The sequence below is a fragment of the Streptomyces sp. col6 genome (genome assembly GCF_008042035.1).
Taxonomy (GTDB): domain Bacteria; phylum Actinomycetota; class Actinomycetes; order Streptomycetales; family Streptomycetaceae; genus Streptomyces.
Genome location: NZ_RDBL01000013.1, coordinates 45,505 through 103,175, shown reverse-complemented (window position 1 = coordinate 103,175; position 57,671 = coordinate 45,505). Strand labels below are relative to the sequence as shown.

Annotated in this window: 44 protein-coding genes and 1 tRNA gene (1 of these 45 running past the window's edge); 24 read left to right on the top strand and 21 right to left on the bottom strand. The window is 71.9% G+C overall.

Features of this window, described 5'->3' with window-relative positions; translation table 11 throughout:
• A protein-coding gene (locus EAO73_RS17130; RefSeq protein ID WP_147972430.1) for a LacI family DNA-binding transcriptional regulator crosses the window boundary here: on the top strand, positions 1-638 show its 3' portion. Its footprint begins 427 nt before the window's first position; 638 of the gene's 1,065 nt are visible here — the last part of the coding sequence; its start codon lies off the left edge, out of view; it ends in the stop codon at positions 636-638.
• Positions 639-720: 82 nt separating this feature from the next.
• Positions 721-1,509: a sugar phosphate isomerase/epimerase family protein gene (locus EAO73_RS17125; protein WP_147972429.1), complete on the top strand. Its 789-nt coding sequence runs from the start codon at positions 721-723 to the stop codon at positions 1,507-1,509.
• A 6-nt stretch (positions 1,510-1,515) separates the two neighbouring features.
• Here EAO73_RS17125 and EAO73_RS17120 read toward each other — a convergent pair whose 3' ends face one another.
• On the bottom strand, positions 1,516-2,415 hold the full coding sequence (locus EAO73_RS17120) for an EamA family transporter (protein WP_147972428.1): 900 nt from the start codon (positions 2,413-2,415) through the stop codon (positions 1,516-1,518).
• Between the two features lie 102 nt (positions 2,416-2,517).
• On the opposite strand from EAO73_RS17120, the gene EAO73_RS17115 reads away from it, so the two are divergent.
• Positions 2,518-3,426: a LysR family transcriptional regulator gene (locus EAO73_RS17115; RefSeq protein WP_147972427.1), complete on the top strand. Its 909-nt coding sequence runs from the start codon at positions 2,518-2,520 to the stop codon at positions 3,424-3,426.
• A gap of 129 nt (positions 3,427-3,555) precedes the next feature.
• Positions 3,556-5,406, top strand: coding sequence for a glycoside hydrolase family 3 protein (locus EAO73_RS17110; RefSeq protein WP_147972426.1), 1,851 nt, complete (start codon positions 3,556-3,558; stop codon positions 5,404-5,406).
• A gap of 53 nt (positions 5,407-5,459) precedes the next feature.
• Here EAO73_RS17110 and EAO73_RS17105 read toward each other — a convergent pair whose 3' ends face one another.
• Complete coding sequence (locus EAO73_RS17105; RefSeq protein ID WP_147972425.1) at positions 5,460-6,935, bottom strand: S28 family serine protease; 1,476 nt, start codon at positions 6,933-6,935, stop codon at positions 5,460-5,462.
• A gap of 143 nt (positions 6,936-7,078) precedes the next feature.
• Complete coding sequence (locus EAO73_RS17100) at positions 7,079-7,492, bottom strand: hypothetical protein (RefSeq protein ID WP_147972424.1); 414 nt, start codon at positions 7,490-7,492, stop codon at positions 7,079-7,081.
• Positions 7,493-7,677: 185 nt separating this feature from the next.
• On the opposite strand from EAO73_RS17100, the gene EAO73_RS17095 reads away from it, so the two are divergent.
• Complete coding sequence (locus EAO73_RS17095; RefSeq protein ID WP_147972423.1) at positions 7,678-8,166, top strand: hypothetical protein; 489 nt, start codon at positions 7,678-7,680, stop codon at positions 8,164-8,166.
• A 1-nt stretch (position 8,167) separates the two neighbouring features.
• On the opposite strand, the gene EAO73_RS17090 is transcribed toward EAO73_RS17095, so the two are convergent.
• The 6 genes from EAO73_RS17090 to EAO73_RS17065 form a co-directional block, all read right to left on the bottom strand.
• Positions 8,168-11,914 (bottom strand): ABC transporter ATP-binding protein, encoded by a 3,747-nt coding sequence (locus tag EAO73_RS17090; RefSeq protein WP_147972422.1) that lies wholly within the window; start codon positions 11,912-11,914, stop codon positions 8,168-8,170.
• 102 nt (positions 11,915-12,016) lie between these two features.
• Positions 12,017-12,976: a serine hydrolase gene (locus EAO73_RS17085; protein WP_147972421.1), complete on the bottom strand. Its 960-nt coding sequence runs from the start codon at positions 12,974-12,976 to the stop codon at positions 12,017-12,019.
• Positions 12,977-13,147: 171 nt separating this feature from the next.
• Entirely contained in the window at positions 13,148-14,830 is a 1,683-nt protein-coding gene (locus EAO73_RS17080) for a thiamine pyrophosphate-binding protein (RefSeq protein ID WP_147972420.1), read from the bottom strand.
• Positions 14,827-15,795 carry an agmatinase gene (speB, locus tag EAO73_RS17075; RefSeq protein ID WP_147972419.1) on the bottom strand — a complete coding sequence of 323 codons (969 nt, stop codon included), beginning with the start codon at positions 15,793-15,795 and terminating at the stop codon, positions 14,827-14,829. The genes EAO73_RS17080 and speB overlap by 4 nt, the downstream gene beginning before the upstream one ends.
• A 154-nt stretch (positions 15,796-15,949) precedes the next feature.
• Complete coding sequence (locus EAO73_RS17070; protein WP_147972418.1) at positions 15,950-16,249, bottom strand: hypothetical protein; 300 nt, start codon at positions 16,247-16,249, stop codon at positions 15,950-15,952.
• Positions 16,250-16,534: 285 nt separating this feature from the next.
• Entirely contained in the window at positions 16,535-17,335 is an 801-nt protein-coding gene (locus EAO73_RS17065) for a GntR family transcriptional regulator (protein ID WP_147972417.1), read from the bottom strand.
• A 201-nt stretch (positions 17,336-17,536) separates the two neighbouring features.
• On the opposite strand from EAO73_RS17065, the gene EAO73_RS17060 reads away from it, so the two are divergent.
• The 3 genes from EAO73_RS17060 to EAO73_RS17050 all read left to right on the top strand — a co-directional run bounded on the left by EAO73_RS17060 (position 17,537) and on the right by EAO73_RS17050 (position 20,638).
• Entirely contained in the window at positions 17,537-18,694 is a 1,158-nt protein-coding gene (locus EAO73_RS17060) for an acyl-CoA dehydrogenase family protein (RefSeq protein ID WP_147972416.1), read from the top strand.
• 16 nt (positions 18,695-18,710) lie between these two features.
• The gene (locus EAO73_RS17055) at positions 18,711-19,583 is read left to right on the top strand and encodes an acyl-CoA thioesterase (RefSeq protein WP_147972415.1); all 873 of its coding nucleotides are present in this window, start codon (positions 18,711-18,713) and stop codon (positions 19,581-19,583) included.
• Positions 19,584-19,648: 65 nt separating this feature from the next.
• Entirely contained in the window at positions 19,649-20,638 is a 990-nt protein-coding gene (locus tag EAO73_RS17050; RefSeq protein WP_191134114.1) for a cation diffusion facilitator family transporter, read from the top strand.
• Between the two features lie 6 nt (positions 20,639-20,644).
• Here EAO73_RS17050 and EAO73_RS17045 read toward each other — a convergent pair whose 3' ends face one another.
• Positions 20,645-21,424, bottom strand: a complete 780-nt coding sequence (locus EAO73_RS17045; protein WP_147972413.1) for a phosphatase — start codon at positions 21,422-21,424, stop codon at positions 20,645-20,647.
• 245 nt (positions 21,425-21,669) lie between these two features.
• Between EAO73_RS17045 and EAO73_RS17040 the strand changes: the two genes are divergently transcribed.
• Together EAO73_RS17040 and EAO73_RS17035 are read left to right on the top strand one after the other, a co-directional pair.
• The gene (locus EAO73_RS17040) at positions 21,670-23,343 is read left to right on the top strand and encodes a glycosyltransferase family 2 protein (RefSeq protein ID WP_191134113.1); all 1,674 of its coding nucleotides are present in this window, start codon (positions 21,670-21,672) and stop codon (positions 23,341-23,343) included.
• A 15-nt stretch (positions 23,344-23,358) separates the two neighbouring features.
• Positions 23,359-26,307 carry an acyltransferase family protein gene (locus EAO73_RS17035; protein WP_147972412.1) on the top strand — a complete coding sequence of 983 codons (2,949 nt, stop codon included), beginning with the start codon at positions 23,359-23,361 and terminating at the stop codon, positions 26,305-26,307.
• A 22-nt stretch (positions 26,308-26,329) separates the two neighbouring features.
• On the opposite strand, the gene EAO73_RS17030 is transcribed toward EAO73_RS17035, so the two are convergent.
• A complete protein-coding gene (locus tag EAO73_RS17030; RefSeq protein WP_147972411.1) occupies positions 26,330-26,965 on the bottom strand; it encodes a TetR/AcrR family transcriptional regulator in 636 nt (211 codons plus the stop codon).
• Positions 26,966-27,084: 119 nt separating this feature from the next.
• Here EAO73_RS17030 and EAO73_RS17025 point away from each other — a divergent pair, with 119 nt between their 5' ends.
• The 5 genes from EAO73_RS17025 (at position 27,085) to EAO73_RS17005 (ending at position 34,082) form a co-directional block, all read left to right on the top strand.
• Positions 27,085-28,692, top strand: a complete 1,608-nt coding sequence (locus EAO73_RS17025; RefSeq protein ID WP_147972410.1) for a carboxyl transferase domain-containing protein — start codon at positions 27,085-27,087, stop codon at positions 28,690-28,692.
• Between the two features lie 13 nt (positions 28,693-28,705).
• Positions 28,706-30,790 carry a biotin carboxylase N-terminal domain-containing protein gene (locus EAO73_RS17020; protein WP_191134183.1) on the top strand — a complete coding sequence of 695 codons (2,085 nt, stop codon included), beginning with the start codon at positions 28,706-28,708 and terminating at the stop codon, positions 30,788-30,790.
• Positions 30,791-30,813: 23 nt separating this feature from the next.
• On the top strand, positions 30,814-31,740 hold the full coding sequence (locus EAO73_RS17015; RefSeq protein WP_147973488.1) for a hydroxymethylglutaryl-CoA lyase: 927 nt from the start codon (positions 30,814-30,816) through the stop codon (positions 31,738-31,740).
• A 23-nt stretch (positions 31,741-31,763) separates the two neighbouring features.
• The gene (locus EAO73_RS17010) at positions 31,764-32,930 is read left to right on the top strand and encodes an acyl-CoA dehydrogenase family protein (RefSeq protein ID WP_147972408.1); all 1,167 of its coding nucleotides are present in this window, start codon (positions 31,764-31,766) and stop codon (positions 32,928-32,930) included.
• Between the two features lie 168 nt (positions 32,931-33,098).
• Positions 33,099-34,082 (top strand): ABC transporter substrate-binding protein, encoded by a 984-nt coding sequence (locus tag EAO73_RS17005; RefSeq protein WP_147973487.1) that lies wholly within the window; start codon positions 33,099-33,101, stop codon positions 34,080-34,082.
• Between the two features lie 55 nt (positions 34,083-34,137).
• On the opposite strand, the gene EAO73_RS17000 is transcribed toward EAO73_RS17005, so the two are convergent.
• Positions 34,138-35,799 carry a beta-N-acetylhexosaminidase gene (locus EAO73_RS17000; RefSeq protein ID WP_147972407.1) on the bottom strand — a complete coding sequence of 554 codons (1,662 nt, stop codon included), beginning with the start codon at positions 35,797-35,799 and terminating at the stop codon, positions 34,138-34,140.
• Positions 35,800-36,122: 323 nt separating this feature from the next.
• On the opposite strand from EAO73_RS17000, the gene EAO73_RS16995 reads away from it, so the two are divergent.
• Together EAO73_RS16995 and glmS are read left to right on the top strand one after the other, a co-directional pair.
• Positions 36,123-36,398, top strand: coding sequence for a hypothetical protein (locus EAO73_RS16995; RefSeq protein WP_147972406.1), 276 nt, complete (start codon positions 36,123-36,125; stop codon positions 36,396-36,398).
• 57 nt (positions 36,399-36,455) lie between these two features.
• Positions 36,456-38,285, top strand: coding sequence for a glutamine--fructose-6-phosphate transaminase (isomerizing) (gene glmS, locus EAO73_RS16990; protein WP_147972405.1), 1,830 nt, complete (start codon positions 36,456-36,458; stop codon positions 38,283-38,285).
• Between the two features lie 287 nt (positions 38,286-38,572).
• Here glmS and EAO73_RS16985 read toward each other — a convergent pair whose 3' ends face one another.
• A complete protein-coding gene (locus EAO73_RS16985; protein WP_147972404.1) occupies positions 38,573-39,094 on the bottom strand; it encodes a universal stress protein in 522 nt (173 codons plus the stop codon).
• Between the two features lie 894 nt (positions 39,095-39,988).
• On the opposite strand from EAO73_RS16985, the gene EAO73_RS16980 reads away from it, so the two are divergent.
• From EAO73_RS16980 to EAO73_RS16970, 3 genes are all read left to right on the top strand, one after another.
• Positions 39,989-41,209: a helix-turn-helix domain-containing protein gene (locus EAO73_RS16980; RefSeq protein WP_147972403.1), complete on the top strand. Its 1,221-nt coding sequence runs from the start codon at positions 39,989-39,991 to the stop codon at positions 41,207-41,209.
• Between the two features lie 10 nt (positions 41,210-41,219).
• Positions 41,220-41,822 carry an oligoribonuclease gene (orn, locus tag EAO73_RS16975; RefSeq protein WP_018518050.1) on the top strand — a complete coding sequence of 201 codons (603 nt, stop codon included), beginning with the start codon at positions 41,220-41,222 and terminating at the stop codon, positions 41,820-41,822.
• Between the two features lie 115 nt (positions 41,823-41,937).
• Positions 41,938-42,010 (top strand) — tRNA-His (locus EAO73_RS16970).
• A 57-nt stretch (positions 42,011-42,067) separates the two neighbouring features.
• Here EAO73_RS16970 and EAO73_RS16965 read toward each other — a convergent pair.
• Positions 42,068-42,892, bottom strand: a complete 825-nt coding sequence (locus tag EAO73_RS16965) for an MBL fold metallo-hydrolase (protein ID WP_147972402.1) — start codon at positions 42,890-42,892, stop codon at positions 42,068-42,070.
• Positions 42,893-42,999: 107 nt separating this feature from the next.
• Between EAO73_RS16965 and EAO73_RS16960 the strand changes: the two genes are divergently transcribed.
• Positions 43,000-43,431, top strand: a complete 432-nt coding sequence (locus EAO73_RS16960; protein WP_147972401.1) for a MarR family winged helix-turn-helix transcriptional regulator — start codon at positions 43,000-43,002, stop codon at positions 43,429-43,431.
• Between the two features lie 147 nt (positions 43,432-43,578).
• Here EAO73_RS16960 and EAO73_RS16955 read toward each other — a convergent pair whose 3' ends face one another.
• The 5 genes from EAO73_RS16955 to EAO73_RS16935 form a co-directional block, all read right to left on the bottom strand.
• Positions 43,579-44,610 carry a LacI family DNA-binding transcriptional regulator gene (locus tag EAO73_RS16955; protein WP_147972400.1) on the bottom strand — a complete coding sequence of 344 codons (1,032 nt, stop codon included), beginning with the start codon at positions 44,608-44,610 and terminating at the stop codon, positions 43,579-43,581.
• A 255-nt stretch (positions 44,611-44,865) separates the two neighbouring features.
• Positions 44,866-46,332 carry a GH1 family beta-glucosidase gene (locus tag EAO73_RS16950; protein ID WP_147972399.1) on the bottom strand — a complete coding sequence of 489 codons (1,467 nt, stop codon included), beginning with the start codon at positions 46,330-46,332 and terminating at the stop codon, positions 44,866-44,868.
• A gap of 124 nt (positions 46,333-46,456) precedes the next feature.
• Positions 46,457-47,377: a carbohydrate ABC transporter permease gene (locus tag EAO73_RS16945; RefSeq protein ID WP_147972398.1), complete on the bottom strand. Its 921-nt coding sequence runs from the start codon at positions 47,375-47,377 to the stop codon at positions 46,457-46,459.
• Positions 47,378-47,393: 16 nt separating this feature from the next.
• Positions 47,394-48,392 carry a carbohydrate ABC transporter permease gene (locus tag EAO73_RS16940; RefSeq protein ID WP_147972397.1) on the bottom strand — a complete coding sequence of 333 codons (999 nt, stop codon included), beginning with the start codon at positions 48,390-48,392 and terminating at the stop codon, positions 47,394-47,396.
• A gap of 165 nt (positions 48,393-48,557) precedes the next feature.
• A complete protein-coding gene (locus tag EAO73_RS16935; protein WP_147972396.1) occupies positions 48,558-49,883 on the bottom strand; it encodes an extracellular solute-binding protein in 1,326 nt (441 codons plus the stop codon).
• Positions 49,884-50,527: 644 nt separating this feature from the next.
• Between EAO73_RS16935 and aspT the strand changes: the two genes are divergently transcribed.
• Positions 50,528-52,207, top strand: coding sequence for an aspartate-alanine antiporter (gene aspT / locus EAO73_RS16930; protein WP_147973486.1), 1,680 nt, complete (start codon positions 50,528-50,530; stop codon positions 52,205-52,207).
• Between the two features lie 58 nt (positions 52,208-52,265).
• Entirely contained in the window at positions 52,266-53,918 is a 1,653-nt protein-coding gene (locus tag EAO73_RS16925) for a bifunctional aspartate transaminase/aspartate 4-decarboxylase (RefSeq protein ID WP_147972395.1), read from the top strand.
• Here the strand turns inward: EAO73_RS16925 and EAO73_RS16920 are convergent.
• Positions 53,915-54,610 (bottom strand): FadR/GntR family transcriptional regulator, encoded by a 696-nt coding sequence (locus EAO73_RS16920; RefSeq protein ID WP_147972394.1) that lies wholly within the window; start codon positions 54,608-54,610, stop codon positions 53,915-53,917. The two genes, EAO73_RS16925 and EAO73_RS16920, sit on opposite strands and share 4 nt — an antisense overlap.
• A 174-nt stretch (positions 54,611-54,784) precedes the next feature.
• Between EAO73_RS16920 and EAO73_RS16915 the strand changes: the two genes are divergently transcribed.
• Entirely contained in the window at positions 54,785-56,572 is a 1,788-nt protein-coding gene (locus tag EAO73_RS16915; RefSeq protein ID WP_147972393.1) for a 2-isopropylmalate synthase, read from the top strand.
• 151 nt (positions 56,573-56,723) lie between these two features.
• Here the strand turns inward: EAO73_RS16915 and EAO73_RS16910 are convergent.
• On the bottom strand, positions 56,724-57,671 hold a 948-nt coding region (locus EAO73_RS16910), incomplete at its 5' end, for a chitinase (RefSeq protein WP_224756352.1).

Sequence of the window (57,671 nt, the reverse complement as noted above, 5' to 3'; positions counted from 1 at the left end):
CGGCGATGGCCGCGAAGCTGGCCAAGCTCGCGGAGGCGGGCACCCGGGTCGTGCTGTGCGGGCGTCCGCCGCTGCCGGACGGGGCGGCCGTGGTGGCCGCGCTCGCCTTCGACAACCAGGGCGGCGCCCAGCGGCTCACCAAGCATCTGCTCTCGCTCGGGCACCGCAGGATCGGCTATGTCGCGGGCCCGCTGGAGCGCACCACGACCCGGCACCGGCTGGCCGGCCATCGCGAGGCGATGCGCGGGGCGGGGGCGGCCGGCGACGAGGACCGGCTGACCGTGCACGGCTCGTACGACCGGGGCTCCGGCTACGACGCGACCGTCGAACTCCTGCGCCGCGAACCGGCGATCACGGCCGTCGTCGCCGCCAACGACACCGTGGCGCTCGGTGCGGCGGCGGCCGTCCGCGACCGGGGGCTGCGCATCCCGGAGGACATCTCGGTGGCCGGCTTCGACGACCTGCCGTTCTCGGTGGATGTGGTCCCGGCCCTGACGACCGTACGGCTGCCGCTCTTCGAGGCGGGGGCGCGGGCGGGCCGGCTGGCCCTGGGCAAGGAGGAGCCGCCGCCGGGCGGCATCGCGCTGATCCCGGCCGAGCTGATGGTGCGCGGATCGACGGCGCCGCCCCGGGGGTGAGCGCCCCCGGGCCGGGGTACGCGTCAGGGCGCCCCGCCTCCCGCCGGACGGGGCGGCACGGAACGACGGAAGGAACACGCACGTGAAGCTCGCTTTCTCCACCCTCGGGGTTCCGGGGCTGCCCATCGCCGACGTCGTCCGGCTGGCCGCCGGGAACGGCTACCAGGGGGTGGAGCTGCGCGCCCACCCCGAGGAGCCGGTGCACCTGGGCCTCGGGCAGGCCGAACGCGCCGCCGTGGTCGCGGAGTTCGAGCGGGCCGGGGTCGAGATCCTGGGCGTGGCCGGGTACGCGAAGGTCGCCGCCGAGGGGTACGACCAGCCGGTCCTGGACGAGCTGGCCGCGCTGACCGAGCTGGCCCGGGACCTGGGCGCACCGTACGTCCGGGTGTTCCCGGGCGGCGGGGACCTGGAGCCGTCGGAGGCCGACGCGATCGCCGCGCGCCGGCTGGGCGCCGCCGCCCCGTACGCCGCCGACCTGGGCGTATGCCTCCTGCTGGAGACCCATGACTCGCACCGGGCGGGGGCCGACGTGGCCCGGGTGGCCGGGACGGTGGGGCACAAGAGCGTCGGCGCGCTGTGGGACGTCATGCACACCTGGCTGGCGGGCGAGGAGCCGGTGGCCGGTCACGCGGTGCTGGCCCCGCACCTGGGCTACGTACAGGTGAAGGACATCGCCTCGGCCGAGGACACCACGCCGTTGGCGCTGGGGGCGGGGGTGCTGCCGCTGCGGGCGTGCCTGGACACGCTGGACCCGGACGGCTGGGTGTGCTGGGAGTACGAGAAGCGCTGGTACCCGGGGGCGGCGGAGCTGCCGGGGCTGCTGGGCGCGGGGCGCGAGCACCTGCTGCGGCTGGGCGCGCCCAAGCAGTAAGCGGTATCAGGCGGGGGCGGGTTCGGCGGCCGGGTCCGGAGCGGCCCTGCGGCGCGTCCCGGCGAGCGAGGTGAGCGCCACCCCGCCGACGAGCAGCGCCGCCGCGCACCACCGCAGCCCGCTCACCGACTCGTCGAGCAGCAGCGCGGCCGAGGACATCCCGAAGACGGGCACCAGCAGGGTGAACGGGGCCACGGAGGACGCCGGGTAGCGGCTGAGCAGGAAGCCCCACGCCCCGAAGCCGAAGACCGTGGCGATCCAGGCGACGTAGACGATGGTCCCGGCCCCGCTCCAGTCGAGCCCGGTCAGCGCCGCCCGGTCGCGGTCCCAGCCCTCGAAGAGCAGCGAGAGCCCGAGCAGCGGCAGGACGGGCACGGTCGAGACCCACACCATGAAGTTGAGCGGGTCGGGCGGGGCGGCCTTGCGGGTCAGCACGTTGGACACGCCCCAGCAGGCCGCCGCCGCGATCACCAGGACGAAGGCGAGCACGGGCCCGCTCGCGCCCTCGTCGAGCGCCGCGACCCCGATGCCGGCGAGCGCCACCGCCATGCCCAGGAGCTTGGTGCGGCCCGGCCGTTCGCCGAGCGCGAGGGCCGCGAAGAGCGCGGTGAACACGGCCTGGACCTGGAGGACGAGCGAGGAGAGCCCGGCGCCCATCCCCCGGTCCATCCCGATGAAGAGCAGCCCGAACTTGGCGACCCCGAGGGCCAGTCCGACCCCGACGATCCACTTCCAGGCCACCTTCGGGCGGCCGACGAAGAAGACGGCGGGCAGGGCGGCGACCAGGAAGCGGAGGGCCGAGAAGAGCAGCGGCGGGAAGTGGTCGAGGCCCAGCTCGATGACGACGAAGTTGACACCCCAGACGGCTGCCACCAGGGCGGCCAGGGCGATGTGGAGGGGACGCATGCACCGAGGATCACCCAGCCCGACCATGTAGCACCAGCGCGCGTTTCTTCATGGTGGAATTGAGCATCGCTAATGATTCACAGCCCGTCCCGGAGGCTTCGGATGCTCGATCTCGCCCGGCTGCGCGCCCTGCACGCGGTGTCCGTCCACGGCTCGGTCGCGGGTGCGGCGGCGGCCCTCGGCTACACCCCTTCGGCCGTCTCGCAGCAGATCACCAAGCTGGAGCGGGAGACCCGCGCGACCCTCCTGGAGCGGCGCGGGCGCGGGGTGGCGCTGACCGAGGAGGCCGTCCATCTGGTGGCCGCCGCCCAGCAGTTGCTGGCGATCGTGGAGCGCGCCGAGACGTCCCTGGAGGAGCGCCGGGGGCTGCCGACGGGACGGCTCTCGGTGGGGGCGTTCCCCTCGGCGGCGCGCGGGCTGCTGCCCGGAACGCTGGCGGATCTGGACCGCGAGCACCCGGAGCTGGACGTGCGGATGACCGAGGTGGACCCGCATCTCTCGGTGGACCTGGTCGCCAAGGGCGTGATCGACCTGGCCGTCGCGCACGACTGGGACATCGCCCCGCTGCCCGCGCCGGAGGGTGTGGAGCAGGCGGTGATCGGGGACGACCTGTGCGATCTGCTGGTCCCCGCGGGGCACCGGCTGGCGGGGCGGGACGGAGTGCGGCGTGAGGAACTGGCACGGGAGCGGTGGATCTGCCAGCCGCCGGGGACGGTCTGCCACGACTGGCTCGTACGGACGCTGCGCGCGGCGGGGTACGCGCCGGACATCCGGCACCAGGCGGAGGAGAACCACACCCAGCTCGCCCTGCTGGCCGCCGGTCTCGGGGTCGCGATGATCCCCCGGCTGGGGCGCGGGCCGCTGCCCGAGGGTGTGGTGGCGGTGCGGATGGACCCGGTGCCGGTGCGGCGGCTGTACGCGCTGTGGCGTACGGGGGCGGCTCGCCGGCCCGCGATCACGGCGGCGGTCGCGGCGCTCCAGGCACACGGGGCGAGCGTGGGGCTGCGGTAGGCGAGGGGCACCCGGGACGCGCTCAAAACGGTCCGCACCCTTGACCGGAAGTTATTTTCTGGATATCCGTGCTCCTTGGAAGTTTCTTTCACCACCCCCTCGTCACCGAGTACGGCCGAAGGAGCTCACGTGCACCACCGCACCTCCAGACGCACCCTCCTCACCGCCACCGCGGCCACCGCCGTCGCGGCGGCCGCGGGCATGGCGACCGCCCCCGGGGCCCTCGCCTCCCAGGGCTCCGCGCACAGCAGTCACACCTCCGCCGCCACGACCCGGCGGCTGAAGCGGCTCATCTCCCGGATGAGCCTGGAGGAGAAGGTCGGCCAGCTCTTCGTCATGCGGGTCTACGGGCACTCCGCCACCGACCCCGACCAGGCCGACATCGACGCCAACCTCGCCGAGATCGGGGTGCGCACGGCGGCCGAGATGATCGCCAAGTACCACGTCGGCGGCATCATCTACTTCGCCTGGGCGCACAACACCCGCGACCCGCACCAGATCGCCGAGCTCTCCAACGGCATCCAGCGCGCGGGCCTCGCGGGGCCGACGCCCCTGCCGCTGCTGATCTCCACCGACCAGGAGCACGGCATCGTCTGCCGCGTCGGCGAGCCCGCCACGCTGATGCCGGGCGCGATGGCGCTGGGCGCGGGCGGTTCGCGCTCCGACGCCCGTACGGCCGGGCAGATCGCGGGCGCCGAACTGGCCGCGATCGGCATCAACCAGAACTACGCGCCGGACGCGGACGTCAACGTGAACCCGGCCAACCCGGTGATCGGCGTACGGTCCTTCGGCTCGGACCCGCAGGCCGTGGCCGGGATGGTCGCGGCGCAGGTGAAGGGGTATCAGAGCGCCGGGATCGCCTCCACGGCCAAGCACTTCCCGGGCCACGGCGACACCAGCACCGACAGTCACACCGGTCTTCCGGTCATCGGCCACACCCGCGCGCAGTGGGCGGAGCTGGACGCGCCACCGTTCCGGGCGGCCATCGCGGCGGGCATCGACTCGATCATGACCGCGCACATCGTGGTGCCGGCGCTCGACCCGTCCGAGGACCCGGCGACCCTGTCGAAGCCGATCCTCACCGGCATCCTGCGCGAGGAGCTGGGCTACGACGGGGTGGTGGTCACCGACTCCCTGGGCATGGAGGGCGTACGCACGAAGTACGGCGACGACCGGGTGCCGGTGCTCGCGCTCCAGGCGGGCGTCGACCAGCTGCTCAACCCGCCGAGCCTGGACGTCTCGTGGAACGCGCTGCTGGCCGCCGTCAAGAGCGGTGAGGTCAGCGAGGCCCGGCTCGACGAATCGATCCTGCGCATCCTGCGCCTGAAGACGAAGCTGGGGCTCTTCGACCGGCCGTTCGTCACCGGGCGCGGGGTGGACCGCACGGTGGGCACCCGGGCGCACCTGGCCGCCGCCGACCGGATCGCCGAGCACACGACCACGCTGCTGGCCAACGAGGGCCGGCTGCTGCCGCTCTCGCGCCGCTCGCACCGGAACGTGCTGGTGGTCGGCGCCGACCCGGCCTCGCCCTCGGGCACCACGGGCCCGCCGACGACGACGCTGGCGGAGGCGTTCAACGAGCTGGGGTACGCCGCGACCGCGTTGTCCACCGGGACCGCGCCCACCCAGGCGGCCATCGACGCGGCGGTGGCCGCGGCGCAGGGCAAGGACGCGGTGGTCGTGGGGACGTACAACGTCTCGGCGACCAGTGCGCAGCGGACGCTGGTGAGCGCGCTGGCGGCGACGGGCGTCCCGGTGATCACGATCGCCGTCCGCAACCCGTACGACATCGCCCAGCTCGCGGGCACGGGGCACAAGGCGCATCTGGCCGCGTACTCCTGGACGGATGTCGAACTGCGCGCGGCGGTCCGGGTGATCGCGGGCCGAGCCCGGCCGGAGGGCAGGCTTCCGGTGCCGGTGCAGCGGGCGGACGACCCGTCGACGGTGCTGTACCCGGTGGGGTACGGGCTGAAGTACTGAGCCGGTTCCCGTCCCGGCAGCCGTGTCACCACGGCCGCCGGGGCGGGTTCATGTCACGGGCGCCGGACGCCGAGGCGGTGGTCGGTCGTCAGGTCCTTGTTGTCGAGCCGGGCGTCGAACTTCGCGAGCGGCTTCGCCTTCGACTCGTCCTGCTGGACGGCGGCCGGGGCGACGCCCGCCCAGCGCAGGATCGCGGCCGTGGCCGTGGCGTTGTCCGAGGGGACGAGCCCCGCGACGTTCGAGCCGTGGTTCCCGCCGGGCACGGTGAAGACGTAGCTGTCACGGGCGCCGGCCCCGAGCCGGAAGCGCTCCGAGCCCCAGGGGTCGTTCTCGCCGTAGACGTACAGCATGTGCGTCGCGTGGTGCTTCACCCAGGTGTCCACGTCCCGCATCGCCCAGGGCTGGAACGTCATCGGGATGGAGCGCGGCACGAAGTTGCGCGGCGGCTGGTAGCCGTAGCGGCTCAGCTTGCCGAGCCAGGGCTGCTTGATGTCCGGCGAACCGAGCTGGGTGCCCGCCTGGTAGTAGTACGGGGTGTAGGTGGCCAGGCCCTGGTCGGCGTAGGCGGAGAAGCCGGAGATCGAGTCGACCGAGTCCCAGATCTCCTGGTCGGTGGCCTTCTTCGCGTCGGCCGGGAGGCTGTCGCAGTCGGCGAGCAGGCTGTACTGCCAGAACGCCCACACGTAGTCCATGACGACGGCCTCGTACGCCTTGTCCAGGGAGCCGACGGTGTCGAAGGTGTAGCCGTTGTCGGCGGCGTACTGGGCGTACTTCTTCTCCAGCGGGCCCCTGCGGACCAGGGCCTCGCGCTGGACTCCGCTCAGCTTGTCGCGGCACTCCTTGGTGCCGACCTTCGCGAAGAACCGGTCGTAGGCCGAGTCCTCGTTGTTGACCACGTCGTTGGGTGCGACGTACGCGACGACGCCGTCCATGTCCTTCGGGTAGAAGCGCTCGTAGTACGTGGCGGTCATGCCGCCCTTGGAACCGCCGGTGGTCAGCCAGTTCTTGGAGTAGATGCGCTTGAGCGCGGTGAAGACCCGGTGCTGGTCACTGGCCGCCTGCCAGATGTCGAGCTTGGACCAGTCGGCGGGCGAGGGGCGCGACGGGGTGAAGAAGCGGTACTCCAGCGAGACCTGGTTGCCGTCGACGATCCGGGTGGGCTCGGAGCGGCTGGGGTTGGTGGAGACGTTGTAGCCGCTGGTGAAGAAGACCGTGGGGCGGGAAGTGTCCTTGTGCAGCAGGGTGATGCGCTGCTGGAACGTTCCCTTGGACGGGTGGCGGTGGTCGATGGGCTGCGTGTAGTTGAGGACGAAGTAGCGGTAGCCGGCGTACGGCTTCTCCTCGATGAGACTCATTCCCGGGATGGCCAGGATGCGGTCCTTGATGTCCGTGCTCGTCCCGCTGTCGCTCGCGGCGGTGCGGAGCGAGGCCGGTTCGGCGGCGGTGGCCGCCCCGGCCGAGGCACCCGTCGCACTCACCGTGCCGATGAGCACCGCGAGCGACAGGATTCCTCTGAGCGCCTTGCGCATGCGCGTCCTCCCCTTGGGGGGCGCCTCGCCGATCACGACCGGGTCCCGGGACACCCCTTGATTCACAGCTGACGCCGTGAACCTAGCGGGGCAACACCCGTACCACCAGACCTCCTTGCCGGGGTCCGGGACAAGTCACCCGGTCAGCACAGGATCCAGCTCGTGCTGCCGCCCCTGCCGTCGACCGTGCCGGAGACACGCACACACCGGTTCAGCGCGTGGACGGTCACCGGTCCGGCCCGCTCGGTGTAGCGGCCCCGGTCCGTGACGGGGTGGCCGCCGCGCGGCTGGATGGTCACGGACATGGGGCGGCGCTTTCCGGGCCTGGCGACGGCGGTGGCACACGCGTAGGCGCGCGACTTGTACACGCGCAGCTCGCCCGTCGCGAACTTCACCGTCTTCTTGGGGCGCCCCGCGCAGACCGAGGCGGCGTCCGCGCTCCCCGCGACCGCCCCGCCGAGAACCAGTGCGAAGGCCGTCGCCAGGGCGAGGACCACGAAACGGCGGCCCAGGCCGCGTCTCGCGCCCCAGGCATGTCCTTCGGTCCCTCTGGTCACAGCAGCCCCATCGCTTCGTCGAACATCAGCGCCCCTGCCCGACACCTGAGCGCATATGCGTATACCTGCGTACGACGCGAGAGGCCATCCGGAGGTTGCACCCGGCGGGCCCGGCGCTCCCGGACGCGGGAGCGGCCCACCATGGAGCCGGACAGGACAGAACGCCATGAAAGGCAGGAACCGCCATGATCCGCACCCGCTCCGGCCGGCGCACCGCCGCCCGTACGCTGCTCGCCTCCGCGCTCCTGGCCGCGGCCGTCGCCGTGCCCGCCTCCGCGGCTGCCCCGAGCGGGACGGACCGGGTGGCGCCGGCCGCCGACGAGACCGCCACCCAGGAGTCCCGGCTGGTCGACCACTTCTACGGCGCGTACACCGACGCCGTGGCCGCCGAGGACGGCGGCAGGCTCGCCACCGCGCTGCGGAGCTTCTACCTCACGCCCGCCCTGCGCGCCCGCCTCGCCGACTGGGAGGCCGCCAACCACGCCGACGGTGTGCTGCTCGCCCAGGACGTCCCGGCGGACTACCGGGTCACCCCCGGCCACAGCGGCGCCGGCCACACCTGGTCCACGGTCCGCCTCACCTGGGGCTCCGCCGAGGCCCCCTCGTACACGTACCTGACCGTGCGCTCGGACCTCGCGACCGGGAAGATCTCCGCGATCCGCGACGGCGAATAGCTCACACCCCGGCCGGCTCGTCCTCTCCTATGAAGGTGCGCCACAGCTGGGCGTAGTGCCCGTCGCGGGCGAGGAGTTCGTCGTGGGTGCCGTCCTCGACGACCCGGCCGTGGTCCATCACCACGACCCGGTCGGCGCGCGCGGCGGTGGTCAGGCGGTGCGCGACGACGAGCGTGGTGCGGCGGCCCGCGAGCCGGTCGGTCGCCCGGTTCACCTGCGCCTCGCTGGCGAGGTCGAGCGAGGCGGTGGCCTCGTCGAGCAGCAGGATGTCGGGGTCGACGAGTTCGGCGCGGGCGAGCGCGATCAGCTGGCGCTGACCGGCCGAGAGGTTGCGGCCCCGCTCGGAGACCTCGTGGAGGTAGCCGCCGTCCAGGGTGGCGATCATGTCGTGCGCGCCGACCGCCCGTGCCGCCGCCTCCACCTCCGCGTCGGTGGCGTCCGGCCGCCCGTAGGCGATGGCGTCCCGGACCGTCCCGGAGAAGAGATACGCCTCCTGCGGTACGACACCGAGCCGGCGCCGGTACGCGGTGAGGCCGAGGCCGCGCAGGTCGCTTCCGTCCACAGTGACCCGGCCGTCCGTCGGGTCGTAGTACCGGGCGACCAGCTTGACCAGGGTCGACTTGCCGGCCCCGGTCTCCCCGACGAACGCGACGGTCTGGCCGGCCGGGATGCGCAGGTCGATGCCCCGGAGGGCCTCCTCCTCGTCCCCGTACGCGAACGACACGTCCTCGAAGGCGAGTTCGCCGCGCAGTCCGGGCACCTCGCGGGCCTCGGCCCGGTCGGTGGTGGACGCCGGTTCGCGCAGGAGTTCCTGGATGCGGCCCAGCGAGACGGCGGCCTGCTGGTAGCCGTCGAAGACCTGGGAGAGCTGCTGGACGGGCGCGAAGAACAGGTCGATGTACAGCAGATAGGCGACCAGCGCGCCCGCCGTGAGCGTGCCGTCGTCCACCCGGCCCGCGCCGACGATCAGCACCGCGGCGGCGGCCACCGAGGACAGCAGCTGGACGAACGGGAAGTAGACGGAGATCAGCCACTGCCCGCGCACCCGGGCCTCGCGGTACTCGTCGCTGCGCGCGGTGAACCGTTCGGCGCCGTCCCGCTCGCGCCGGAACGCCTGCACGATCCGGAGCCCGGCCACGGACTCCTGGAGGTCGCCGTTGACGACGCCGATCCGCTCGCGGGCCAGCTCGTACGCCTTGACGCTCTTGCGGCGGAAGAAGACCGTCCCGACGACGAGGACGGGCAGCGTCGCGAAGACGACGAGGGCCAGTTCCACATCGAGGACCAGCAGCGCGACCATGATGCCGAGGAAGGTGACGACCGAGACGAACGCGGTGACCAGGCCGGTCTGCAGGAACGTGGACAGCGCGTCCACGTCCGTCGTCATCCGGGTCATGATGCGGCCGGTCAGCTCGCGCTCGTAGTAGTCGAGCCCCAGCCGCTGGAGCTGGGCGAAGATCTTCAGCCGCAGTGCGTACAGCACCCGCTCACCGGTGCGGCCCGTCATCCGGGTCTCGCCGATCTGGGCCGCCCACTGCACGAGGACGACGACCAGGCCGAAGGCGGACGCCGCCCAGACCGCGCCCAGCGCCAGCTGGGTGACCCCGTCGTCGATGCCGTTCCTGATCAGCACCGGGAGCAGCAGCCCGGCCCCGGCGTCCACGGCGACCAGGCCGAGGCTCACCAGCAGCGGCAGTCCGAAGCCGCGCAGCAGCCTGCGCAGTCCGTAGGAGTCCTCGGTGTGCACGGCACGGGCCTCGTCGACGTCCGGCACGTCGTTCGCCGGGGGCAGCGCCTCGACCTGGGCGAGCAGTTCGGGCGTCGCGGGCATGCCCGCCGCGTCGGTGCTCCGGTCCTCCTCCCGGCGGACCCACAGCTCGGGGGTGATCCCGCGCTCGGCCTCGGACTCGGCGTCGATCTCCTCCTGGAGCGCGCGGTCCCGCGCGGGGTCCTCGGTGCTCCTGGCGGCCGCATGGCGGTGGCCGGGCGAGGGGGTACCCAGCTCGTCCGGGTCGGTGAGCAGGCGCCGGTAGAGCGGCGAGCGGCGCTCCAGCTCCTCGTGGGTGCCGAGGTCGGCGAGGCGGCCGTTGTCCAGGACGGCGATCCGGTCCGCGAGGTTCAGGGTGGAGCGGCGGTGGGCGATGAGCAGGGTCGTACGGCCGGCCATCACCTGGCGCAGCGCCTCGTGGATCTCGTGCTCGACGCGGGCGTCCACGGCGGAGGTGGCGTCGTCGAGGACGAGGAGCCGGGGGTCGGTGAGGATGGCGCGGGCGAGCGCGACGCGCTGGCGCTGGCCGCCGGAGAGGGTGAGCCCGTGCTCGCCGACCTCGGTGTCGTAGCCGTTCGGCAGCTCGGCGATGAACCGGTGGGCCTGGGCGGAGCGGGCGGCCTGTTCGATCTGCTCGTCGGTGGCGCCGGGCAGGCCGTAGGCGATGTTGGCGCGGACGGTGTCGGAGAACAGGAAGCTGTCCTCGGGGACGAGTCCGACGGCGGCGCGCAGCGAGTCCAGGGTCAGTTCGCGCACGTCGTGGCCGCCGACGAGGACCGCGCCGTGCGAGACGTCGTAGAAGCGCGGGAGCAGCAGCGAGACGGTGGACTTGCCGCTGCCGGACGCGCCGACGACGGCGACGGTCTCGCCGGGCTCGATGGTCAGCGAGAAGCCGTCGAGGACGGGGCGGCGTGTCTCGTCGTATCCGAACCGGACGTCCTCGAACTCGACGCTGGCGGGGGCGTCGGCGGGGAGCTCCTTGGTGCCGTCCTGCATGGTGGGCTCGGTGTCGATGAGCTCCAGGACGCGCTCCACGCCGGCGCGGGCCTGCTGGCCGACGGTGAGGACCATGGCGAGCATCCGGACCGGGCCGACGAGCTGCGCGAGGTACGTGGAGAACGCGACGAACGTGCCGAGGGTGATCTCGCCCCGGGTGGCCAGCCAGCCGCCGAGGGCCAGCATCGCGACCTGGCCGAGCGCGGGGACGGCCTGGAGGGCGGGGGTGTAGCGGGAGTTCAGCCGGATGGTGCGCAGCCGTCCCGCGAACAGCCTGCGGCCGACCTCGCGCAGCTTGCCGGTCTCCTGCTCCTCCTGCCCGAAGCCCTTGACGACGCGGACGCCGGAGACGGCGCCGTCCACGACACCGGCGACGGCGGCGGCCTGCGACTGGGCGTACCAGGTGGCGGGGAAGAGGCGGGCGCGGGAGCGGCGGGCGATGTACCAGAGGGCGGGGGCGACGGCGACGGCGACGAGGGTCAGCGGGGGCGACAGCCACGCCATGACGACCAGGGAGATCAGGAAGAGCAGGACGTTCCCGATGGTCATCGGGAGCATGAACAGCAGGCTCTGGATCAGCTGGAGGTCGCTGGTGGCGCGTCCGACGACCTGCCCGGTGGACAGCTCGTCCTGGCGCTTGCCGTCGAGCCGGGAGATCGTCCCGTACATGCCGGTCCGCAGGTCGTGCTGGACGTCGAGGGCGAGCCGGCCGCCGTAGTAGCGGCGGATGTAGGTGAAGGCGTAGACGAGGACGGCCGCGACGATCAGCAGCCCGGTCCAGACGGCCAGGGAGCGGGTGTGCCCGACGACCACGTCGTCGATGATCACCTTGGTGATCAGCGGGACGAGGGCCATGACGGCCATGCCGCCGAGCGAGGAGCCGAGGGCCAGCAGGACGTTGCGCCGGTAGTTCCAGGCGTAGCCGGTCAGTCTCCGCGCCCAGCCGCCCCGCTGCCCGCGCTCCGTCTCCCGTGCGTCCGCCACCCGGTGCCTCCCGTTCGACCTGTTCCGACGGAAGGCACCAACGCGGTGGGCTGCGGATTTCATCCCGCGTTCACAAATACGGGACCTGGGACCTAGGTCCCGCTAGCGCTTCTTGGCGGTGAGCATCCGGCCGGCGGGCGCCTCAGGGACCGGCGGGACGGCTTCCTGCGGGGCGGCCGGGACGGTGAAGACCCTGGGGTGCATGATGCGCGGGTTGAGGTCCTTGTGGACGGCGCGGGCGACGGCCTGGATGGTGTTGACGCCGTCGTTCATCGTCTTGTTGTCCTGGGTGAGCACCGTCAGCGCGTAGTCGTGGCCGTTGCCGGTGAAGGCGCCGATGCTGTGCACCCGCCAGCCGTGGGTGGCGCGCTGCAGCCAGCCGTTCTTGAGCTGGACGGTGGTCCCGGTGAGGGCGCCGGCCGGGGTTCCCCAGCGCTGCGAGGAGACGACCTTGTTCATCAGCCCCAGCTCGTAGGAGCGAGCGCCGTCGGTGAGTACGGAGTTCTTCGAGGTGAGCAGGGTCAGCAGCCGCTGCTCGTCCTGGGCGGTTATCTGGGTCAGGCCCCAGTAGCCGCCGGAGCCGGGGACGGTGTGGGTCATCCCGGCCGCCTTGAGGAAGGCGTTGACCTTGGTGACGCCGAGCTGCTTCCACAGGCTGGTGGTGGCGTCGTTGTCGGACTTGGTGATCATCTTGGTGCTGAGGTCGATCTCGCGCTGGGTGAGGTAGCGGTTGTGCTTGGCGTTGTCCCACAGGAGCGTGGCCAGCACGGTCGCCTTCACGACGCTCGCGGAGTCGTACTTGGTCGTGGCGCGCAGCGTGCAGGTGGTCTTCGTGGTCCGGTCGTAGAGCGCGACGGCGGCGGTGGAGCTGCGGCCCTTGAGCGCGGCGGTGATGTCCTTGGTCAGCTGAGCGGCGAGCCCGGCCCGGCCGGAGGTGCAGCTCACCTGCGCGGTCGCGGCCGACGCGGGCGCCGCGGCGAGGGCCACAGGTGCGAGGACCCCGGTGGCGACGGCGGCACAGAGCGCGGCGCGGGCGCGCCCGGACGTACGGGACGTGGTCATGGTGGTTCCCCCTGAGTGGTTCCTGCGGGCGGCCCCCCGGCACGCCCGCAAGAGATGACTCACGGGCGCCCGGAAGGTTGTACGCCACAGCGAACGCGGGGCCTACGGGCGGGGGACCGACAGATGCATGGGTGTGCGGATGGTGCGTGGGGCTACGGATGGTGCGTGGGGCTACAGGTGCGTCGGCTCGAACATCGTGAGCAGGGCCGGGAGTACGACGACCGAGGGCCCGGGGCGTCCGAATGCCTCCGCCAGGTCCGCGGCCAGCGACTCCGGGCTCGTCCGCACGGCCGGGACGCCGAAGGACTCGGCGAGGGCGGTGAAGTCGGGGCGGGCCAGCTCCGTCCCGGTGGTCTCGCCGAAGGCACCGGTCAGGTACTCGCGGAGGATGCCGTAGCCGCCGTCGTCGACGATCAGCCAGGTGACCGGCAGGCCGTACTGCCGGGCGGTGGCCAGTTCCGCGACCGAGTACATCGCGCCGCCGTCGCCGGAGACCGCGAGGACCGGCCGGGACGGGTCGGCCACCGCCGCGCCGAGCGCCGCCGGGAACGCGTAGCCGAGGCCGCCGGCGCCCTGCGCGGAGTGCATGGTGTTGGGGCGGCGGGCGTCGAACGCGGCCCAGGCCCAGTAGCCGAGGATCGTCATGTCCCAGAAGCTGGGCGAGGCGTCGGGCAGGGCGGTGCGGATCGCGGCCAGGAGGTTCTGTTCCAGCTCGCGTCCCTGGCCGGCGATCCGGTCCCGTACGCGGCCGAGCACCCCGGCGACGCGGTCCGCGACGGCCGGGTCCTCGCGCGGGGCGACCGCGTCGATGAGGTCGGCGAGCGCGTCGCGGGCGTCCGCGTGTATGCCGAGCGCCGGGAGGTTGGCCTCCAGCTTGCCGGCGTCCGCCTCGATCTGGATCACCCGGCCGCGCGGGGCGAACGTGTAGTAGTTCGAGGAGAGTTCGCCCAGTCCGGAGCCGACGACGAGCAGGACGTCGGCATCCTCCAGGAAGTCGGTGACATGCCGGTCCTCCACCCACGACTGGAGCGAGAGGGGGTGCTGCCAGGGGAAGGCGCCCTTGCCGCCGTACGTGGTGACGACCGGGGCCTTGAGCCTCTCGGCCAGCGCCCGCAGCTTGCCGGAGGCGTCGGAGCGTACGACTCCGCCGCCCGCGACGATCGCCGGGCGCTCGGCCCGGGACAGCAGGTCGGCGGCGACCGCGATCAGTTCGGGGCGGGCGTGGAGTTCGCGCGGGGTGGCGTCGGGGGCCACGACGACGGGCAGCTCCGTCGCGGCGTCCAGGACGTCCTGCGGGATCTCGACCCAGACGGGGCCGTGCGGGGCCGTCAGCGCGGACTCCCAGGCTGCGGCGATCGCGGACGGGATCTGCGAGGCCGCCCGCACGGTGTGGACGGACTTCACCACGTCCCGGAACGACGCCTGCTGGTCGCGCAGTTCGTGCAGATGGCCGTGGCGCCCGCCGCCCAGCCCCCGGACCGGGACCTGGCTGGAGACCGCGAGCACCGGCGCGGAGGCGGCGGCCGCCTCCTGGAGCGCGGCGAGCGAGGTCAGGGCGCCGGGCCCGGTCGACAGGAACAGCGGGGCGACCTCGCCGGTGATCCGCCCGTAGGCGTCGGCGGCGAAGCCCGCGTTGTTCTCGACGCGCAGCCCCACGTACTGGAGCGACGAGCGGCGCAGCGCGTCGAACAGGGCCAGCGCGTGCTGTCCGGGCAGCCCGAAGACGGTGGTCGCGCCGAGGCCCCGCAGGGTCTCGACGACGAGGTCGCCGCCGGTGCGGCCGGGCGGGGGGTTCAGCGCGGCCTCGATCTGGGCCGGGGTGAGCGCGGGCCGCTCGTCGTGGTCGTGACTCACTGCTGGCGGGCCTCCGCGATCTGGCGGGTCATGATCGTCGTCAGCTCGTACGCGGTGTGCGAGGCGGCGACGGAGGTGATCTCCGCGTGATCGTACGCGGGGGCGACCTCGACCAGGTCGGCGGAGACCAGGTGGCAGGAGGACAGGCCGCGCACGATCTCAAGCAGCTCGCGGGAGGTGAGACCGCCGGCCTCGGGCGTTCCGGTACCGGGCGCGTGCGCCGGGTCCAGCACATCGATGTCGATGGAGATGTACAGCGGCCGGTCGCCGATCCGCTGCCGCAGCTGGTCGGTGATCTCGTCGACGCCGCGCCGCATCACGTCGGCGGAGGTGACGATCCCGAAGCCCATCTTGGCGTCGTCGGTGAGGTCCTGCTTGCCGTAGAGCGGGCCGCGCGTGCCCACGTGGGAGAGCGCGGACGTGTCGAGGATGCCCTCCTCGACGGCCCGGCGGAACGGGGTGCCGTGCGTGTAGGCGGCGCCGAAGTAGGTGTCCCAGGTGTCGAGGTGGGCGTCGAAGTGGAGCAGCGCGACCGGGCCGTGCTTCTTGGCGACGGAACGCAGCAGGGGCAGCGCGATGGTGTGGTCGCCGCCGAGGGTCATCAGGCGGGCGCCGGTGTCCAGCAGCGCGTCGGCCGCCGCCTCGACGGTCTCCACGGCCTCCTCGATGTTGAAGGGGTTGGCCGCGATGTCCCCCGCGTCGGCGACCTGCGCCAAGGCGAACGGCGAGGCGTCCTGCGCCGGGTTGTAGGGGCGCAGCAGCCGCGAGGCCTCACGGATCGCGTTGCCGCCGAAGCGGGCGCCGGGGCGGTAGGAGACACCCGAGTCGAACGGCACCCCGACGACGGCCACGTCCGCCGTGCCGACCTCGTCGAGGCGGGGCAGCCGGGCGAACGTCGCGGGCCCGGCGTAGCGCGGGACGCGCGAGGAGTCGACGGGGCCGCGCGGCGTGTCGTTGCTGCTCATGGTGGGTCTGCCCTTTCCTACGGGTGCGGGTGCCGGAGCGACGCTAGGCGGCCGCGGGGCCGGACTGAAGTGTACGTTTCGTCCACTCACCCACCGGAACGGATGAATCGCCGCGCCCCGGCGCGCCCGGCGTCCGCGGTCCGCCGCGGGACGCTCACGTGGAAAGGGTTTCGGCGGGCGGAGCCGCCCCGGTGCCGGGTGCCGAGGAGGAGTCCGCGCCCGGCGAACGCTCGAAGCGGGTGTGGCGCCAGCGGTAGAGGTTGCGCACGTAGATCACCACGAAGGCGAAGGAGAGGGCGATCATGCCCCATTGCTCGGTCGCCATCCCGTAGGCGACCCAGACCGTCTGACTGGCTATCCCGTAGGCCCAGCCGATCCGCGGGTTGATGCCGGCCACCCACAGGCCGATGATCGACACCGCTGCCGCCGCCCAGGACCACCATGCCGCGCTCATATCGATACCTCCGTGTCAACGTTCGGTCGGGCTGTGCGGAAGCGGACGGGCCGGCACGGGGGAACGAGGCCGTTTCCGGCGGACGACGGGGATAAGGCCAGGTTTCGGGGCATGCGGAAGTTCTCCCTCTGCGGTTACGGGGCCGCGGCCCGGGGCCGGCCGTTCGCGGGCAGGGCGAAGCGACTCGGCCGGGCGGCGGGATGAAGAGGGCGTGGCGGATCCACGCCCGGCAGGCGGTTCGCCTTCGGGTGATGCCGGTGTCGCGGGCCGCGTGGCCCTAGCGGATCAGGTGTCCCACTCGGTCAGCGGGGTTTCGAAGATGAGCGTCGTGCGGTCGGCGGGGAAGGGCAGATCGTTGACCTCCACCGCGCGGCCGGTGGTGGAGTAGGTGATCTTGCGGACCCGGATCACCGGGACCGAGGGAGGGATGTCCTGCAGGACCGCCTCCTCCTCCGTCGCCTGCGAGGCCGTCACGCGGTCCTCGATCCGGCCGACCTCGATCCCCAGCATGTGGAGCTGGTGCTGGGAACCGCCCGGCCAGGGCTCGTTGCCCGCGTCGAACAGGTCGGGGTTCTGCTTGGCGATCTCGTACGGGATGTACGAGACGCCGGTGACCGCACCGGCCCCCTTGCGGGGGTGGCGGACGCCGACGCGTCTCAGCACGCTCGCCCCGGGCTCGATGCCCAGGACCTCGGCGATGTCGGGCGGGCACTTGACCACGTCGACCGTCAGGGTGTCCCGGTGGGCGGACGCCAGGGCCATTCCCGTATCCATCTCCGACACCCCGGTGCCCCGGCGCTCGGCCTCGGACTTGAGGACGAGGTCCTTCTCCGCCTGGTAGCGCGTGTTCCGGCGGACCGTCTGGGGCGGCGGGACCCGCACCCACGTCTTGCCCCCGATGCGCCCCGACAGCAGGCCGCGCTCCTTGAGCACCTGCACCGCGCGTGAGGCGGTGTTCGGGGCGACACCGAACTGCTTCGCCAGTTCGGTGACCGTAGGAAGCTGATCACCGGGGGCCAGCTCGCCCGAGGTGATCTTCTCGCTGAGCGCTTCCGCCAGTTCGAGGTACTTCCCCACGTTCACCATGAGGGAAGCCTCTCATGGGCAACGCAGTTTGAAAAGGGCAACTCAAGTTGAAATCGCAATGCGTCTTGCGTTCAAACGGCCGTGCTGAGCATCACCCTGGACAGCCCCCGTGACCGCCGGGTAACTTTTAACCATGGCTGAGCAAGCGCTTAGCCAAGCGCCGATAGACGTAGCAGCCGCAGCCGACCAGGGAGGCACCCCGTGCGCCGTACGGTATTCAACGAGGACCACGAGGCGTTCCGGGAGACCATCCGGGCCTTCATCACGGCCGAGGTCGTGCCCGTGTACGACGAGTGGTTCGAGGCTGGGCAGGCGCCGCGCGAGTTCTACAAGCAGCTCGGTGAGCTGGGCGTCTTCGGGATCAACGTCGACGAGGAATACGACGGGGCGGGCATCGACTCGCACAAGTACGAGGCCGTCATCTACGAGGAGACCGCCCGCGCGGGCGTGTCCTTCGGCGGGTCCGGGGTGCACACGCTGCTCGGTCTGCCGTACGTCAAGATGCTCGCCACCGACGAGCAGAAGAAGCGCTGGCTGCCGAAGTTCGTCACCGGCGAGGAGATGTGGGCCCTCGCGATGACCGAGCCGGGCACCGGGTCGGACGTGGCGGGCATGAAGACCACCGCCAAGCTCTCCGAGGACGGCACGCACTACGTCCTCAACGGCGCCAAGACGTTCATCACCGGCGGGGTGCACGCCGACCGCGTCATCGTCTGCGCCCGCACCTCCGCCCCGCGCGAGGACGACCGCCGCTTCGGCATCTCGCTGTTCGCCGTGGACACCAAGTCCGAGGGCTACTCCGTCGGCCGCAAGCTCGACAAGCTGGGCCTGAAGGTCTCCGACACCGCCGAGCTGGCGTTCGTCGACGTCAAGGTGCCCGCCGAGGACCTGCTCGGCGAGGAGAACAAGGGCTTCGGCTACCTCGGCACCAACCTGGCCTCCGAGCGCTGGGGCATCGCCTTCGGCGCGTACGCCCAGGCCGCCGCCGCCGTGCGGTTCGCCAAGGAGTACGTCCAGGAGCGCACCGTCTTCGGCAAGACCGTCGCCTCGTTCCAGAACACCAAGTTCGAGCTGGCCGCGTGCCAGGCCGAGGTGGACGCGGCCCAGGCCGTCGCCGACCGCGCGCTGGAGGCGCTGGACGCCGGTGAGCTGACCGCCGCCGAGGCCGCCTCCGCGAAGCTGTTCTGCACCGAGGTCGCGCACCGCGTGATCGACCGCTGCCTCCAGCTGCACGGCGGCTACGGCTTCATGAACGAGTACCCGATCGCCCGCCTGTACGCGGACAACCGCGTCAACCGCATCTACGGCGGCACCAGCGAGGTCATGAAGTCGATCATCGCCAAGTCCATGGGCCTGTAGGGACCGCCCGACTCCCATGAGCACCGCACTCGATTCCCTGCTCGATCTGCTCGACCTGGAGCGGATCGAGCAGGACATCTTCCGGGGCACCAGCCGTTCGGCGGTCGTGCCCCGGGTCTTCGGCGGACAGGTCGCGGCCCAGGCGCTCGTCGCCGCGGGCCGCACCGTCCCCGCCGACCGGTCGGCCCACTCCCTGCACGCGTACTTCCTGCGGATGGGCGACCCGGGCGCGCCGATCGTCTACACCGTCGACCGCATCCGGGACGGCCGGTCCTTCACCACCCGGCGGGTCGTCGCCGTCCAGCACGGGCAGCCGATCTTCCACCTCTCCGCGTCCTTCCAGACGTACGAGGACGGCCTGGAGCACCAGGCGGAGATGCCGGCCGCGCCCGACCCGGAGACGCTGCCCACGGCGGCCGAGATGCTGCCCCGGTACGCGGACCGGTTCAGCGACCCGGGGATGGTGGACCGGCTGGTCGAGGCGCGGGCCGCGGTCGATCTGCGGTACGTGGACGCCCCGCCGTTCGGCACGGTGGGCGAGCCGCGCGAGCCCAGGTCGCAGGTGTGGTTCCGTACCAACGGCAAGCTGGCCGACGACCCGCTGCTGCACGTCTGCATGGCGACGTACGTCTCCGACATGACACTGCTCGACTCCGTGCTGCTGGCCCACGGGCGCGGCGGCTGGGCGGTCGGTGACGTGGTGGGCGCGAGCCTGGACCACGCGATGTGGTTCCACCGCCCGTTCCGCGCCGACGAGTGGCTGCTGTACGACCAGGAGTCGCCGTCCGCGTCCGGCGGGCGCGGCCTCGGCCAGGCCCGTATCCACACCCAGGACGGCCGCCTGGCGATCACCGTCATCCAGGAGGGTGTGGTCCGGGTCCCCCGGTAGCCGGTCCGCCGGCCCCCGGCCGCGCGTCGGACATGAGCGCGCCGGTCGCGGACATACTCACCGGCATGACTGACGCGAAAAGCAGTGGCGGGGGGTCCACGTTCACCGTCGTCGTCGCGGCGCTCGCCAATCTCGGCATCGCCGTGGCGAAGGCGGTCGCCGGGCTGATCAGCGGATCGAGCGCGATGCTCTCCGAGGCGGCCCACTCCGTCGCCGACACCGTCACCGAGGTGCTGCTGCTCACCGCGCTCAAACGCAGCGAGAAGCCGGCCGACGAGGACCACCCTCTGGGGTACGGCCCCGAGCGGTACATCTGGGCGCTGCTCGCCTCCGTCGCGACCTTCGTCGGCGGCGCGGTCTTCTCGATCTACGACGGGGTGCACACCCTGCTCGCGGGCGAGGACCTGGGCAGCCCGCTGCTCTCGTACCTGGTGCTGGTGGTGGCGTTCCTGCTGGAGGGCTTCTCGCTGCGGACCGGGCTGAAGCAGGTCCGCGAGGAGGCCGTGCGCCTCGGCGCCCCCGCCCGGCACTACTTCCGGCGCACCCCGGACACGGCGGTCAAGGCCGTGGTGATGGAGGACTCGGCGGCCCTGCTGGGCCTGCTGCTCGCGGCGGGCGGGCTGCTCGGCGGCCAGCTGACGGGCTCCGGGGTGTGGGACGGCATCGCCTCACTGCTGATCGGTGTGCTGCTGGTGTACGTGGCCTGGGTGCTCGGCCGGTCCAACGTCCAGCTGCTGATCGGCCGGCCGGTGTCGGCGCCGATGCGCGAGGGCATCCGGGAGGAGCTGCTCGCGGTGGACCACCTCATCTCCGTACTGGAGCTGACGACCCTCATCCAGGGGCCGGACGAGATCCTGGTCGCCGCGAAGGTCGACTTCCTGGACACGGTCAGCGCCGAGCAGGTCGAGACGGCCTGCGAGCAGGCCGAGCGACGGCTGCGGGAGCGGTACGCGTCCATCAAGCGGGTGTACCTGGACCCCACATCGGGCCGGGAGGCGCGCCGCCGGGCCGCCGCCGCCCGCGCGGCCGGGGAGGACGGGGAAGAGGGCGCCTGAGGTCTCTCAGAGCAGCCCCGCCGCGTCCAGCAGGTAGTCCGTCATCGGGTCGTAGAAGCGCGGGTCCAGGACGTGGTCGTCGAGCGGGACGGCGACCTGGAGGGTGCCCTCGGACTCCCCGAGGAACAGCGCCGGGTCGTTGCAGTCCGCGTAGCCGATGGCGTCCAGGCCGCGCTGCGCCGCGCAGCCGGCCCAGCCGTGGTCGGCGACGACCAGGTCGGGCAGCGGGCGCCCCTCCCGCTCCAGGCCGTCGAGGATCGCGGCCATCGGGGCCGGCGAGTGGGTGTGCCAGAGCGTCGCGCCGCGCTCCTGGACGGCGACGTCCGCGAACTGGAAGACCATGCCCTCGTCGGCCATCAGCCCGCCCGGGATCCGTACGATCTCGCAGCCGGCCGCCCGCAGCGCCTGCGCCGTCTGCCGGTGCACGTCGAGCAGGCCGCCGGGATGGCCGGTGGCGAAGAGGACCCGCTCCGAGCCCTCGGCGGCCTTCCGCAGCCGGGCGGCAGCCCGGTCCAGAGCGTCTACGGTCAGCTCGGGGTCGATGGTGTCCTGCCCGAACCGGTGCTCCGGGTCGTCGCTGACCCCGCAGCGCTCGGCCATCACGGCCAGCACGTCCTGCTCGTCGCGCCACCGGTCGCCCAGCTCCAGGCCCAGCCAGTAGTACCGGTCGCCGTTGGCCAGGCTCCGGTAGTGGGCGAGGTTGTTGTCGCGCGGGGTGGCGACGTCCCCCGCGATGCGCGTACGGACGAGGTGTTCGACGAGGGCGGCGCGGCTGGGTATCGGCATGGGGTCATTGTGCCGTGACGGGTGCGCCGCGTCCCGGCCGTCCGGAGGCCGGATGTTGAGTGATCGTTCACCCGGCTGTGACCTGGAACTTTCCGCTCCGCCCGGCCCACCGGCGTGAAATGGGTATAGACCACTGACTTTGCGCCAACCCCTGTCCGGTTCACCGGCGGACGCCAAGTGGTCTATACCTTTGGCGCTAGTCTGGGTCACCCAATACCGGGACATGCACAGCCGTGGGGGGCTTTATGACCGTGCATCACTTGCCGCAACCTCCGTCCGACCGCGAGCTCTACTGGTACTTCGGGCCGCAGCGCCGCTGGGTCCTGATCAGCTCCTCGCTCGCCTTCGTGCTCACGGCGGCGACCATGCTCACCTTCGCCCTGCGCACCCCGGCCCTCTGGGTGTTTCTCGCGGTGCTCTCCCTGAACGTCGTCGCGCTCGCGCTCTCGTCGGTCAACAGCCTGCGCGCCCGCCGGCTGACCCGGCGTTCGCACGAAGTCCTCGTCCATGCCTGGAACCCGCCCGGACTGCCCACGGTCGACCTCTATCTGCCGACCTGCGGGGAACCACTCGCCGTCCTGGAGAACGCCTACCGCGCGGTCGCCGCCCTGGACTGGCCGGACGCGCTCACCGTCTGGGTGCTGGACGACGCCGACAGCCCCGAGGTGGCCGCGCTGGCCGGCGCATACGGCTTCCGCTACGTCGTCCGGCCCGACCGGGGCCATCTGAAGAAGGCGGGCAACCTCAACCACGCGCTCACCCTGAGCAGCGCCGAGCACATCGCCATCCTGGACGCCGACTTCGCGCCCAGGCCCGACTTCCTGCGCCACCTCGTGCCGTATCTGGCCGACCCCGGCGTCGGCATCGTGCAGAGCCCGCAGTGCTTCGACACCGACGAGACCATGGGGTGGATCCAGCGCGCCGCCGGATCGGCCCAGGAGTGGTTCTTCCGGTGGATCCAGCCGTCCCGGGACGCCAGCGACGCGGCGATCTGCTGCGGCAGCAACGCGGTCTACCGGCGCAGCGCCATCGACCGGGCCGGCGGCTTCGCCCGGCTCGACCACAGCGAGGACCTGTTCACCGGACTCGCCCTGCACGCCGAGGGGTTCCGGACTCTGTACGTACCGGTGCTGGTCGCCAAGGGCACCTCACCGGACAACCTCGCCTCCTACCTCAACCAGCAGTACCGCTGGGCGATGGGCAACCTGCACCTGCTGGGCACACCGGTCCTCAAGCGGATGGGCGCGCCCATCCGGATGCGGCTCTGCTTCCACGAGGGGATCGTCGGCTACCTGACGACCGTGGTGAACACCTTCGCCGCCCCGCTGCCGCCGCTCGTGATGATGATCTGGTACCCGGACCACATCCGGCCCTGGCACGTCCTGCCGCTCCTCGCGCCGCTGTGGCTGTGGCACGTGCTGCTGCCCCGGATCAGCCGGACCCGCTGGCGGATCGAGGTGATCCGGGCCAACGTCCTGATGAGCGTTGCCGCCGGGGCCGCCGTCTGGCACACCCTGCGCGGGCGCAGCGCCGCCTGGGTACCGACCGGGGCCGGCGGCGGGAAGTCCGGCGCCCTGGCCCGCCGGGTCATCCTCGTCTCGCTCGGCTGGCTGGTCTGCTCCACCTCGGCGGCGGCCGCCGGACTCGCCCTGGCCGTCGCCCGCAACGGCTGGGAGCCCAACTGGGGCCTCGGCCTCTATCTGCTGGTCCAGCTCCAGATCAACGTCCCGCTGATCCGGGACCTGCTCACCGAGCTGCGCCCGGCCGCCGCGCCCCGGCCCGCCCGCGCCCCGCGCGGCTCCCGCGCCGCCGTCCTGCCCCGGCGCTGGCCCGAGGCGCTGGCCGTCACCGCCACGCTCGTGCTCACCGCGCTGCTCGCGTCCGGCTGGGTCAACCCCATGCTGCCCTGGCTGAGCTGAAAGGCCCTYACCGCGATGTCCGCTCCCGCCGCCCCGCGGCCCGCACATCCCACCCCTGCTCCCGCTCCCCGGCCCGCCCACCGGACCCGCTTCCGCCCCGACATCGAGGGGCTGCGCGCGTTCGCCGTGCTGGCCGTCCTCGCCTTCCACGCCTCCGTGCCCGGACTGGCCGGCGGCTTCGTCGGCGTGGACGTCTTCCTCGTCATATCCGGCTACCTGATCACCGGGCTCCTGGTCCGGGAGGCCGTCACCACCGGCCGGATCCGGCTGGGCGAGTTCTTCGCGCGCCGGGCCCGCCGGCTGCTGCCCTCGGCGGCGGTGGTGCTGGTCGCGGTCGCGGCGGCCGGGGCCTGGCTCACCGTGCCGCTGCGCCGCACGGACCTGGAGAACGACGTCGTCGCGGCGGCCCTGTCCGTGGCCAACTGGCGGTTCGTGCACCAGCGCACCGACTACCTGGCGGCCGGTCAGGACGAGAGCCCGCTGCTGCACTTCTGGTCGCTGGCGGTGGAGGAACAGTTCTACCTGTGCTGGGGCCCGCTGCTCGCCCTGCTCGCCCTCCTCACCGCCCGCGCGGTGCGCCGGGGCCGGGCCCTGCGGCCGGTGGCCGTCGCCGTCACCGCCGTGCTGACCCTGGTCTCCTTCGCACTGGCGCTGCGCCGGACGGACGACTCCGTCTCGCTGGCGTACCTCGGAACGCCGTCCCGGGTCTGGCAGTTCGGCGCCGGCGCGCTGCTGGCGCTGCTGCCCTGGCATCTGCTGCCCGGCCCGCGCGTGCTGCGGCTGCTGTGCGGGTGGGCGGGCGCGGGCGCGCTCGTGTGGTGCGTGCTGCGGTACGACGCCTCGACGCCGTACCCCGGATACGCGGCGCTCGTGCCGACCCTGGCCACGGCGGCCGTCCTGCTGGCCGGCGCGCCCGGCCGGGGCCCGGAGGCGCCCGCGCGCCTCGCGGTCGGGCGGCTGCTCGGCCTGCGCGGCCCCCGGGCGGTGGGCCGGCTGTCGTACACGCTCTACCTGTGGCACTGGCCGGTGCTCGTCCTGGCCGAGGCCCGCTTCGGCACCCTGGGCTGGCCGGCCCGGGTCGCCCTCACGGCGGCCTCGGTGCTGCCGGCCCTGGCGACCCGGCACTGGGTCGAACGGCCGCTGCGCCACAGCCGTACGGTCTCCGAGCTGCCCCGGCGGGGCCTCGCGCTGGGCGTCGCCTCCGTCGTCATCCCGGTCGTCCTGGCCCTGGTGGTCGGCACCACCACGCTGAAGCTGCTGGGCCCGGCCACCCCGGTGGACCTGAAGGGCCTGCCGCCGGGCGCGGTCACCGGCCCCGCCCTGCTGACCCGGACCGGGGCGCAGCCCGGTGACGGTCCCCTCGTGCCGAACCCGGTCCAGGCCCGGCAGAGCTTCCCGCCGGACGGGGCGTGCGAGGTGGCCCCGCCGGTGACGAGCAGCCCGCCCTGCCTGTTCGGGGCGGTGGACAGCCCCGACCGGGTCGTCCTGCTCGGCGACTCGCACGCGGGGCAGTGGTTCTCACCGCTGCTCAGTCTGGCGGCCGAACGCGGCTGGGCGCTCCAGGAGCTGGTGAAGCAGGGCTGCCCGCTGCCGGAGCTGTCGGTGGTGAACCCGCAGCTCGGGCGCGTGTACCACGAGTGCGACACCTGGCGGGCGGACAGCCTGGCCCGGCTGGCGGAGGGCCCGAAGCCCCGGCTGGTCGTCGTCTCCTCGCTGAACCGCTACACGGACGACGAGCACACGCTGCTCAGGGGCTGGGAGCGGACGCTGAAGCCGCTGCGGGCGCTCGGGGTGCCGATCGTGTACATCGAGGACACCCCGGCCCCGGGGCGCGACGTGCCCGCCTGCGTCTCCGGTCACCTCGCGGACCCGGAGGCCTGCGCCTTCGACCGGAAGAAGGCCCGGTGGCCCGACCCGCTGGCCCGGAAGGCGGCGGCCGGCGGGCTGCCCGGGGTGCGGTCCGTCTCGGTGAACCCGGTGCTGTGCCCGGCCGCGGGACCGACGTGCCCGGCGGTCCTGGACCGGGTGCTGCTCTACCGCGACGACACCCATCTGACCGATGTGGCCGCCGTGGTGCTGGCCCCCCGCCTCGAACGGCTCCTCACCGAGGCGGCGGGCATCGGGAACGGCGAGCCGTCCCGCGACGGCCGGACCACCCTGCTGGACGAGACGTTCGACGGCCCGGCGGGCAGCCGCCCGGCCGCATCCCGGTGGCTGTACGACAAGGGCACCTGCTACCCCGGCTGCCCGGCCGCGCAGTGGGGCACCGGTGAGATCGAGACCATGACGGACTCCACGGACAACGTCCGGCTGGACGGCAGGGGGGCGCTGGAGATCGCGCCGACGCGCCGTGACGGGCGGTGGTACTCGGGCCGTATCGAGTCCCGGCGCGCCGACTTCGCGCCGCCGCCCGGGGGCGTCCTGCGCATCGAGGCGTCGATCGCCCTGCCGGATGTGTCGGGCGCGGCGGCAGGTGGTTACTGGCCCGCGTTCTGGACGATGGGCGCCGGGCTGCGCGACGGCTACACCGGCTGGCCGGCCACCGGCGAGATCGACGTCATGGAGTCCGTCAACGGGCGCGAGTCGGTCTTCGGCACGCTGCACTGCGGGACGCTCGACGGCGGCCCCTGCAAGGAGCCCATGGGGCTCACCTCGCCCCGGCAGAAGTGCGCGGGCTGCCGCGGCGCGTTCCGTACGTACGCCGTGGAGGTCGACACCGCGCCGGGCGCCGAGGAGGTCCGCTGGTCCCTGGACGGCCGGGTGTACCACCGGGTGAAGGCGTCCGCGACGGGCCGCAAGGCCTGGGAGGAGGCGCTGCTGCGCGGACAGTTCCTGATCCTGGACGTGGCCATGGGCGGCGCGCTCCCGTCCGCCGACGGCGGTACGCCGGGCCCCGCGACGGAACCGGGGCACCCCATGCGGGTCGACCGGGTCACCGTGTCCACCCGGGAGGGTGCCTCCTAGGGCCTGATCCAAACGAAAGGCCCTAGAGGGTGTCCGTGAAGTCCCGCTCCCCCGCCGCCGCGAAGGCGCCCCGGGCCAGCCGGTGCAGCAGGGCCGCCGTCTCCGTACGGCCCGGCTGGGCCCCGGGGCGGCCGAGGTGCGGGGTGGAGTTCAGCAGGCCGAAGACGGCGTGGACGGCGGCGCGGGCCTCGTGCTCGGGCAGGTCCGGGTAGAGGTCGCGGACGACGGCGACCCACACCTCGACGTACTGCCGCTGGAGCCGGCGCACCCGCTTGCGGTCGGTGTCCCGCAGGCGGTCCAGCTCGCGGTCGTGCAGGGTGATCAGGGGGCGGTCGTCGAGGGCGAAGTCGATGTGGCCCTCGATGAGCGCGTCCAGCAGGGCCTCGGGCGATCCGTCGCCGGAGGCGGCGTCCTCGGACACCCGGAGCTCCCCGCCGGCCAGCAGCCGTTCGCTGATGCCGACGAGGAGCTCGGCGAGCATCGCGTCCTTGCCGGGGAAGTGCCGGTAGAGACCGGGGCCGCTGATGCCGACGGCGGCGCCTATCTCGTCGACGCCGACACCGTGGAAGCCGCGCTCGGCGAAGAGGCGGGCGGCCTCCCGGAGGATCTGCTCGCGGCGGGTGGGGGCCGCGACGCGGGCGGCGGCATGGGTGCTCATGAGCAGCCATTCTAGACAGGCGGGTTAGCGCTCGTTAACCTGTAGCCACGTTAACGCTCATTAACAAGGTGGCGTGGACGCTCAGGAACACTGCACAACGGGCAAGGGGGCTCGACAGGATGCAGCAGGCACCGGTGCTGGCGAGCGCGGCCGATCCCGCCTCGGAGGCCTGGCAGGCCAACGAAGCGGCGCATCACGCGCTCGCCGACGAGCTGCGCAAGCGGCTCGCCACGGCCAGGCTCGGCGGGGGTGAGAAGGCCCGCGCCCGGCATGTGGCGCGCGGCAAGCTGCTGCCCCGGGAGCGGGTGGACACCCTGCTCGACCCGGGCTCACCCTTCCTGGAGCTGGCTCCGCTGGCGGCCGAGGGGCTGTACGGGGGCGCCGCGCCGGCTGCCGGGGTGATCGCCGGGATCGGCCGGGTCAGCGGCCGGGAGTGCGTGATCGTCGCCAACGACGCGACGGTCAAGGGCGGCACGTACTACCCGATGACCGTGAAGAAGCATCTGCGGGCCCAGGAGGTGGCGCTGGAGAATCGTCTCCCCTGCCTCTACCTGGTGGACTCGGGCGGCGCCTTCCTGCCGATGCAGGACGAGGTCTTCCCCGACCGCGAGCACTTCGGGCGGATCTTCTACAACCAGGCCCGGATGTCCGGCGCCGGCATCCCGCAGATCGCGGCGGTGCTGGGCTCGTGCACGGCGGGCGGGGCGTACGTCCCGGCGATGAGCGACGAGGCCGTCATCGTCCGGAACCAGGGCACGATCTTCCTGGGCGGCCCGCCGCTGGTGAAGGCCGCCACCGGTGAGGTCGTCACGGCCGAGGAACTGGGCGGCGGCGAGGTGCACTCCCGTACGTCGGGCGTCACCGACCACCTCGCGGAGGACGACGCGCACGCGCTGCGGATCGTGCGGAACATCGTGGCGACGCTGCCGGACCGGGGCGCGCTGCCATGGTCCGTGCGGCCGGCCGAGGAACCGAAGGTGGACCCGGCCGGGCTCTACGGGGCGGTCCCGGTCGACTCGCGCACCCCGTACGACGTGCGCGAGGTGATCGCCCGGGTGGCCGACGGCTCGCGGTTCGCCGAGTTCAAGGCGGAGTACGGCACGACGCTGATCACCGGGTTCGCGCACATCCACGGCCACCCGGTCGGGATCGTCGCCAACAACGGCATCCTGTTCTCCGAGTCCGCCCAGAAGGGCGCGCACTTCATCGAGCTGTGCGACCAGCGCGGCATCCCGCTGGTCTTCCTGCAGAACATCTCGGGCTTCATGGTCGGCCGGGACTACGAGGCCGGCGGCATCGCCAAGCACGGCGCGAAGATGGTCACCGCCGTCGCCTGCACCCGGGTGCCGAAGCTGACCGTGGTCGTCGGCGGCTCCTACGGGGCGGGCAACTACTCCATGTGCGGCCGGGCCTACAGCCCCCGCTTCCTGTGGATGTGGCCCAACGCGAAGATCTCCGTCATGGGCGGCGAGCAGGCCGCCTCTGTCCTCGCCACGGTCAAGCGCGACCAGCTGGGCGACGACTGGAGCGCCGAGGACGAGGAGTCCTTCAAGGCCCCGATCCGCGAGCAGTACGAGACCCAGGGCAACGCGTACTACGCCACCGCCCGGCTCTGGGACGACGGGGTGATCGACCCGCTGGAGACCCGGCAGGTGCTGGGGCTCGCCCTGACCGCGTGCGCCAACGCGCCCTTGGGCGACGCCGGCTTCGGCGTCTTCCGGATGTGAGGAAGAGATGACGATGTTCGACACGGTCCTCGTCGCCAACCGCGGCGAGATCGCGGTCCGGGTCATCCGGACCCTGCGCGAGCTGGGCGTGCGCTCGGTCGCCGTCTTCAGCGACGCGGACGCCGACGCGCGGCACGTACGGGAGGCCGACACGGCCGTACGGATCGGCCCCGCGCCGGCCTCCGAGAGCTATCTGAGCGCCGACCGCCTCCTGGAGGCCGCCCGCCGCACCGGCGCGCAGGCCGTCCACCCCGGCTACGGCTTCCTCGCGGAGAACGCGGCCTTCGCGCGGGCGTGCGCCGAGGCCGGGCTCGTCTTCATCGGGCCGCCCGCCGGCGCCATCTCGCTGATGGGCGACAAGATCCGGGCCAAGGAGACGGTCTCGGCGGCGGGCGTCCCCGTGGTGCCCGGCTCCTCGGGCAGCGGGCTGAGCGACGCCGAACTGGCGGACGCGGCGGCCGGGATCGGCATGCCGGTGCTGCTGAAGCCCTCGGCGGGCGGCGGCGGCAAGGGCATGCGGCTCGTCCGGGACGCGGCGCTGCTCGCGGACGAGATCGCGGCGGCCCGGCGCGAGGCCCGCGCCTCCTTCGGGGACGACACCCTGCTGGTGGAGCGGTGGATCGACCGGCCGCGCCACATCGAGATCCAGGTCCTCGCCGACGCGCACGGCAATGTGGTGCACCTGGGCGAGCGCGAGTGCTCGCTCCAGCGCCGCCACCAGAAGATCATCGAGGAGGCCCCATCCGTCCTGCTCGACGAGGCCACCCGGGCGTCGATGGGCGAGGCGGCCGTCCAGGCGGCCCGCTCCTGCGGGTACGTCGGCGCGGGCACGGTGGAGTTCATCGTCCCGGGCAACGACCCGTCCTCGTACTACTTCATGGAGATGAACACCCGCCTCCAGGTCGAGCACCCGGTGACCGAGCTGATCACCGGCCTTGACCTGGTGGAGTGGCAGCTGCGGGTCGCCGCCGGGGAGCCGCTGCCGTACGGGCAGGACGCCATCACCCTCACCGGGCACGCCGTGGAGGCCCGGGTCTGCGCCGAGGACCCGGCGCGCGGCTTCCTGCCCTCGGGCGGCACGGTGCTCGCGCTGCACGAGCCGCAGGGCGGCGGGGTGCGCACCGACTCGGGGCTCTCCGAGGGCGGCGAGGTCGGCAGCCTGTACGACCCGATGCTGTCCAAGGTCATCGCGTACGGCCCCGACCGGGCGACCGCCCTGCGCCGGCTGCGGGTCGCCCTCGCGGACACCGTGGTCCTCGGCGTCCCGGTCAACGCGGGCTTCCTGCGCCGGCTGCTGGCCCACCCGGCCGTGGTGGCGGGCGAGCTGGACACCGGTCTGGTGGAGCGCGAGGTGGACGCGCTGGTCCCGGACGGCGTGCCGGAGGAGGTGTACGCGGCGGCGGCGCTGCTGCGGCGGCACACCGCGTCCGCCGCCGCCCGCCCCGCGCCGGGCGCCTGGGCCGACCCGTTCTCGGCGGGCAACGGCTGGCGGCTCGGCGGCACCCCGGCCCGGACGGTGTACGACTTCCACATCCCCGGCCACGACCCGGTCCAGGTGGGCCTGCGGCCGTGCGGCGGCGGGGACACGGAGCTGACGTTCGGCCATGTCGGCGAGGGCGCGCACCCGCCGGCCCCGGAGTCGGGCACCTGCGGGCCGCTCGGACCGCTGCCCGGTACGGCGGAAAAGGCCAGGACCCTCGCGGTCGGCGACGGCCGGATCGCGCTCGAACTCGCCGGGGTCACCCATGTGTTCGCCTACGCCGTCTCCCCGGAGGGGCACTGGCTCGGCCGGGACGGCGACAGCTGGCACGTGCGGGACCACGACCCGGTCGAGGCGTCACTGACCGGCGCCGGACGCTCGGGCGCCGACACGCTGGCCGCGCCCATGCCCGGCACGGTGACCGTGGTGAAGGTCGCGGTCGGGGACGAGGTCGCCGCCGGGCAGAGTCTGCTGGTGGTGGAGGCGATGAAGATGGAGCACGCCATCTCCGCGCCGCACGCCGGCACCGTCACCGCACTCGACGTGACCGCGGGGGCCACGGTCGCCATGGACCAGGTGCTGGCCGTGGTCGTGCCCGCCGCCGGGGAGGACGCGTGACGACCGCCGGACGCACCCTGCCGATGACCGTCCCGGCCGAGGGCCTGCCTGCCCGGGTCCGCATCCACGAGGTCGGCGCCCGCGACGGCCTGCAGAACGAGAAGGGGGTCGTCCCGACCGAGGTGAAGGCGGAGTTCATCCGCCGCCTCGCCGTCGCCGGGCTGACCACGATCGAGGCGACGAGCTTCGTGCACCCCAAGTGGGTGCCCCAGCTCGCGGACGCCGAGCAGCTGTTCCCGATGCTCGGGGACATCGCGGACGTGGGCGACGTGGCGCTGCCGGTCCTCGTGCCCAACGAACGCGGGCTCGACCGGGCGCTGGCGCTCGGGGCCCGGCGGATCGCGGTGTTCGGCTCCGCCACGGAGACCTTCGCCGCGCGCAACCTCAACCGGACGGTCGACGAGTCGCTGGCCATGTTCGCGCCGGTGGTGGCCCGCGCCAGGGCCGAGGCGGTGCATGTGCGCGGCTATCTGTCGATGTGCTTCGGCGACCCCTGGGAGGGGGCCGTGCCCGTCCCGCAGGTGGTCCGGGTCGCGAAGGCGCTGATGGACCTCGGCTGCGACGAGCTGTCGCTCGGGGACACCATCGGCGTCGCGACCCCCGGCCACGTGACCGCGCTGCTGACCGGGCTGAACGAGGCCGGGGTACCCACCGACGTGATCGGGGTGCACTTCCACGACACGTACGGGCAGGCTCTGTCCAACACCCTGGCCGCGCTGCGGCACGGCGTGTCCACGGTGGACGCGTCGGCGGGCGGCCTCGGCGGCTGCCCGTACGCGAAGAGCGCGACCGGAAACCTCGCCACCGAGGATCTCGTGTGGATGCTCGACGGCCTCGGCATCGAAACCGGGGTCGACCTCGACGAGCTGACCGCCACCAGCGTGTGGCTCGCCGGACACCTGGGCCGACCCAGCCCTTCCCGCACCGTCCGCGCACTCGCGGCGCAGTGAACGCCCACAAGGAGAACGTTTCCATGTCCCTGGACCACCGGCTGACCGCCGAGCACGAGGAACTGCGCCGTACCGTCGAGGAGTTCGCGCACGATGTCGTCGCCCCGAAGATCGGCGACTTCTACGAGCGGCACGAGTTCCCGTACGAGATCGTGCGCGAGATGGGGCGGATGGGCCTGTTCGGGCTGCCGTTCCCCGAGGAGTACGGCGGGATGGGCGGCGACTACCTCGCGCTCGGCATCGCTCTGGAGGAGCTGGCCCGGGTCGACTCCTCGGTGGCGATCACGCTGGAGGCCGGGGTCTCGCTGGGCGCGATGCCGGTGTACCGCTTCGGCACCGAGGAGCAGAAGCGGCGGTGGCTGCCGAAGCTCTGCTCGGGCGAGGCGCTGGGCGCGTTCGGCCTGACCGAGCCGGACGGCGGCTCGGACGCGGGCGGCACCCGGACGACCGCCGTGCGCGACGAGGCGACGGGTGAGTGGGTGATCAACGGCTCCAAGTGCTTCATCACCAACTCCGGTACGGACATCACGGAGTTGGTGACGGTCACGGCGGTGACCGGCCGCAAGGAGAACGGCGCCCCGCTGATCTCCTCGATCATCGTCCCGTCCGGCACCCCGGGCTTCACGGTGGCCGCGCCCTACTCCAAGGTGGGCTGGAACGCCTCGGACACCCGTGAGCTGTCATTCGCCGACGTGCGCGTCCCGCTGGAGAACCTGCTCGGCGAGGAGGGCCGGGGCTACGCGCAGTTCCTGCGCATCCTGGACGAGGGCCGGATCGCCATCGCGGCGCTCTCGACAGGCCTGGCGCAGGGCTGTGTGGACGAGTCGGTGAAGTACGCCGCCGAGCGGCACGCCTTCGGGAAGCCGATCGGCGCCAACCAGGCCATCCAGTTCAAGATCGCGGACATGGAGATGCGGGCGCACATGGCCCGCATCGGCTGGCGTGACGCGGCCTCCCGGCTGCTGGCGGACGAGCCCTTCAAGAAGGAGGCGGCCATCGCCAAGCTGTACTCCTCGACGGTGGCCGTGGACAACGCCCGCGAGGCGACCCAGATCCACGGCGGCTACGGCTTCATGAACGAGTACCCGGTGGCCAGGATGTGGCGCGACTCCAAGATCCTGGAGATCGGCGAGGGCACCAGCGAGGTCCAGCGCATGCTGATCGCCCGCGAGCTGGGGCTGCAGGCCTGAGCCCGGCCCGCCCGTAGGGGCCGGGGGCCGTCGACAGGTCGACATTGCATGAGGTTAGGCTAGCCTTCCCTTGAACGTGTCACCTGCCGGTCTCCGGCTCGTACGAAGGCGGATTCCGTCATGAGCACAACCCGAGCGTCCCGTCCCACCCGCCGTGGCCTGCTGGCCATGGGCGGCGCCGTTGGTCTCGGCGCCGTGCTGGCGGCCTGCGGCGGCAGCGACTCGAAGGACTCCGCCGGCTCCGGCTCCAAGAGCGCCGCCGCCGGGCCGTGGAAGTTCAAGGACGACCGGGGCCGGATAGCCGAGGCCAAGTCCGTCCCGAAGAACATCGTCGCCTTCACCGGTGTCGCCGCCGCCCTCCACGACTACGGCGTCGAGGTCAAGGCGGTCTTCGGCCCGACAAAGACGAAGGACGGCAAGGCCGATGTGCAGGCCGGCGACCTGGACGTCAGCAAGGTCGAGATCCTGGGCAACGTCTGGGGCGAGTTCAACGTCGAGAAGTACGCGGAGCTCGGCCCGGAGCTGCTGGTCACGGCGATGTGGGAGAAGGACGCCCTCTGGTACGTGCCGGACCAGTCCAAGGACAAGATCCTGAAGCTGGCCCCGAGCGTCGCCCTGTGGGCGGCCCAGACCACGATGCCGAAGGCCATCCAGCGCCACGAGGACCTCGCGGCCTCGCTCGGCGCCGATGTGAAGTCCGCGAAGGTCACCGCGGCGAAGACCCGGTTCGAGAAGGCCGCCGCCCGGCTGCGCGCCGCGGCGAAGTCCAAGCCGGAGATCAAGGTCATGATCGGCTCGGCCAGCCAGGACCTGTTCTACGTCTCGCTCGCCAAGATGTCCGCCGACACCCTGTACTTCCAGGAGCTGGGCGTGAAGTTCGTCGAGCCGAAGGTCGACAAGGCGGGCTTCTTCGAGAACCTGAGCTGGGAGAACGTCGACAAGTACGACGCCGACATCATCATGATGGACAACCGCTCCTCGGCGCTCCAGCCCGAGGCGCTGACCTCCAAGCCGACCTGGGCGCAGCTGCCGGCCGTCAAGGCGGGCCAGGTCGTCCCGCGTACGACCGAGCCGATCTACAGCTACGACAAGTGCGCGCCGATCCTGGAGGACCTGGCGAAGGCCATCGAGAACGCCAAGAAGGTCGCCTGACCCCGCTGTTCACCGCCCCGGCGGCCGGGATTCCGGCCGCCGGGGCGGTGCCGTGTCAGCTCCCGCCCGTCTCCGAGGCGGGCCACGGGACCTGCGGCGAGCGGTAGTAGTCGATGCCCTGGGCGGTGAACCGCTCCCCGAGCCCCGCCAGCCGCACCTTGTACGTCTCCCAGTCGTGCGTCGACGCCGGCGACCAGGCCAGCTCGGCGGCGCCGGGCAGCCTCGGGAACGCCATCACGTCGATGTCGTCGCTGTCGGTCAGGGTCTCGGACCAGATCGGCGCCTCGACGCCGAGCACGGAGCTCTCCGGCGCGCCCGCGAGATACGTCCCCGGGTCCCAGTCGTAACTGCGCTGGACCTCGACGAGTCCGGCCCACTTCAGGCCCAGTTCGGTCTCGTCGGTGTACTTCATGTCGAGGTACACCCGGTCCGCCGGCGACAGCACCAGCCGGGTGCCGTTCTTCGCCGCGTCCACCACCTGCTGCCGGTCGGCGGCGCTGGTCTTGTCGTAGCCCCAGTACTGGGCGACCGCGCCCCTGACCGGGTCGGCCCCGGTGAGCTGGTGCCAGCCCATCACGGTCTTGCCGTACTTACCGACGACCGCCTGGGCCCGGGTCATGATCGCCACGTAGTCCTCGTGGCTGGTGGAGTGCGCCTCGTCGCCGCCGATGTGGAAGTAGCGGCCGGGCGTGAGCGCGGCCACCTCGCGCACGACGTCGTCGATGAAGTCGTACGTCACGTCCTTGCCGGCGCACAGGGAGCTGAAACCGACCTTGGTGCCGGTGTAGAGCGGCGGCGCGACCCCGTCGCAGTTCAGCTCGGCGTACGAGGCGAGGGCGGCGTTGGTGTGGCCCGGCATGTCGATCTCCGGGACCACCTCCAGATAGCGGGAGCCCGCGTACCGCACGATCTCCTGGTACTGGGCCTTGGTGTAGTACCCGCCGGGCCCGCCGCCGACCTCGGTGGAGCCGCCGTACGTCGCCAGCTTCGGCCAGGAGTCGACGGCGATGCGCCAGCCCTGGTCGTCGGAGAGGTGGATGTGGAAGGTATTGATCTTGTACTGCGCGACCTGGTCGATGTACCGCTTCACCTCGTCGACCGAGAAGAAGTGGCGCGAGACGTCGAGCATCGCGCCCCGGTAGGCGTAGCGCGGGGTGTCGGTGATGGTGCCGCCGGCGACCCGCCACGGGCCCTGCCGGCGGCTGTCGCGCTCGATCTGGGCCGGCAGCAGCTGACGCAGCGTCTGGACGCCGTGGAAGAGGCCTGCGGGCCGTTCGGCGGTGATGGTGACGGAGCCGCGCCCCGAGGTGAGCGTGTAGCCCTCCGCGCCCAGCGTGCCGGCGCGGGGGTCGAGCCGGAGCCGGATGCCGTCGGCGCCGTCGCTGCCGGTGACCGGCAGGGCGTACCCGGTGGAGGGGCGGAGTACGCCCGCCAGGTACTCGCCGATCTTCCGGGCCTCGCCGGAGTAGCCGGTCGCCCGGATCCTGGTGGCCGGGGTGAGGACGTAGGGGTCGCCGCCGGGTCTGACCGAGGCGGGGGCGGGCACCACCTGGCCGAGCGGCCTGGGTGTCCACGCCACCGCGGTGGCCCCTGCGGCGGACGCCTCGGGGGCGGCACACGCGCTGGAGACAGCGGCCGCCGCGACGAGGAGCAGCGAGCCGAGGAGTCGGGGTAGAGCACGGGGAAGAGCACTGCGCCGGACCGTGTGCAGTCTCACAAGCCGGGTCCCTTTCTACGGGGTCACTCTGCTGGGTCTCCTGACCTTTCTCCGTCGCCATGCGTACCGCGCGCCTCACGGATGGTCAAGGTGTAGACCACTTACCGGCGTTGGCCGCCCCGGCGCCCTGGGGACGCTTTGCGGCTTATGTGCGAATTCACCCCTTCGGCTCCGACCACTGGGGCGACAGCCCCTCTCCGTGACCGCGCACCGCCCCCTCGAAATCCACCCAAGACGCAGAAAAGAGGGCCCCCGACCCCCATCTCTGCCCGATATCGGGCAGGATTGTTGCGCTCGGGCCGCTTCCACCGCAGTATCGACGGGTGCTCGAACGCCTCTCGTCGTACGACGACCTCATTGACCACGTGGTGCGCAGCACCACGCTCCCCCGTGGTGAAGCCGCCCGGGTGATCCTCGACGTGCTGGCGTACTTCGACGAGACGACCGAGGTCTTCGTCCGCCGCCGCCACCGCGAACTGCAGTCCGGCGGCCTGGTGAACACGGAGATCTTCGAACGGATCGCGGCCGAACTGCCGCACCGGGCGGTCGCGCCGCCGGAGCTCTCGCTCCGTCAGCTGCGCCGCATCGTCTACGGCTGAGGCCGCCTCACGGCCGGGTACCCCTTACTTGTTCGTCGATGGAGGGCAGAACGCTCTATGTGCGGAATCGTCGGTTACATCGGAAAGCGTGACGTGGCTCCGCTGCTGCTGGAGGGCCTGCAGCGGCTGGAGTACCGGGGTTACGACTCCGCCGGCATCGTGATCACCGGGAAGCCCGCGGCCGGGAAGCCCGCGACGCTGAAGTCGGTCAAGGCCAAGGGCCGGGTCCGCGAGCTGGAGTCCCGGGTCCCCAAGCGCTTCGCCGGCACCACCGGCATCGCCCACACCCGCTGGGCCACGCACGGCGCCCCGAGCGACGAGAACGCCCACCCGCACCTGGACGCCGAGGGCAAGGTCGCCGTCGTCCACAACGGGATCATCGACAACGCCTCCGAGCTGCGCGCCCGGCTGACCGCCGAGGGTGTCGTCTTCCTCTCCGAGACCGACACCGAGGTGCTGGTCCACCTGATCGCCCGCTCGGAGGCCGGGACGCTGGAGGAGAAGGTCCGCGAGGCCCTGCGCTCCGTCGAGGGCACGTACGGCATCGCCGTCCTGCACGCCGACTTCAACGACCGCATCGTGGTGGCCCGCAACGGCTCCCCGGTCGTCCTCGGCATCGGCGAGAAGGAGATGTTCGTCGCCTCCGACGTCGCCGCCCTGGTCGCCCACACCCGCCAGGTCGTCACCCTCGACGACGGCGAGATGGCCACCCTCAAGGCCGACGACTTCCGTACGTACACCACGGAGGGCTCGACCACGACGGCCACGCCGACCACCGTGGAGTGGGAGGCCGAGTCGTACGACATGGGCGGCCACGACACGTACATGCACAAGGAGATCTCCGAGCAGGCGGACGCCGTCGACCGGGTGCTGCGCGGCCGGATCGACGACCGGTTCTCCACGGTGCACCTGGGCGGCCTCAACCTGGACGCCCGCGAGGCGCGCGGGGTCCGCCGCATCAAGATCCTCGGCTGCGGCACCTCGTACCACGCGGGCCAGATCGGCGCGCAGCTGATCGAGGAGCTGGCGCGCATCCCCGCGGACGCCGAGCCCGCATCCGAGTTCCGCTACCGCAACCCGGTCGTGGACCCCGACACGCTGTACGTCGCGGTCTCGCAGTCCGGTGAGACGTACGACGTGCTGGCCGCCGTCCAGGAGCTGAAGCGCAAGGGCGCCCGGGTCCTCGGTGTGGTCAACGTGGTCGGCTCGGCGATCGCCCGCGAGGCCGACGGCGGTACGTACGTGCACGCCGGCCCCGAGGTGTGCGTGGTCTCCACCAAGTGCTTCACCAACACCGTGGTCGCGTTCGCGCTGCTCGCCCTGCACCTGGGCCGCATCCGTGACCTCTCGGTCGCCGACGGCAAGCGGATCATCGAGGGCCTGCGCAAACTGCCCGCCCAGATCAGCGCGATCCTGGAGGGCGAGGACGAGATCAAGAAGCTGGCCGCCGAGTACGCGGATGCGAAGTCGATGATGTTCATCGGCCGGGTGCGCGGCTACCCCGTGGCCCGCGAGGCCTCGCTGAAGCTCAAGGAGGTCTCGTACATCCACGCCGAGGCCTACCCCGCGTCCGAGCTGAAGCACGGCCCGCTCGCGCTGATCGAGCCCGCGATGCCGACCGTGGCGATCGTGCCGGACGACGACCTGCTGGAGAAGAACCGCGCCGCGATGGAGGAGATCAAGGCCCGCAGCGGCCGCATCCTCGCCGTGGCCCACCAGGTCCAGGAGAAGGCCGACCACACCATCGTCGTGCCGAAGAACGAGAACGAGCTGGACCCGATCCTCATGGGCATCCCGCTCCAGCTCTTCGCGTACCACACGGCGCTGGCCATGGGCCGGGACATCGACAAGCCGCGCAACCTGGCGAAGTCCGTCACCGTCGAGTAGGCACGGCGCGCAGCGACGCACAGGAGCGGTCCCGCAGGCCACGAGAGGTGGCCCGCGGGACCGCTCCTTCGCATACGAATGTGCTGTGCCGGGTGACGCGTATCCGCCCCTCACCAGCGCGGAATCCCGCTCTACGCGTTGGTAGCGTCACTCATCCGGCGTTTTCCACAGGCGAGTTGACGCCACCGCGCGAGCGGCCCCGAACAGCCGGAATCACGCCGCCCGGCGCACGGGCCGCAGGCCAATTCCCGAGGTACCGGTGACGGGCCGCGGACCGCCGGCCGGGGCTACGGAATGACGACGACAGGGCGCTGCGCGCGGCGGGCCAGACGGCCCGCCACGGAGCCGAAGATCTTGCCCACCAGGCCGTGCGTGGAGCCCACCACGATGGCGTCGGCCGAGTACTCCCGGCCGACCTCCTCCAGCTCGTGGCAGATGTCCCCGCCGCGCTCCACGAGCACCCAGGACACCTCGGCGAGATAGTCCGCGCAGGCGAGCTCCAGGCCGAGGACCTCGGTGCGGTGGTCCGGGACGTCGACGAAGACGGGGGGCTCGCAGCCCGCCCAGACCGTGGTCGGCAGCCGGTTGGCGACGTGGACGATGATCAGACCGGAGCCCGTCCTGCGGGACATGCCGATCGCATAGGCGAGGGCCCGCTCGCTGGAGGTCGAGCCGTCGAAGCCGACGACGACCCCATGCCGGAAGGCGGGGTCGCACGGACGGCGCGCTTGTTCGGCCGCGAGCGGCTCCGACATGGGGTCGGCTACCTGCTTGCGGTCCGCGGGTTCGGGGATTTCGTGACCGGCCATCGGTTTCTCGGCGAAGAGAGTCCTCGTGAGGAGAGCGACGTGGAAAGGTGCGTCAGCGGGCGGTGTCGTGGTGTCCGGGAATCATCTTCCCAACCCCTTACCCCCAAGGGTACGGCGCCACTCCTCCATTGCCCGCCCCGCGCACGGCGCATGCGACGTTTTCCGGAGCATGCCCGAGAGCGGCCCTGTATGGCAATGCCGGTTGCCCGGTACACAGACCGCCCGGTCCGCTCCCCGCACCCCTTCGGGCGCCCGGAAGAAACGCTTCGCCGGGTCCGGCGGGCGCGTCGGCCGGGCGTACCGGAACCCACCCTTCCGGGGGAGCCGGCCGACCCGTCCGGAACCCGACGCACGACCCGCCCCGCATGGAACCGCGTGGACGGTATCCGGCTGCCGGCTCCGGCGCACGCCCCACCGGGCGCGCCGGCCCGGCCGTCGTGGTTGCGCGATCCCGCGAGGGGGCGCGCGGGAGTGGCCGGGCGCCGTGGGTTGTGCGCCGGTAGAACGACTGATTTCCGCACACGCGACCGTACATTTTCAGCCAACTTCTGGGGCCGGTTGATTCCTTGTCGAAATGGCCGATCAACCCCCTTGCCACCAGGCAGGAAGAGACCGGGCGGTACGCTTCCACCCCATGGGGACGGGCCATGAACGCCGAACGCACTTCCCTGCACGACCTGCGAGTGAAACGCTTCGTGATCGAACGCTTCCCGCCAGGTTGCCTTGTCGACAATGAGCCGGTTGGTGAACTTGTCACGACGGCACCACGGGACGCAGTAGATTCGATCTTGGGCGTCGAAGGCCGGGGACTCGTGCACGACCGAGGGGACAAGTGCAGGTGCGACAGGCCCGTAAGGACCAGGAAGACGCGAACACCGAGGGGGGCTTAGCGTCATGAGCCAGGACTCCGCCACCGCAACGGAGGCTGTACGGAAGCTGGGCGGACGACGACGTCGTGAAGTCGTCGCCGTACTGCTGTTCAGCGGTGGCCCCATCTTCGAGAGCTCCATCCCGCTGTCGGTGTTCGGAATCGACCGCCAGGACGCGGGAGTTCCGCGCTACCGGTTGCTCGTGTGCAGCGGCGAAGAGGGACCCCTGCGCACCACCGGCGGACTCGAACTGACCGCGCCCTACGGGCTGGAGGCGATCAGCAGGGCCGGCACCGTCGTGGTGCCCGCCTGGCGCTCGATCACCTCGCCGCCGCCCATGGAGGCCCTGGACGCGCTGCGCCGCGCCCACGAGGAGGGCGCCCGCATCGTCGGGCTGTGCACGGGGGCCTTCGTGCTCGCCGCCGCCGGGCTGCTGGACGGCCGCCCCGCCACCACGCACTGGATGTACGCGCCGACGCTGGCCAAGCGCTATCCGTCGGTCCACGTCGATCCGCGCGAGCTGTTCGTCGACGACGGCGACGTGCTCACCTCCGCCGGGACGGCGGCCGGCATCGACCTGTGCCTCCACATAGTCCGCTCGGACCACGGCACGGAGGCCGCCGGGGCACTGGCCCGCCGGCTCGTCGTGCCGCCCCGGCGCAGTGGCGGCCAGGAGCGCTACCTGGACAGGTCTTTACCGGAGGAGATCGGCTCCGACCCGCTCGCCGAGGTCGTCGCCTGGGCGCTGGAGCATCTCCACGAGCAGTTCGACGTGGAAACGCTGGCCGCGCGTGCCTACATGAGCCGGCGGACCTTCGACCGGAGGTTCCGCTCGCTCACCGGCAGCGCACCGCTCCAGTGGCTGATCACTCAGCGGGTGCTGCAGGCGCAGCGCCTCCTGGAGACGTCGGACTACTCGGTGGACGAGGTCGCGGGCCGCTGCGGCTTCCGCTCGCCGGTCGCGCTGCGCGGGCACTTCCGCCGCCAGCTCGGCTCCTCCCCCGCCGCGTACCGGGCCGCCTACCGGGCCCGCCGTCCGCAGGGCGGGGTACCGGAGCCGGTCCCGGTGACGGAGCTCGCGGTGCCCGCCCAGGGCACCCCGGGGAGCCGCCGGGCCGCGGTCGCGGGTCCGTCCGGCGCCGCGCCCGCGGTGCTGGACGCGGGCCGTCCGGACCCCGGGAAGGCGGGCACCGACGTGTTCGCCGCGGGGCGCCCGGCCCTGCCCGGACAGCGGAGCGCCCCGTAGGGTGGGGCGCATGAACGACCGCATGGTGTGGATCGACTGCGAGATGACCGGGCTCTCGTTGACGGAAGACGCACTCATCGAGGTGGCCGCGCTGGTCACCGACTCGGAGTTGAACGTGCTCGGCGAAGGGGTGGACATCGTGATCCGCCCGCCGGACGCGGCGTTGGAGACCATGCCCGAGGTGGTGCGGCAGATGCACACCGCCTCGGGCCTCCTCGACGAGCTGGCCGGCGGTACGACGCTGGCCGACGCCGAGGAGCAGGTCCTCGCCTATGTCCGCGAGCACGTGAAGGAGCCCGGCAAGGCGCCCCTGTGCGGGAACTCGGTCGGTACCGACCGCGGCTTCCTGTCCCGGGACATGCCCCTCCTGGAGGGTTACCTCCACTACCGGATCGTGGACGTCTCCTCCGTCAAGGAGCTGGCCCGCCGCTGGTACCCGAGGGCGTACTTCAACAGCCCGGAGAAGAACGGCAACCACCGGGCGCTCGCCGACATCCGCGACTCGATCACGGAGCTGCGGTACTACCGCGAGGCGGTGTTCGTCCCGCAGCCCGGCCCGGACTCCGAGCAGGCGAAGGCGGCCGCGGCGCGGGTGTCGCAGCCCCGGGGCTGAAGCCGCTGGTCACGGCCCTTCCGGGGGCCGTGACCCACCGCCGGGGAATGAGGGCGCGAGCACCCTCCCGGACCCTGTACACTTTTTCTCGGCCGGTCGGAAACGACCGGACATGGTGGGTATAGCTCAGATGGTAGAGCACCTGGTTGTGGTCCAGGATGTCGCGGGTTCGAGTCCCGTTACTCACCCTGAATGATCAGCCCCCGACCTGTCTCACAGGTCGGGGGCTGATGCGTTTCCCGGCGCTACGCGAGACCGTCGGCGGCGCCCAGGGGCCGCCAGGCCGGTCCGTCGCCGCCCGGTACGACCCGGCCGAAGACCCGGTCCGCGAAGTGGATGCCGAAGGCGAGCGTGCCGGGCTCCGCGAGTTCGGCGACGAGGCGGCGGCGGTGCCCGGCGGACCCGGCCGGGTCGTGGTCGTAGACGCAGGACCAGTCGGGCCGGTCCACCTGGACCGGTGAGTGCAGCGAGTCCCCGAAGGCGATCAGCCGCTTCCCGCCGCCGGTGATGACGAACTCCGTGTGGCCCGCGGTGTGTCCGGCGGTGACCCGGACCCGGACGCCGGGGAAGATCTCCTGGCCGTCGGCCACCGTACGGACGTGGGGCGCGAGGGCGTCCAGGCCGTCGCCGGGCTCGCGGGCGGCCCATTCCGGTTCCGCCACCAGGTACGCGGCGCGGGCGAAGAGCCGTTCGTGGGCGGCCCAGCCCGTGTGGTCCGGGTGGAGGTGGCTGAAGGCGACGGCCTCGATGCTGTCCGGGGTCCGGCCGAGCGCGGCCAGGCCGGCCGGGAGGTCGCCGCCGCGCATGGCGCCGTTGGGGGTGGCCGGGTCCGCCGGGAGCGTGTGCGGGCCGAAGCCCGCGTCGATCAGGAGGGCGCGGCCGCCGTGCTCCACCAGGAGACCGCCGACGCTCGCGACCAGGTATCCGGAGGCATCCAGGTACTCCGGGTGGGCCGCCCAGAAGGCGTCGGTGCTGTTCGGCAGCCAGGCGGTCGGGCGGCCCTGGATCACTCCGTCCGGCACGAAGGACACTGTGGTGTCGCCCAGACGCAGGGTGCTCGGGTCCGTCATGGCGTCGCTCCTCGTTCGTCGCTGTGTGGCGGTGCCACCGTAAGCATCGAACTAGAAACATTCAAGTTGTAATTATTCGTGCTTGATGGACTTGCTAGAGTGGGCCCATGACGACACCCCCCGAGGCACGGGCCGCCGCCGAGCGGGAGCTCTGCGGGCTGGTGAACGGGCTGGCCGCCCGGATCGCCGATCACGTGCGCACGTGCGCCGTCCCCCTCGGCCTCACCGCCGCCCAGGCGACGGCACTGCGGGAGATGACCGGGCCGATGACCATGCGCGAGCTGGCCGAGCGCATGAGCTGCGAGCCGTCCAACGCCACCTTCGTCGTCGACAAGCTGGAGAAGCGGGGACTGGTCGAACGCCGCCCCCACCCCACCGACCGGCGCGCCCGGCACCTCGTACTGACACCCGAGGGCACCGGCGTACGCGCACGGCTCCTGGAACTCCTCACCGAGGGCTCACCGCTGGCCGGGCTCGGCCCGGGAGGGCAGCGGGCCCTTCAGGAGCTGCTGGAGAAGACGGTCGCCCGGCCGACGTGACCGACGAACTCCGTCCACGCGTCCGGCGCGAAGCCGAGCCGAGCAGGGCCCCCACGACGGCGACGACCAGAGCGCCCAGGGAAGGGTCCACGACTCAGAAACTACGCGAAATGCGCCCCGGATGACCCGAGTTGCCGCGATCCGGGCTCACGAGGAGTCGCGGACCACCAGTTCCGTGGGGAGCACGATCTGGGCGCGATCCGCGCTCTCGCCGGAGATCATGTCGAGGAGGACCCGGGTCATCGTGCGGCCCATCTCCTCGATCGGCTGGCGCACGCTGGTGAGGGCCGGGTCCATGTGGCGGGCCACGGCCGAGTCGTCGAAGCCGATGAGGGCGACGTCGTCGGGGATGCGGCGGCCGGCCTCGCGCAGGACCTGACGGGCGCCGGCGGCCATCACGTCGGAGGCGGCGAAGACCGCGTCCACGTCGGGGCGGCGGGCGAGCAGGTCGCGCATGGCCCGGACGCCGCCCTCCTCGGAGAAGTCGGCGGGGGCGATCAGCCGCTCGTCGGGCTCCAGGCCCGCGTCGCGGACGGCCTGGCGGTAGCCGTCCAGGCGGCTCTGGGAGGCGTAGACGTCGAGCCGGCCGGTGATCGTGGCGATGGTGCGGCGACCGCGCGAGACGAGGTGTTCCACCGCGCCGCGGGCGCCCTCGAAGTTGTCGGAGTCGACCGAGGAGAGCGATTCGGCGGCGGATCTGCGCCCGTTCATCACGGCGGGCATACCGAGCTGTTCCAGCAGGTCGGGCAGCGGGTCGTCGGCGTGCACGGAGACCAGCAGCACGCCGTCCACACGGTGCGCGGTGAGGTACTGGGCGAGCCTGCGGCGCTCGCGGTCGCTGCCGACGAGGGTGAGCAGCAGCTGCATCTCGGTGTCGGCGAGGGCGGCGCCGACCCCGCGCACGATGTCGGAGAAGTACGGCTCCGCGAAGAAGCGGCTCTCCGACTCGGGCACGACGAGCGCGATGGCGTCGGTACGGTTGCCGGCCAGCGCACGGGCCGCCCGGTTGGGTACGTAACCCAGCTCGGCGACGGCGGCCTCGACCGCCTCCCTGGTGTGGGCGCTGACGCGGGGCGATCCGTTGATGACGCGCGAGGCCGTGCCCCGCCCGACCCCCGCCCGCGCCGCGACCTCTTCGAGCGKGGGCCGGCCCMCGCTCCGTACTCGCGCTGCCGTCATGGCTGCCTCCCGTTCGCGGTCAATTTCTCACAGTCGGATAACCAAACCAAGTCCTGGTGTGGGTTCCCTTGACACTCTGCGGGACCGGTCGGCCGCTCCCCTCCCCCACTGAGTGGGAGCGCTCCCACTCTACGCGCGTGGTCAAGCCTTCCGCACAGGCCGGGGGTGGAGCCGGGAAACGGCTGAGACCCGGCACGGGTGCCGGGTCTCAGCGGGCCGGTACGGGTCAGGACGTACCGGAGAGGGAGGGAGATGTCAGGCGAGACCGCCCTGCGGGGGCAGTGCGTGACGGCGGATCACGTCGGCGTACCAGTGGGCACTGGCCTTCGGGATGCGGCGCTGCGAGGCGTAGTCCACGTACACGGCACCGAAGCGCTTCGAATAGCCGTACGCCCACTCGAAGTTGTCCATCAGCGACCAGAGGAAGTAGCCGCGCACATCCGCGCCGTCGGCCACCGCGCGCTGCACGGCGTCGAGGTGGCCGTGCAGGTAGGCGATGCGCTCGGGGTCCTGCACCCGGCCCTCGGGCGAGACGTAGTCGTCGAAGGCGGCGCCGTTCTCGGTGACCATGAGCGGGACGCCGGGGTGCTCGCGGGTGACGTCCATGAGCAGGTTGTAGAGCCCGTTGGGGTCGATCGACCAGTTCATGGCGGTGGTCGGCTTGCCGTCGGCAAGGTGGAAGGCGACGTGCTCGGAGCCGGGCCAGGGCGAGTAGTCGCTCGCGCCGTGGCCGTCGTTACGGGTGTCGCCGGCGCCCTCGGCGGGCGTGGAGACCAGGGTCGGCGTGTAGTAGTTGACGCCGAGGACGTCGACCGGGCGGGAGATCGCCTCCAGGTCGCCGTCCCGCACCAGCTTCGACCAGTCCACCACGTGCGCGGTGTCCGCGAGCAGGTCCTCCGGGTAGGCGCCGTGCAGCATCGGTCCGGTGAAGACCCGGTTGCCGACCGCGTCGATGCGGCGGGCGGCGTCCGCGTCCTCGGGGCTCGGTGTCAGCGGGCGCACCTGGTGGAGATTGAGGGTGACCGAGGTCTGCGCGGTAGCGGGGAGTTGACCGCGCAGAACCTCGATCGCCCGGCCATGGGCGAGATTGAGGTGGTGGGCCGCCCGCAGGGCGGAGGCGGGCTCGGTGCGGCCGGGGGCGTGTACCCCGGAGCCGTAGCCGAGGAAGGCCGAGCACCACGGCTCGTTGAATGTGGTCCACATGCCGACGCGGTCGCCGAGGGCGCCGGCCATGATCGCGGTGTAGTCCGCGAACCGCTCGGCGGTCGCGCGCTCCGGCCAGCCACCGGCGTCCTCCAGCTCCTGGGGCAGGTCCCAGTGGTAGAGGGTGGCGACGGGCGTGATGCCGGCCTCCAGCAGCTCGTCGACGAGCTTGCGGTAGAAGTCGAGGCCGCGTTCGACGGCGGGGCCGCGGCCGGTGGGCTGGACCCGGGACCAGGAGACGGAGAAGCGGTACGCCTTCAGCCCCAGCTGCTTCATCAGGGCCACGTCGTCGCGGTAGCGGTGGTAGTGGTCGGCGGCGATGTCGCCGGTGTCGCCGTTGCGGACCTTGCCGGGGGTGCGGCTGAAGGTGTCCCAGATGGAGGGCGTGCGCCCGTCCTCGGCGGCGGCACCCTCGACCTGGTAGGCGGCGGTGGCCGCTCCCCAGAGGAAGCCCGTCGGGAACTCGGTGGTGGCCTCGGGCACCGGCTTCGGGGCGATGTCGGGTCGTACAGCAGTCATGCGGGAGCGCTCCCAGGGAGGTGACGGACAGGGGCGTGACGGGTGGGGCTGCGGAGCCCGTACGACCCGCGGGGCGGGCGGGGGCCGTACGGGTCCGGTACGGAGAGGTGGTGGCGAGCGGGCGTCAGCCCTTGACGGCGCCGGACATGATCCCGCCGACGATCTGCTTGCCGAAGACCACGAACACCACGAGCAGCGGCAGGGTGCTGATCAGCGCGCCGGCCATCACGATGCTGGTGTCGGGGGTGTACGAGGCGCTGAGCTGGCCGAGGGCCACCTGAAGCGTGGGGTTCTGCTGGTTCAGGGCGAGGTAGGGCCAGAAGAAGTCGTTCCACGCCTGGACGAAGGTGAGCATGCCGAGCACCATCATCGCGGGGCGGGCCACCGGCAGCACCACGCTCAGCACGATGCGGAAGTTGTTCGCGCCGTCGATCTTGGCGGCCTCGATCAGCTCGTACGGCAGTGCCTCGCTGAGGTACTGGCGCATGAAGAAGACGCCGAAGGCGCTGACCAGGGTCGGGAAGATCACCGACTCCAGGTTCCCGCCCCAGCCGAGGTCGGCCATCATCATGAACAGCGGGACGACGCTGAGCTGCGGCGGGATCGTCAGGGTCAGGATGACCCCGGTCATCAGGGCGTTGCGGCCGCGGAAGCGCATCTTGGCGAAGGCGTAGCCGGCCAGGGTGCAGAAGAAGAGCGTCGCCGCGGTGATGCAGCCGGCCACGATGACGCTGTTGACGATCGCCTTGCCCAGGTGGGCCTGGGTCCAGGCGGCGTCGAGATTGTGGAAGAGGCGGTCGCCCGGCAGGAACGGCGGGGTGGTGGCCAGCACTTCGTCCTGGGTGTGGGACGCGGCCACAAGGGTCCAGTACAGCGGCAGCAGCGAGCCGATACCGACGACGGCCAGGGCGATGTAGGCGAACGGGCCGCCCTTCAGCTGCTGCCCGGCACCGGGCTTGAAGCGGCTCGCGCGCTTCGGCGCGCGGTGGGCGGAACGCGCTGGGAGGCCGAGCTCCGGGGCTTTGGTGGGGCTGGTGATGGTCATTGGATATCGCTCCCGGTCAGACCGCGGATGTGCGTACGAAGCGGCCGATGAGCCAGTTGACCGCGGCGATGATCAGCAGGAGGGCGAGCATCGCCCAGGCCACCGCGGCGGCCGGACCGAGATGGCCCAGGTTCCAGCCGTAGTTGTAGAGATAGACGCTGAGGGTCTCGTACTGATTCTCGTTGCCGCCCGTCGCGCCGAGCGTGCCGCCCTCCAGCAGCAGGGGCTCACCGAACAGCTGCATGGAGCCGATGGTCGAGATGACGATCGTGAAGAGGATCGTGGGCCGCAGCGAGGGGATGGTCACCTTGCGGAACTGCTGCCAGCGCGAGGCACCGTCGAGCGAGGCCGCCTCGTACAGGTCGGACGGCACCGCCTGCATCGCGGCCAGGTAGATCAGGGTGTTGTAGCCGGTCCAGCGCCAGATCACGATGACCGAGATGGCGATCTTGGACGTCCAGTGGCCGTTGGCCCAGTTGGTGTCGCCGAGGCCGACGAAGTGCAGCGCCCAGTTCAGCAGGCCGCCGTCGGCCCGGAAGACCAGGGCGAAGACGAGGGCCGCGGAGGCCACCGAGGTGGCGTACGGGGTGAGGATCACCGTGCGCCAGAAGGTGCTGGCGCGCAGCTTGTAGTTCAGCAGGTGCGCCAGGCCGAGCGCGACGAGCAGCTGCGGGACCGTCGACATGACACCGATCAGGAAGGTGTTGCCGACGGCCGTCCAGAACTCGGAGTCGTGCAGGATCCTGTCGAAGTTGTCCCAGCCGACCCACTCCATCTGGTTCATGCCGGTCATCTCGACCCGGTGCAGGGCGATCCAGCCGGTGTAGACGAGCGGGTAGAGCCCGAACGCCCCGAAGACGAGGAAGAACGGGGCTATGTAGGCGTACGGCGACGCCTTGTCGTCGAACCGCCAGAGCCTGCTCCGCCACGTCTGCCGGCGGGTGTCCGCCGGTGTGTGCTGGGAGCCGCGGGGTGGCGGCGCGTATGCGTCCCGGGTGGGAGTCGAGGTGGCCACGAGCGGGAGTCCTTCCCTGGATTGCTTGAGTTACCCGGGTACGGGGCGGGGGCCGACTGGGCCGTCGCGTCGCACCCCTCAGGAACACGCAGGTGCGGGCGGCCCCGGAGGGCCGCCCGCGCCGGGCGCGTCCGGCGGATCAGGCCGGACGCGCCCCGGCGAACGTCAGCCGATCACCTTGTCGATGGCCTTGGTCGCCGCCTCCCAGGCGTCGTCCGGCTTGGTGCCGCGCTGCTCCATGTTGTTGATCTGGGTGGAGATGGTGTCCTTGATCGCCGCGTCCTTCGGGCCGAGGATCGTCTCGGGGATGGACTTGGCCTCGTCGGCGTAGATCTGGCCGATCGGGGCGTCGTTGAAGTACGGCAGGGTCGCGGTCTTCACGTCGGGCAGCTCGTACGCGCCCTTGTTGGACGGGAAGGAACCGATCGCCTTGAAGACGGCGGCCTGCTGCTCGGGGGCGGTCAGCCACTTGACGAGCTTGGTGGCCTCGTCGACGTTCTTGCCGGCCTTCGGGACGCCGAGGAAGGAACCGCCCCAGTTGGCGGCGGTGGCACCGGGGGCGGTGGTGATGTCCCACTTGCCCTTGTTGGCGTCACCGGCGTTCACGGAGATCTGGCCGGCCATCCAGGCGGGGCAGACCACGGTGGCCATCGTGCTCTTGCGCAGCGCGGCCTTCCACGGGTCGCTGAACTGGGCGAGGCCCTGGGTCAGCTTCTTGTCCGCGGCCTCGGCCGCGAGGTTCCAGCCCTGCTGGACGCTGGGGCTGTCCTTGTAGATCGCCTTGCCGCTCTCGTCGTAGTACTGCTTCGCGTTGGAGCTGACGACGGCGTTGTACATGGCGCTGGCGGAGTCCATGAAGTACGTGCCCGCCGGGGCCTTCTTCTTGAACTCCTCACCGAGCTTGAGGTAGTCCTCCCAGCCGCCGGAGATCTTGGCGGCGACCTCCTTGCGGTCGGTCGGCAGACCGGCCTTCTTGAACAGCTCGGTGTTGTAGCAGAGCGACATCGGGCCGATGTCGGTACCCGCGCCGATCACCTTTCCGTCCGCCGTGGTGGCCTGCTTCTCCTTCCACGACACGAACTCGTTGACGTCGATGACCTTGCTCAGGTCGGCGAACTGGTCCGCCTTGGTGTCGACGAGCTCCTTGATGCGGCCGACCTCGAGACCCTGGACGTCGGCGAGACCACTGCCCGAGTTCAGCTGCTGGAGCAGCTTGGGGTAGTAGACCTTCTCATCGGCGGTGGTGTCCTCCTTCACCGTGATGTTCGGGTGCAGCTCGTGGTACTTGGCGAACAGACCGGCTTCCTTGTAGCCGAACTGGCCGAAGTCGGCGACGGTCAGCGTGATCTTCCCGTTCGCGCCGGAGGACTCGTTCGAGTCGGAGTCGTCACTGCTGCAGCCGGTCAGCAGCAGCGCCGAAGCGGTCAGGCCCGTGGTGGCCAGAACCGCGACTCTGCGGCTCCGGCCGGCGACGGTGCGGGTGATACGCATTCCACTACTCCTTGTTCCAGGGTGGGACTGGCTCACTGCGTGGCATACGCGCTGGTGAGTGCGGGTGCCGGATGGGGTTGGGGGGAGGACACGGGCAGTGCCGTTCACGCGGGAAACCCCGTGCGATGTGGGAGCGCTCCCATGCGTCGATGTCGGAAGATTGCTGCCTCGGAGGGGTGGGTGTCAAGAGTTGAAGACGCTTCCGTTGCGTGAGCGTGTCCTGCAAGTCACGAGACCGTGTCCGCCCGAAGGCTTGCCAAAGCGGTGCGCCGCGTTGCGGCCTCGGCCGCGATTTTGAATTACCGCAGGTGGCAAGCGGGTTGGGATTGGATCTTGGCCGGGCGCCCGGGAAGAACCGGCAGGCGTGCCGGTTTTCCGGCATCCCCCGGAAACGGGCCGCCCCACCCTCGGGGGCCCCGCCGGGAAGTGAACGGGGTACGGCCTGCGGGGGGCGGGAATGCGGAGTCGCGCGTTCTTTGCCCGAAGCCGGGGCGGGACCGGCCGGAGCCGGCGGGTGGGGCGACCCGGAGGCCGGGGGCCGGTTGCATGCCCCGAACGGTGTGGACGTGCCGGGGAACGGAGGCGCTGTTAGCTTTCGGCTATGTGGCTAAATGTCAGCTTTGCCGGTCCGGGGTGGTGAGCGGATGGGCGTGATCCGGGACCATCCCGAGCTTGCCCTCTTCCTCTGTCTCGCCCTCGGCTACCTCGTGGGGAAGCTCCGCGTCGGCCCCATCACGCTCGGCGGCATCTGCGGAACGCTGATCGTCTCGCTGCTGATCGGTACCCGGCACGTCACCGTCGACGACGACGTCAAGACGGTGTTCTTCGCGCTGTTCATCTTCTCGCTCGGCTATCTCGCCGGGCCGCAGTTCTTCGCCAACCTCAACCGGCGCAGCCTCCGCTTCCTCGCGCTCTGCCTGATCGAGCTGGTCTGCGTCCTCGGTATCGCCTTCGGGCTGGCCAAGGCGTTCGACCTCGACGTGGGGACCGCGTCCGGCATCCTGGCAGGCGCCGCGACGGAGTCCGCCGTGGTCGGTACGGCGACCGAGGCCATCGGCAAGCTCGACGGGCTGACGTCCGCCCAGGTCTCCCAGTACCAGGGCCACGTAGCCACCGCGTACACCGTCTGCTACCTCTTCGGCCTGGTCACCATCGTGCTGTACACCAGCCAGATCATGCCGATGCTGATGCGCATCAACCTGGCGGACGCCTCCCGCGAGCTGTGGGAGAAGATGCGCGGCGGCGCCCGCGGCCTGGAGGCCGACGAGCGGGAGGCGCTGCCCGGCACGGTGGGCCGTACCTACCTGGTGACCCTGGCCGACGGCCTCAGGATCGGTGAACTGAAAGCCGTACGGGCAGGCAGGGTCACCGTCGAGGGCGTCAAGCGCGGCAGCAAGCTGCTCACCCCCTCCCCCGACCTGGAGCTGACCCTGAGCGATCTGGTCCAGCTGGTCGGCCGGCGCTCCTGGATCATCGAGGCGGGCCGCGAGATCGGACCCGAGACGCCCTCGGTGCCGGGCCTCGACACCCCGCTGGCGACCCGGCAGGTCGCGGTGACCGAGAAGGCCACGGCCGGCTCCACCATCGCCCAACTGGAGCGGGACCAACCCGAGTTCCTGAAGGACGGGGTCTACGTCACCGATGTGCTGCGCAACGACCAGCATCTGCCCGCCTCCGCCGAGACCACGGTGCAGCGCGGCGACGTGCTCACCCTCGTCGGTGCGCGGGCGGGCCTGAACAAGCTGGTGGCGAAGATCGGCGCGGTCGTGAAGAACGACGCGACGGACTTCATCTACCTGGGCTTCGGCATCGTGGCGGGCTCGTTGCTCGGGCAGGTCGTGGTCCGGTTCGGCGACATCCCGATGTCGCTCGGCACCGGTGGCGGCTGCCTGGTCTCGGGGCTGCTCTTCGGCTGGTTCCGCTCCCGCAAGCAGACCTTCGGGGCGTTCCCGCCGCAGGCCGCCAACACGCTGAAGGACCTGGGCCTGGCCGTCTTCATCGCCTGCACCGGCCTCACCGCCGGACCGCAGGCCTGGCCGCTGCTGAAGGAGTACGGCGCGCTGCTGCCGTTCGCCGGGATCGCCATGGTGCTCGTCCCGGCCACCATCTCCCTGGTCGTCGGCCTGAAGCTGCTCCACATCGAGAAGCCGCTGCTGATCGGCGCCATCGCGGGCCAGCAGTGCTCGACCCCGGCGATCACCTCCATCACCCAGGTGGCGCAGAGCTCCGTACCGCTGCTCGGCTACACGATCACGTACGCGCTCTCGAACTTCCTGCTGCCCCTCACCGGCCCCGTCCTCGTCGGTGTCCTGGGATCCGGATGACCGGCTCCCCCGGCGCCACCACCGTCACCCTCGACCACTGACAAGCGGGAGCACGGACATGCCCAAGGAATCCCTCGGCCGCGCGCAGATCCACGCGTACGCCCAGCTCAGCCCGTTCGAGCTGAAGGACAAGTTCATCAGCATCGCCCAGGCGGAACAGAGCGACAAGCCCGGCCAGAAGGGGAAGACGACCCGGGTCATGCTCAACGCGGGCCGCGGCAACCCGAACTGGGTCGCCACCGGCCCCCGCGAGGCGTACCACGCGCTCGGTTACTTCGCGATCGAGGAGTCCCGGCGGGTCTGGACGGCGGACAACCTGGGCGGGATGCCGGAGGAGTCGGGCTGCGCCGAGCGCTTCGCCCGCTTCACGCGTACGCGCCCGGGGCTGCCCGGCATGGAGCTGCTGAAGGCGTGCGTCGACCTGGCGGTCAAGCGGTTCGGCTTCACGCCCGACGCCTTCGTGCACGAGCTGGCGGACTCCTCGATCGGGGACAACTACCCGGTGCCGGGGCGCATCCTGCCGCACGTCGAGCAGATCGTACGGGGATACGTGACGGACGAGATGTTCGACCACCGGCCGCCGGAGGGGCAGCACCTCAGCCTCTTCGCGACCGAGGGCGGCACCGCCGCGATGTGCTACATCTTCGACTCGCTGCTGAAGAACGGCATCCTGCACCGGGGCGACCGGATCGCCCTGATGGTGCCGGTGTTCACGCCGTACCTGGAGATCCCGGAGCTGGAAACGTACGGCTTCGACGTCGTGCACGTCGAGGCGAACCTGTTCACCGAGACCGGGGTGCGGCAGTGGCGCTACCCGCCGGAGGAGATCGCCAAGCTCGCGGATCCCTCGGTGCGGATGGTCTGCTGCGTCAACCCGAGCAACCCGCCCTCGCTCGCTCTCTCCCCGCAGGTCGCCCGGCAGATCGTGGACATCGTGGCCGGGCAGAACCCGAACCTGATCGTCGTGACGGACGACGTGTACGGGACCTTCGTCGAGGGCTTCCGCTCGCTCGCCGCCGACCTGCCGCGCAACTCGCTGCTCGTGTACTCCTACTCCAAGCACTACGGGGCCACCGGCTGGCGGCTCGGGGTCATCGGGCTGCACGACGACAACGTGATCGACGACCTGCTGGCCGCGCAGGGCGCCGAGGAGAAGGCGCGGCTGAACAAGCGGTACGGGTCGCTCTCCCTGGAACCGGAGCGGATGCGGTTCATCGACCGGCTGGTCGCGGACTCCCGGCAGGTGGCGCTCAACCACACGGCCGGGCTGTCGCTGCCGCAGCAGGTGATGATGGCGCTGTTCTCGCTGTTCGACATGCTGGACGAGGGCCAGGAGTACAAGCGGCGCATCCGCTCCATCGTGCACCGGCGCCTCGATCTGCTGCTCGAAGGCGCCCACATGAAGATCTCCGAGGACCCGAAGCGTGCCGCGTACTACATCGAGCTGGACCTGCTGGCGGAGGCGGAACGCACCCTGGGCAAGGAGTTCGCCGCCTATCTGGAGGCCAACTACGAACCCGTCGACCCGCTGTTCCGGCTGGCCGAGCAGACCTCCGTGGTGCTGCTGAACGGGGGCGGCTTCGACGGACCGGAATGGTCGGTGCGGGTGTCCCTGGCCAACCTCGACGACCTGGACTACCTGAAGATCGGCCACCAGCTGCGGGTCGTCTTCGACGAGTACGCGCAGGAGTGGCGGGCCTCCGGAGCCTAGGCCGCGCGCAGCCGGGTCAGCGTGCCCTCCAGCTCCTCCTGCGCCGCGCGCGCCGCCGCCTCCGCGTCGCCCGCCACCACCGCGGCGACCAGGGCCCGGTGGCCCGCATGCCCGTGGTGGGGGTCGTCGCGGCGCAGCCCGAGCAGGTCCACCAGGTCGATGAGCCCCTGGCGCAGGGCCGGGACGAACTCGGCGAAGAGGTCGCTGAGGACCGGGTTGTGCGCGGCGGCCACGACCGCCCGGTGCACCGCGATGTCCGCGTCCACGAAGTCCGCGTCGTCGGTGCCCTCGCCCGCCGCGAGCCGGGCGGTGAGCGCGGCGTCGAGGGCGGCCAGGTCCTCGTCGGTGCGGCGGCGGGCGGCGAGGCGCGCGGCCTGGACCTCGATGAGCATGCGGACCTCGTAGACATCGGTGACCGACGCCCTGCGCAGCCGTACCGGCCAGTCCTCCGTGACGTGGTCGGCGACGACGAAGACGCCGGCGCCCTGGCGGGAGCGGAGGAGGCCGAGCGTGGCGAGCGTACGCACCGCCTCGCGGACCGTGGAGCGGCCCACGCCCAGTTCGCGGGCGAGGGTCGTCTCGCCCGGGAGCTTCGTGCCGACCGGCCAGTGCCCCTCGGTGATCCGCGCGCGCAGATGGCTGGTCGCCTGTTCGACGAGGGGGCTGGGGCGGAGGGGGCCGAGCGCGGACACGGGTTCACCTGTCAGGTTGTCTGAGGAGTTGTCTTCTGGCTACTGTACCGGCCATGACGTACCGCGGTCTCCTCCTTCTCGGCTGCCGCGGCGGGGCCTGAAGCGATCGGCACCCCGCCGCGGGGTGCCGTGCTGTGCCGGTCGCATCCGGCGATGCGAGAAGAGACACCGTTCATGCCCGAGTTCATGCCCGCGGCCCCGTCCGGCGCCCGGTCCCCGATGCACGGCTTCCCCACCATCTGCACGCCCCGCGGCCCGGTCCCCGAGGCCGCGCCCCGCTGGAACCCCCAGCGCTCCAGCTCCATGCCGTCGCACCGCTACCGCTCCGCGTACGACCGCGTCGCGGTCCCGCTGACCGGGCGCAGCTGGCCGCAGGCCCGTATCGAACGGCCCCCGCTGTGGGTGCCGGTGGACCTGCGGGACGGCAACCAGGCGCTGGCCGAGCCGATGGACACCCCGCGCAAGCGGCGGATGTTCGACCTGCTGGTCGCGATGGGCTTCAAGGAGATCGAGGTCGGCTACCCGTCGGCGAGCCGCACCGACTTCGACTTCGTACGCCACCTGGCCACGAGCGGGGCCGTTCCCGACGACGTCACCGTGGTCGTGTTCACCCCCGCCAGGGCGGACCTGATCGAGCGGACCTTCGAGTCCGTGGCGGGCCTGGACCGGGTCGTCGTCCACCTCTACATCGCGACCGCGCCCGTCTGGCGCGAGGTGGTCCTGGGCCGCGACCGGGCCGAGGTGCACGGCGTGGTGCTGGAGGCCGCCCGGCAGATGGACCGGCTGGCGCGGGCCCGGCCCGGCGCGGACATCCGGTTCCAGTTCTCGCCGGAGGTCTTCAACCTGACCGAGCCGGACTACATCCTGGAGATCTGCGACAGCCTGACCGAGCTGTGGGACGCCTCGCCCGACCGGCCGGTCGTCCACAACCTGCCGGCCACGGTGGAGATCGCCACACCCAACGTGTACGCGGACCAGATCGAGTACATGCACCGCAACCTGGCCCGGCGCGACGCGGTGATCCTCTCCGTGCACCCGCACAACGACCGCGGTACGGGCGTGGCCTGCGCGGAGCTGGCGGTGCTGGCGGGGGCCCAGCGGGTGGAGGGCTGCCTGTTCGGAAACGGGGAGCGCACCGGCAACGTCGACCTGGTCAACCTGGCGCTCAACCTGCACGCCCAGGGCGTCGACCCGATGATCGACTTCTCGGACATCGACGAGATCCGCCGCACGGTGGAGCACTGCAACCGGCTGCCGGTGCCGCCGCGCCATCCGTACGGCGGGGACCTGGTGTACACCGCGTTCTCCGGCACCCACCAGGACGCCATCAGCAAGGGCTTCGCCCGCCGCGCGGACGGGGACTCCGAGCTGTGGGAGGTCCCGTACCTGCCGATCGACCCGGCCGACGTGGGACGTACGTACGAGGCCGTCATCCGGGTCAACTCGCAGTCGGGCAAGGGCGGCATCGCCCATCTGCTGCGCACCGGCCACGGCGTGGACCTGCCGGCCGGGATGCGCGCGGAGTTCTCCCGCACCGTCCAGGAGGCGACCGACGACAGCGGTCTGGAGGCCACCGGGAAGGACCTGTGGAACCTGTTCGAGGCGGCGTACCTGGTCCCCGGGCGGGACGGCGGGGTGGCCCTCACCTCCTGGTCTGCGCAGACCGGACCGGCCGGTGAGCACCGCTTCGTCTGCACCCTGCGGGTGGACGAGCGGGAGGGCGACTACGAGGGGGCGGGCACCGGTCCGGTCACGGCGTTCGCGGACGCGCTGGCGGCGGCCGGGGTGGAGGCGGCCGTCCTGGACCTGGTGGAGCAGGGGCCGGACGGGACCGGGACAACGACCGCGTACGCGCGCTGCCGCGCCGGCGGCGAGGAGCGCTGGGGCGCGGGCCGGGACGCCTCGGGCGTGGCCGCGTCGGTGGCGGCGGTGCTGTCGGCGGTGAACCGGGCGCGGGGGTAGCGGCTCGCGGACGGGTGCGCCCCCGGCCGGGTGAAGGGGGGTGCTCGGCCCCGGCCGGGGGCAGTGGGGCGCGCACTCCGGCCGGGGCCGAGCACGTCGGGCACCCGGGACAAGGAGTGCGCGGAGGGGGGTGTGGTCCTGTGTGCCGGCCCTACTTGTAGGCGCCGAACGCCTTGGTGAAGGCGAGCGGTTCCTGCGTGATGGAGCTGCACGAGGCGTCGGCGGTGGGCTTGGCGCCGCCCGCGCACTCCTTGTCCCGGGTGCCCGACCACATCGCGAGCCAGGCGAGGCCCTTCTCCTTGGCGAAGGTCACCAGCTGGGTGGCGTCCTCGACCTTGAAGACCTCGGTGCTGACGTCGTTCACGCCGATCATCGGGGTGACGGCGACGGCCTTCCACGCCTCGGCGTCGGAGAGCCCGAGCACGCCCTTGATCTGGGCCTGGGTGGCGGTGGCCGCCTGGATGGCGTACGTACCCATGTCGCCGCTGTAGGAGGCGCCGTAGTCCATCGCCATGATGTTGACCGCGCCGACGTCCACGCCGTTCTTCTTCGCGTCGGCGATCAGGTCGACGCCGGGCTGGGTCAGGCCCTCGGGCATCACCGGCAGCGTGAACGACACGTCCAGGCCGGGGTGCGCCTTCTGGAGCTGCGCGATGGCCTGCGAGCGGCGGGTGTTGGCGGCGGTGTCGGGGAGCGCGCCGCCCTCGATGTCGAAGTCGACCTTGGTCAGCTTGTACGTGTCGACGACCTTGCCGTACGCGGCGGCGAGGTCGGCGGCCGAGGAGCAGCGCAGGGCCAGTTCGGAGCCGGCGGCCCCGCCGAAGGAGACCCGGACGTCGCCGCCGGCCGCGCGCAGGGCGCCGATCTGGGAGGCGACGTGGTCGTCACCGAGGCCGGTGACCCCGCCCCAGAGCGGGGCGCAGCTGCCGCCGGAGGTGATGAAGGCGAGGTTGAACTGCTTGACCCCGGTCTTGTTCGCGGTGTCGGTCAGGTCGTACGCCGGGTAGAGCGAGGTGTCCACGTACGGAGCGAAGCCGGCGCCGCTCGCGGTGCCACCGCCGTCGTCGGTCTTCGTGGGGGTCGGCGTGGGGGTGGGAGT

What these genes read in the sequence shown, in the direction of transcription:
- EAO73_RS17120 (WP_147972428.1), bottom strand. Translation starts at nt 2,415, where the DNA reads ATGCGTCCCCTCCACATCGCCCTGGCCGCCCTGGTGGCAGCCGTCTGG.
- EAO73_RS17115 (WP_147972427.1), top strand. Translation starts at nt 2,518, where the DNA reads ATGCTCGATCTCGCCCGGCTGCGCGCCCTGCACGCGGTGTCCGTCCAC.
- EAO73_RS17105 (WP_147972425.1), bottom strand. Translation starts at nt 6,935, where the DNA reads ATGCGCAAGGCGCTCAGAGGAATCCTGTCGCTCGCGGTGCTCATCGGC.
- EAO73_RS17095 (WP_147972423.1), top strand. Translation starts at nt 7,678, where the DNA reads ATGATCCGCACCCGCTCCGGCCGGCGCACCGCCGCCCGTACGCTGCTC.
- EAO73_RS17085 (WP_147972421.1), bottom strand. Translation starts at nt 12,976, where the DNA reads ATGACCACGTCCCGTACGTCCGGGCGCGCCCGCGCCGCGCTCTGTGCC.
- speB (WP_147972419.1), bottom strand. Translation starts at nt 15,795, where the DNA reads ATGAGCAGCAACGACACGCCGCGCGGCCCCGTCGACTCCTCGCGCGTC.
- EAO73_RS17070 (WP_147972418.1), bottom strand. Translation starts at nt 16,249, where the DNA reads ATGAGCGCGGCATGGTGGTCCTGGGCGGCGGCAGCGGTGTCGATCATC.
- EAO73_RS17065 (WP_147972417.1), bottom strand. Translation starts at nt 17,335, where the DNA reads ATGGTGAACGTGGGGAAGTACCTCGAACTGGCGGAAGCGCTCAGCGAG.
- EAO73_RS17055 (WP_147972415.1), top strand. Translation starts at nt 18,711, where the DNA reads ATGAGCACCGCACTCGATTCCCTGCTCGATCTGCTCGACCTGGAGCGG.
- EAO73_RS17050 (WP_191134114.1), top strand. Translation starts at nt 19,649, where the DNA reads ATGACTGACGCGAAAAGCAGTGGCGGGGGGTCCACGTTCACCGTCGTC.
- EAO73_RS17045 (WP_147972413.1), bottom strand. Translation starts at nt 21,424, where the DNA reads ATGCCGATACCCAGCCGCGCCGCCCTCGTCGAACACCTCGTCCGTACG.
- EAO73_RS17040 (WP_191134113.1), top strand. Translation starts at nt 21,670, where the DNA reads ATGACCGTGCATCACTTGCCGCAACCTCCGTCCGACCGCGAGCTCTAC.
- EAO73_RS17035 (WP_147972412.1), top strand. Translation starts at nt 23,359, where the DNA reads ATGTCCGCTCCCGCCGCCCCGCGGCCCGCACATCCCACCCCTGCTCCC.
- EAO73_RS17030 (WP_147972411.1), bottom strand. Translation starts at nt 26,965, where the DNA reads ATGAGCACCCATGCCGCCGCCCGCGTCGCGGCCCCCACCCGCCGCGAG.
- EAO73_RS17025 (WP_147972410.1), top strand. Translation starts at nt 27,085, where the DNA reads ATGCAGCAGGCACCGGTGCTGGCGAGCGCGGCCGATCCCGCCTCGGAG.
- EAO73_RS17020 (WP_191134183.1), top strand. Translation starts at nt 28,706, where the DNA reads ATGTTCGACACGGTCCTCGTCGCCAACCGCGGCGAGATCGCGGTCCGG.
- EAO73_RS17015 (WP_147973488.1), top strand. Translation starts at nt 30,814, where the DNA reads ATGACCGTCCCGGCCGAGGGCCTGCCTGCCCGGGTCCGCATCCACGAG.
- EAO73_RS17010 (WP_147972408.1), top strand. Translation starts at nt 31,764, where the DNA reads ATGTCCCTGGACCACCGGCTGACCGCCGAGCACGAGGAACTGCGCCGT.
- EAO73_RS17005 (WP_147973487.1), top strand. Translation starts at nt 33,099, where the DNA reads ATGGGCGGCGCCGTTGGTCTCGGCGCCGTGCTGGCGGCCTGCGGCGGC.
- glmS (WP_147972405.1), top strand. Translation starts at nt 36,456, where the DNA reads ATGTGCGGAATCGTCGGTTACATCGGAAAGCGTGACGTGGCTCCGCTG.
- EAO73_RS16985 (WP_147972404.1), bottom strand. Translation starts at nt 39,094, where the DNA reads ATGGCCGGTCACGAAATCCCCGAACCCGCGGACCGCAAGCAGGTAGCC.
- EAO73_RS16980 (WP_147972403.1), top strand. Translation starts at nt 39,989, where the DNA reads ATGAGCCAGGACTCCGCCACCGCAACGGAGGCTGTACGGAAGCTGGGC.
- orn (WP_018518050.1), top strand. Translation starts at nt 41,220, where the DNA reads ATGAACGACCGCATGGTGTGGATCGACTGCGAGATGACCGGGCTCTCG.
- EAO73_RS16965 (WP_147972402.1), bottom strand. Translation starts at nt 42,892, where the DNA reads ATGACGGACCCGAGCACCCTGCGTCTGGGCGACACCACAGTGTCCTTC.
- EAO73_RS16960 (WP_147972401.1), top strand. Translation starts at nt 43,000, where the DNA reads ATGACGACACCCCCCGAGGCACGGGCCGCCGCCGAGCGGGAGCTCTGC.
- EAO73_RS16950 (WP_147972399.1), bottom strand. Translation starts at nt 46,332, where the DNA reads ATGACTGCTGTACGACCCGACATCGCCCCGAAGCCGGTGCCCGAGGCC.
- EAO73_RS16945 (WP_147972398.1), bottom strand. Translation starts at nt 47,377, where the DNA reads ATGACCATCACCAGCCCCACCAAAGCCCCGGAGCTCGGCCTCCCAGCG.
- EAO73_RS16935 (WP_147972396.1), bottom strand. Translation starts at nt 49,883, where the DNA reads ATGCGTATCACCCGCACCGTCGCCGGCCGGAGCCGCAGAGTCGCGGTT.
- aspT (WP_147973486.1), top strand. Translation starts at nt 50,528, where the DNA reads ATGGGCGTGATCCGGGACCATCCCGAGCTTGCCCTCTTCCTCTGTCTC.
- EAO73_RS16925 (WP_147972395.1), top strand. Translation starts at nt 52,266, where the DNA reads ATGCCCAAGGAATCCCTCGGCCGCGCGCAGATCCACGCGTACGCCCAG.
- EAO73_RS16915 (WP_147972393.1), top strand. Translation starts at nt 54,785, where the DNA reads ATGCCCGAGTTCATGCCCGCGGCCCCGTCCGGCGCCCGGTCCCCGATG.